56 protein-coding genes (2 of these 56 running past the window's edge) are annotated in these 55,591 nt (G+C 70.3%); 45 read left to right on the top strand and 11 right to left on the bottom strand.

Annotated elements, in window-relative coordinates:
* A protein-coding gene (gene ppa / locus N1028_RS15370) for an inorganic diphosphatase (RefSeq protein WP_259530256.1) crosses the window boundary here: on the bottom strand, positions 1-251 show its 5' portion. It extends 241 nt beyond the left edge of the window; only the first 251 of its 492 coding nucleotides appear in the window; it begins with the start codon at positions 249-251; the stop codon falls past the left edge of the window.
* Between the two features lie 105 nt (positions 252-356).
* Here ppa and tilS point away from each other — a divergent pair, with 105 nt between their 5' ends.
* The 12 genes from tilS to panC all read left to right on the top strand — a co-directional run bounded on the left by tilS (position 357) and on the right by panC (position 10,980).
* Positions 357-1,490: a tRNA lysidine(34) synthetase TilS gene (gene tilS, locus N1028_RS15365; RefSeq protein WP_259530308.1), complete on the top strand. Its 1,134-nt coding sequence runs from the start codon at positions 357-359 to the stop codon at positions 1,488-1,490.
* A 6-nt stretch (positions 1,491-1,496) separates the two neighbouring features.
* On the top strand, positions 1,497-2,051 hold the full coding sequence (gene hpt / locus N1028_RS15360; protein ID WP_259530255.1) for a hypoxanthine phosphoribosyltransferase: 555 nt from the start codon (positions 1,497-1,499) through the stop codon (positions 2,049-2,051).
* Positions 2,052-2,189: 138 nt separating this feature from the next.
* On the top strand, positions 2,190-4,208 hold the full coding sequence (ftsH, locus tag N1028_RS15355) for an ATP-dependent zinc metalloprotease FtsH (protein WP_259530254.1): 2,019 nt from the start codon (positions 2,190-2,192) through the stop codon (positions 4,206-4,208).
* A 6-nt stretch (positions 4,209-4,214) separates the two neighbouring features.
* Complete coding sequence (folE, locus tag N1028_RS15350; protein ID WP_259530253.1) at positions 4,215-4,838, top strand: GTP cyclohydrolase I; 624 nt, start codon at positions 4,215-4,217, stop codon at positions 4,836-4,838.
* The gene (gene folP / locus N1028_RS15345; protein ID WP_310795605.1) at positions 4,835-5,656 is read left to right on the top strand and encodes a dihydropteroate synthase; all 822 of its coding nucleotides are present in this window, start codon (positions 4,835-4,837) and stop codon (positions 5,654-5,656) included. The genes folE and folP overlap by 4 nt, the downstream gene beginning before the upstream one ends.
* Complete coding sequence (gene folB / locus N1028_RS15340; protein ID WP_259530252.1) at positions 5,653-6,078, top strand: dihydroneopterin aldolase; 426 nt, start codon at positions 5,653-5,655, stop codon at positions 6,076-6,078. The genes folP and folB overlap by 4 nt, the downstream gene beginning before the upstream one ends.
* Positions 6,075-6,635 carry a 2-amino-4-hydroxy-6-hydroxymethyldihydropteridine diphosphokinase gene (folK, locus tag N1028_RS15335; RefSeq protein ID WP_259530251.1) on the top strand — a complete coding sequence of 187 codons (561 nt, stop codon included), beginning with the start codon at positions 6,075-6,077 and terminating at the stop codon, positions 6,633-6,635. The genes folB and folK overlap by 4 nt, the downstream gene beginning before the upstream one ends.
* Positions 6,632-7,087 carry a DUF3180 domain-containing protein gene (locus tag N1028_RS15330; protein WP_259530250.1) on the top strand — a complete coding sequence of 152 codons (456 nt, stop codon included), beginning with the start codon at positions 6,632-6,634 and terminating at the stop codon, positions 7,085-7,087. The genes folK and N1028_RS15330 overlap by 4 nt, the downstream gene beginning before the upstream one ends.
* A 4-nt stretch (positions 7,088-7,091) precedes the next feature.
* Complete coding sequence (locus N1028_RS15325) at positions 7,092-7,628, top strand: PH domain-containing protein (RefSeq protein ID WP_375163428.1); 537 nt, start codon at positions 7,092-7,094, stop codon at positions 7,626-7,628.
* Positions 7,625-9,307 (top strand): PH domain-containing protein, encoded by a 1,683-nt coding sequence (locus N1028_RS15320; protein WP_259530248.1) that lies wholly within the window; start codon positions 7,625-7,627, stop codon positions 9,305-9,307. The genes N1028_RS15325 and N1028_RS15320 overlap by 4 nt, the downstream gene beginning before the upstream one ends.
* Entirely contained in the window at positions 9,304-10,008 is a 705-nt protein-coding gene (locus N1028_RS15315; RefSeq protein WP_259530247.1) for a Rossmann-like and DUF2520 domain-containing protein, read from the top strand. The genes N1028_RS15320 and N1028_RS15315 overlap by 4 nt, the downstream gene beginning before the upstream one ends.
* 75 nt (positions 10,009-10,083) lie before the next feature.
* A complete protein-coding gene (panC, locus tag N1028_RS15310; RefSeq protein WP_259530246.1) occupies positions 10,084-10,980 on the top strand; it encodes a pantoate--beta-alanine ligase in 897 nt (298 codons plus the stop codon).
* Positions 10,981-10,989: 9 nt separating this feature from the next.
* Here panC and N1028_RS15305 read toward each other — a convergent pair whose 3' ends face one another.
* A complete protein-coding gene (locus N1028_RS15305) occupies positions 10,990-11,901 on the bottom strand; it encodes a LysM peptidoglycan-binding domain-containing protein (protein ID WP_259530245.1) in 912 nt (303 codons plus the stop codon).
* 78 nt (positions 11,902-11,979) lie between these two features.
* On the opposite strand from N1028_RS15305, the gene lysS reads away from it, so the two are divergent.
* From lysS to N1028_RS15265, 8 genes are all read left to right on the top strand, one after another.
* Positions 11,980-13,497, top strand: a complete 1,518-nt coding sequence (gene lysS, locus N1028_RS15300) for a lysine--tRNA ligase (protein WP_259530244.1) — start codon at positions 11,980-11,982, stop codon at positions 13,495-13,497.
* A gap of 25 nt (positions 13,498-13,522) precedes the next feature.
* Complete coding sequence (locus N1028_RS15295) at positions 13,523-13,750, top strand: hypothetical protein (protein ID WP_259530243.1); 228 nt, start codon at positions 13,523-13,525, stop codon at positions 13,748-13,750.
* Between the two features lie 15 nt (positions 13,751-13,765).
* Complete coding sequence (locus N1028_RS15290; protein WP_259530242.1) at positions 13,766-13,948, top strand: hypothetical protein; 183 nt, start codon at positions 13,766-13,768, stop codon at positions 13,946-13,948.
* A gap of 96 nt (positions 13,949-14,044) precedes the next feature.
* Positions 14,045-15,493 (top strand): cardiolipin synthase, encoded by a 1,449-nt coding sequence (gene cls, locus N1028_RS15285; protein ID WP_259530305.1) that lies wholly within the window; start codon positions 14,045-14,047, stop codon positions 15,491-15,493.
* Between the two features lie 30 nt (positions 15,494-15,523).
* Positions 15,524-15,964 carry a DUF5684 domain-containing protein gene (locus N1028_RS15280; RefSeq protein WP_259530241.1) on the top strand — a complete coding sequence of 147 codons (441 nt, stop codon included), beginning with the start codon at positions 15,524-15,526 and terminating at the stop codon, positions 15,962-15,964.
* Between the two features lie 104 nt (positions 15,965-16,068).
* On the top strand, positions 16,069-18,591 hold the full coding sequence (locus N1028_RS15275; protein ID WP_259530240.1) for an ATP-dependent Clp protease ATP-binding subunit: 2,523 nt from the start codon (positions 16,069-16,071) through the stop codon (positions 18,589-18,591).
* Between the two features lie 100 nt (positions 18,592-18,691).
* Positions 18,692-19,210 (top strand): amino-acid N-acetyltransferase, encoded by a 519-nt coding sequence (locus tag N1028_RS15270; protein WP_259530239.1) that lies wholly within the window; start codon positions 18,692-18,694, stop codon positions 19,208-19,210.
* A complete protein-coding gene (locus N1028_RS15265) occupies positions 19,207-19,509 on the top strand; it encodes a hypothetical protein (RefSeq protein WP_259530238.1) in 303 nt (100 codons plus the stop codon). Before N1028_RS15270 ends, N1028_RS15265 begins: the two co-directional genes overlap by 4 nt.
* Here N1028_RS15265 and N1028_RS15260 read toward each other — a convergent pair.
* The 3 genes from N1028_RS15260 to N1028_RS15250 all read right to left on the bottom strand — a co-directional run bounded on the left by N1028_RS15260 (position 19,491) and on the right by N1028_RS15250 (position 21,606).
* Positions 19,491-20,978 (bottom strand): AAA family ATPase, encoded by a 1,488-nt coding sequence (locus tag N1028_RS15260; RefSeq protein ID WP_259530237.1) that lies wholly within the window; start codon positions 20,976-20,978, stop codon positions 19,491-19,493. The genes N1028_RS15265 and N1028_RS15260 overlap by 19 nt on opposite strands.
* A gap of 92 nt (positions 20,979-21,070) precedes the next feature.
* Positions 21,071-21,409 (bottom strand): TraR/DksA family transcriptional regulator, encoded by a 339-nt coding sequence (locus N1028_RS15255; RefSeq protein WP_259530236.1) that lies wholly within the window; start codon positions 21,407-21,409, stop codon positions 21,071-21,073.
* A gap of 23 nt (positions 21,410-21,432) precedes the next feature.
* On the bottom strand, positions 21,433-21,606 hold the full coding sequence (locus tag N1028_RS15250) for a hypothetical protein (protein WP_259530235.1): 174 nt from the start codon (positions 21,604-21,606) through the stop codon (positions 21,433-21,435).
* Between the two features lie 80 nt (positions 21,607-21,686).
* On the opposite strand from N1028_RS15250, the gene N1028_RS15245 reads away from it, so the two are divergent.
* The 12 genes from N1028_RS15245 (at position 21,687) to N1028_RS15185 (ending at position 34,271) form a co-directional block, all read left to right on the top strand.
* A complete protein-coding gene (locus tag N1028_RS15245) occupies positions 21,687-22,184 on the top strand; it encodes an 8-oxo-dGTP diphosphatase (protein ID WP_259530234.1) in 498 nt (165 codons plus the stop codon).
* A 92-nt stretch (positions 22,185-22,276) separates the two neighbouring features.
* On the top strand, positions 22,277-23,626 hold the full coding sequence (locus N1028_RS15240) for an NtaA/DmoA family FMN-dependent monooxygenase (RefSeq protein ID WP_259530233.1): 1,350 nt from the start codon (positions 22,277-22,279) through the stop codon (positions 23,624-23,626).
* Positions 23,623-24,339: a thiaminase II gene (tenA, locus tag N1028_RS15235; protein WP_259530232.1), complete on the top strand. Its 717-nt coding sequence runs from the start codon at positions 23,623-23,625 to the stop codon at positions 24,337-24,339. Before N1028_RS15240 ends, tenA begins: the two co-directional genes overlap by 4 nt.
* Before the next feature lie 8 nt (positions 24,340-24,347).
* Positions 24,348-25,385 carry an amidohydrolase family protein gene (locus N1028_RS15230; RefSeq protein ID WP_259530231.1) on the top strand — a complete coding sequence of 346 codons (1,038 nt, stop codon included), beginning with the start codon at positions 24,348-24,350 and terminating at the stop codon, positions 25,383-25,385.
* Positions 25,382-26,758 (top strand): GMC family oxidoreductase, encoded by a 1,377-nt coding sequence (locus N1028_RS15225; RefSeq protein WP_259530230.1) that lies wholly within the window; start codon positions 25,382-25,384, stop codon positions 26,756-26,758. Before N1028_RS15230 ends, N1028_RS15225 begins: the two co-directional genes overlap by 4 nt.
* Before the next feature lie 132 nt (positions 26,759-26,890).
* Positions 26,891-28,216: an amidohydrolase family protein gene (locus N1028_RS15220; protein ID WP_259530228.1), complete on the top strand. Its 1,326-nt coding sequence runs from the start codon at positions 26,891-26,893 to the stop codon at positions 28,214-28,216.
* Between the two features lie 72 nt (positions 28,217-28,288).
* Positions 28,289-29,338, top strand: coding sequence for an ABC transporter substrate-binding protein (locus N1028_RS15210; RefSeq protein ID WP_310795603.1), 1,050 nt, complete (start codon positions 28,289-28,291; stop codon positions 29,336-29,338).
* A gap of 19 nt (positions 29,339-29,357) precedes the next feature.
* Positions 29,358-29,996 (top strand): TenA family protein, encoded by a 639-nt coding sequence (locus tag N1028_RS15205; protein ID WP_259530227.1) that lies wholly within the window; start codon positions 29,358-29,360, stop codon positions 29,994-29,996.
* A 1-nt stretch (position 29,997) separates the two neighbouring features.
* Positions 29,998-30,891, top strand: a complete 894-nt coding sequence (locus tag N1028_RS15200; RefSeq protein ID WP_259530226.1) for an ABC transporter permease — start codon at positions 29,998-30,000, stop codon at positions 30,889-30,891.
* Position 30,892: 1 nt separating this feature from the next.
* Complete coding sequence (locus tag N1028_RS15195) at positions 30,893-31,705, top strand: ABC transporter ATP-binding protein (protein WP_259530225.1); 813 nt, start codon at positions 30,893-30,895, stop codon at positions 31,703-31,705.
* Complete coding sequence (locus N1028_RS15190; RefSeq protein ID WP_259530224.1) at positions 31,702-32,781, top strand: LLM class flavin-dependent oxidoreductase; 1,080 nt, start codon at positions 31,702-31,704, stop codon at positions 32,779-32,781. Before N1028_RS15195 ends, N1028_RS15190 begins: the two co-directional genes overlap by 4 nt.
* An 8-nt stretch (positions 32,782-32,789) precedes the next feature.
* Positions 32,790-34,271 carry an SDR family NAD(P)-dependent oxidoreductase gene (locus tag N1028_RS15185; protein ID WP_259530223.1) on the top strand — a complete coding sequence of 494 codons (1,482 nt, stop codon included), beginning with the start codon at positions 32,790-32,792 and terminating at the stop codon, positions 34,269-34,271.
* Positions 34,272-34,288: 17 nt separating this feature from the next.
* Here N1028_RS15185 and N1028_RS15180 read toward each other — a convergent pair whose 3' ends face one another.
* Both N1028_RS15180 and N1028_RS15175 read right to left on the bottom strand, forming a co-directional pair.
* Positions 34,289-35,602: a hypothetical protein gene (locus tag N1028_RS15180; protein WP_259530221.1), complete on the bottom strand. Its 1,314-nt coding sequence runs from the start codon at positions 35,600-35,602 to the stop codon at positions 34,289-34,291.
* A 41-nt stretch (positions 35,603-35,643) separates the two neighbouring features.
* Positions 35,644-36,954, bottom strand: coding sequence for an NtaA/DmoA family FMN-dependent monooxygenase (locus N1028_RS15175; protein ID WP_259530220.1), 1,311 nt, complete (start codon positions 36,952-36,954; stop codon positions 35,644-35,646).
* Between the two features lie 185 nt (positions 36,955-37,139).
* Between N1028_RS15175 and N1028_RS15170 the strand changes: the two genes are divergently transcribed.
* The 4 genes from N1028_RS15170 to N1028_RS15155 are packed head-to-tail and all read left to right on the top strand — an operon-like array spanning position 37,140 to position 41,827.
* Entirely contained in the window at positions 37,140-38,144 is a 1,005-nt protein-coding gene (locus tag N1028_RS15170) for a BMP family protein (RefSeq protein WP_259530218.1), read from the top strand.
* 14 nt (positions 38,145-38,158) lie between these two features.
* The gene (locus tag N1028_RS15165) at positions 38,159-39,772 is read left to right on the top strand and encodes an ABC transporter ATP-binding protein (RefSeq protein ID WP_259530216.1); all 1,614 of its coding nucleotides are present in this window, start codon (positions 38,159-38,161) and stop codon (positions 39,770-39,772) included.
* On the top strand, positions 39,769-40,899 hold the full coding sequence (locus tag N1028_RS15160) for an ABC transporter permease (RefSeq protein ID WP_259530214.1): 1,131 nt from the start codon (positions 39,769-39,771) through the stop codon (positions 40,897-40,899). The genes N1028_RS15165 and N1028_RS15160 overlap by 4 nt, the downstream gene beginning before the upstream one ends.
* 1 nt (position 40,900) lies before the next feature.
* On the top strand, positions 40,901-41,827 hold the full coding sequence (locus N1028_RS15155) for an ABC transporter permease (protein WP_259530213.1): 927 nt from the start codon (positions 40,901-40,903) through the stop codon (positions 41,825-41,827).
* 20 nt (positions 41,828-41,847) lie between these two features.
* Here the strand turns inward: N1028_RS15155 and N1028_RS15150 are convergent, their stop codons facing one another.
* Both N1028_RS15150 and N1028_RS15145 read right to left on the bottom strand, forming a co-directional pair.
* Positions 41,848-42,510, bottom strand: a complete 663-nt coding sequence (locus N1028_RS15150; protein ID WP_259530212.1) for a GntR family transcriptional regulator — start codon at positions 42,508-42,510, stop codon at positions 41,848-41,850.
* Between the two features lie 70 nt (positions 42,511-42,580).
* Positions 42,581-44,089, bottom strand: coding sequence for an aldehyde dehydrogenase family protein (locus N1028_RS15145; protein ID WP_259530210.1), 1,509 nt, complete (start codon positions 44,087-44,089; stop codon positions 42,581-42,583).
* A gap of 143 nt (positions 44,090-44,232) precedes the next feature.
* Here N1028_RS15145 and N1028_RS15140 point away from each other — a divergent pair, with 143 nt between their 5' ends.
* From N1028_RS15140 to N1028_RS15115, 6 genes are all read left to right on the top strand, one after another.
* On the top strand, positions 44,233-44,886 hold the full coding sequence (locus tag N1028_RS15140) for a GntR family transcriptional regulator (RefSeq protein ID WP_259530209.1): 654 nt from the start codon (positions 44,233-44,235) through the stop codon (positions 44,884-44,886).
* A 96-nt stretch (positions 44,887-44,982) separates the two neighbouring features.
* A complete protein-coding gene (locus N1028_RS15135) occupies positions 44,983-46,221 on the top strand; it encodes a M20 family metallopeptidase (RefSeq protein WP_259530208.1) in 1,239 nt (412 codons plus the stop codon).
* A gap of 5 nt (positions 46,222-46,226) precedes the next feature.
* Positions 46,227-47,222, top strand: a complete 996-nt coding sequence (locus N1028_RS15130) for an LLM class flavin-dependent oxidoreductase (RefSeq protein WP_259530207.1) — start codon at positions 46,227-46,229, stop codon at positions 47,220-47,222.
* Positions 47,219-48,211, top strand: a complete 993-nt coding sequence (locus tag N1028_RS15125; protein ID WP_259530206.1) for a 2,5-dihydroxypyridine 5,6-dioxygenase NicX family protein — start codon at positions 47,219-47,221, stop codon at positions 48,209-48,211. The genes N1028_RS15130 and N1028_RS15125 overlap by 4 nt, the downstream gene beginning before the upstream one ends.
* 15 nt (positions 48,212-48,226) lie before the next feature.
* Positions 48,227-49,405, top strand: a complete 1,179-nt coding sequence (locus N1028_RS15120; RefSeq protein WP_259530205.1) for a pyridoxal phosphate-dependent aminotransferase — start codon at positions 48,227-48,229, stop codon at positions 49,403-49,405.
* Positions 49,402-50,838 (top strand): amidase, encoded by a 1,437-nt coding sequence (locus N1028_RS15115; RefSeq protein WP_259530203.1) that lies wholly within the window; start codon positions 49,402-49,404, stop codon positions 50,836-50,838. Before N1028_RS15120 ends, N1028_RS15115 begins: the two co-directional genes overlap by 4 nt.
* A gap of 7 nt (positions 50,839-50,845) precedes the next feature.
* On the opposite strand, the gene N1028_RS15110 is transcribed toward N1028_RS15115, so the two are convergent.
* Positions 50,846-53,194, bottom strand: coding sequence for an FdhF/YdeP family oxidoreductase (locus N1028_RS15110; RefSeq protein ID WP_259530202.1), 2,349 nt, complete (start codon positions 53,192-53,194; stop codon positions 50,846-50,848).
* Positions 53,191-54,063: a formate dehydrogenase accessory sulfurtransferase FdhD gene (fdhD, locus tag N1028_RS15105; protein ID WP_259530201.1), complete on the bottom strand. Its 873-nt coding sequence runs from the start codon at positions 54,061-54,063 to the stop codon at positions 53,191-53,193. Before fdhD ends, N1028_RS15110 begins: the two co-directional genes overlap by 4 nt.
* A gap of 80 nt (positions 54,064-54,143) precedes the next feature.
* Here fdhD and mobA point away from each other — a divergent pair, with 80 nt between their 5' ends.
* The 3 genes in view from mobA to N1028_RS15090 are tightly spaced (each overlapping or abutting the next) and all read left to right on the top strand, a layout consistent with a single transcriptional unit that may run on beyond the window.
* Positions 54,144-54,812 (top strand): molybdenum cofactor guanylyltransferase, encoded by a 669-nt coding sequence (gene mobA / locus N1028_RS15100; protein ID WP_259530200.1) that lies wholly within the window; start codon positions 54,144-54,146, stop codon positions 54,810-54,812.
* Complete coding sequence (locus N1028_RS19770; RefSeq protein WP_310795602.1) at positions 54,809-55,369, top strand: DUF6457 domain-containing protein; 561 nt, start codon at positions 54,809-54,811, stop codon at positions 55,367-55,369. The genes mobA and N1028_RS19770 overlap by 4 nt, the downstream gene beginning before the upstream one ends.
* Positions 55,366-55,591, top strand: the beginning of a protein-coding gene (locus N1028_RS15090) for a molybdopterin molybdotransferase MoeA (RefSeq protein ID WP_259530199.1). It continues 998 nt past the right edge of the window; the window shows 226 of its 1,224 coding nt (coding positions 1-226); it begins with the start codon at positions 55,366-55,368; its stop codon lies off the right edge, out of view. The genes N1028_RS19770 and N1028_RS15090 overlap by 4 nt, the downstream gene beginning before the upstream one ends.

The following is a 55,591-nucleotide window of genomic DNA, read 5'->3' as shown; positions in this document are numbered from 1 at the left end:
CTCATGTTGAGCACGCCGACGGGGCGCACCTTGACGCCGACACCGGGGAAGACGGGGTACTCGAGCAGCACGAGCGCGTCGACGGGGTCGCCGTCGAGGCCGAGCGTGTTCTCGAAGAAGCCGTAGTCGGTGGGGTACACGAAGCTCGTGAAGAGCACGCGGTCGAGGTAGACGCGACCGGTCTCGTGGTCGACTTCGTACTTGTTGCGGCTTCCCTTGGGGATTTCGACGACGACGTCGTACTCGGCCATGTGGTGCTCCCTCGTGTTGGCGTGTGGCGTGTGGCGTGTGGCGTGCGTGGTGGCGTGACGGCCCGGATGCGCCGCCGGAAACTGCAATAACGTTACTGGATGCAGATGGACGGCCGCCGCCCCCGGCTCACCCCCGCGATCGCCGACGTGCGCCGCGCCGTGCGGGAGAGCCTCGAGCAGGCGGAACCGGCATTCGTGCTCGTGGCCCTGAGCGGCGGCGCCGACTCGCTCGCGCTCGCGGCGGCGACGGCATTCGAGGCGCCACGCCGTGGCATCCGCGCCGGGGCCGTCGTGGTCGACCACGGGCTGCAGGAGGGCTCCGCCGAGGTCGCGGCGCGCGCTGCAGCCCAGGCCAGGGAACTCGGCCTGGATCCTGTGCTCATCGAGCGCGTGGAGGTCGACGATGGCCCCTCTTCCCGCACCGGAGGCACGGAAGCCGCCGCCCGCACGGCTCGTCATGCCGCCCTCGATCGCTCCGTCACGGCTGCTCTCGCCGACGCCGGCAGCACGCGCGACGAGGCGGGGAACGGCGCGATCCTCCTCGGCCACACCCTCGACGACCAGGCCGAGACCGTGCTGCTCGGCCTCGCCCGCGGGGCCGGCGCCACGAGCCTCTCTGGCATGGCGGCCATCACCCCCGCCGAACCCGAGGCCGGCCGCGCCGCCCGCCTGCGCCCGCTGCTCGCCCTCCGCCGCAGCACCACCGAGGCCTTCTGCGCCGACTCCGGCCTCGACTTCTGGAACGACCCGCACAACGAGGCCGAGCGCTTCACCCGCGTGCGCGTGCGCCGCACCGTGCTGCCCGTGCTCGAGGCCGAGCTCGGCCCCGGCATCGCGGAGGCTCTCGCCCGCACGGCCGACCAGCTGCGCGAAGACGACGAGACGTTGCACGACATCGCGACCGAGACGATCGAGGATCTCGTGGAGCACGCCGAGGCCGGCATCGCCGTGTCGGCGCGCGCACTCGAGGCGAACCCGCCCGCACTCCGGAACCGGATCATCCGCTACGTCGTCGAGAGCGAGTTCGGGGTCTCGCCGAGTCGCGCGCAGACCCACGCCGTCGCGGCTCTCGCGACGGACTGGCACGGCCAGAAGGGCGTGGATCTGCCAGGGATTAGAGTGGTGCGGCAGGCGGCGCTGCTCGTCTTCTCGCGCACGGACCAGAGGGGCGCGGACCAGACGCGCACAGACCACCAGACGCGCACAGACCACGAGACGCGCACAGACCACGAGGGGTAGAGACACATGGACATCACCGACATCGAAGCCGACATCACCGAGGTGCTCTTCACCGAGGAGCAGATCGCGGAGACCATCGCGGGTCTCGCCCGCCAGATCGAGGCCGATTACTCGGATGACGACGACGTGCTCCTGGTCGGCGTGCTCCGCGGCGCGGTCATGGTGATGGCCGACCTCGCCCGCGAGCTCCGGCTCCAGCTCAACATGGACTGGATGGCCGTCTCCTCCTACGGCTCCGGCACGCAGTCGAGCGGCGTCGTGCGCATCCTGAAGGACCTCGACACCGACATCACCGGCCGGAAGGTCCTCATCGTCGAGGACATCATCGACTCGGGCCTCACCCTCTCGTGGCTCCTCTCGAACCTCCGCAGCCGCGGGGCCGCCTCGGTGGAGATCTGCGCCCTGCTCCGCAAGCCCCTCGCGGTCAAGGTCGAGATCGACGTGAAGTACGTGGGCGCCGACATCCCGAACGCCTTCGTGGTGGGCTACGGCCTCGACTACGCCGAGCGCTACCGCAACCTCAAGTCGATCGGCGTGCTCGCGCCCCACGTCTACGCCTGAGTCACCGGCCCGAACGGGCCACCCGCGCCCTTTACGCCCACGGGGAACATGGAGCGCGCGCCCAGTCGCCGACGGGTACCCTGAGGCAACGACATAAGCACCGTGCCGACCTGCCTGGCACCAAAGCGATGAAGAGACATGAACGCGAAACGCATCCTTCGATCTCCCATTCCCTACATCCTGCTGGGTGCGATCGCGCTCTGGATCGGCTTCAGCCTGATCACCAGCGCCGGATACCAGCAGGTCACCACGCAGGAGGGGCTCTCGTACCTCTCGAGCGACAAGGTCGCCGAGGCCACCATCATCGACGGCGAGCAGCGGGTCGACATGACCCTCACGACCGCGGATGACGAGCACGGCGACAAGGTGCAGTTCTACTACGTCGCCCCGCGTGGCCCCGAGGTCGTGGCCGCGGTCACGGATGCGAACCCCAGCGACGGCTTCGACGACCAGGTCCCGCAGCCCAACTGGTTCCTCTCGGCCCTCGGCCTCCTGCTGCCCATCATCCTGATCGGTGCCTTCTTCTGGTTCATGCTCTCGGGCATGCAGGGTGGCGGCAACCGCGTGATGCAGTTCGGCAAGTCGAAGGCGAAGCTCGTCACGAAGGAGAGCCCGAAGGTCACCTTCGACGACGTCGCGGGTGCCGAGGAGGCGCTCGAGGAGCTCGAGGAGATCAAGGACTTCCTGAAGGAGCCGGCCAAGTTCCTCGCCGTCGGAGCCCGCATCCCCAAGGGCGTGCTGCTCTACGGCCCTCCCGGCACCGGCAAGACCCTGCTGGCCCGCGCTGTCGCGGGTGAGGCAGGCGTGCCGTTCTACTCCATCTCGGGCTCCGACTTCGTGGAGATGTTCGTGGGTGTCGGCGCGAGCCGCGTGCGCGACCTCTTCAAGGAGGCGAAGGAGAACTCGCCCGCCATCATCTTCATCGACGAGATCGACGCCGTCGGCCGCCACCGCGGCGCCGGCATGGGCGGCGGTCACGACGAGCGCGAGCAGACCCTCAACCAGCTGCTGGTGGAGATGGATGGCTTCGACGTCAAGACGAACGTCATCCTCATCGCCGCCACCAACCGCCCCGACATCCTCGACCCGGCGCTGCTGCGCCCGGGCCGCTTCGACCGCCAGATCGGTGTCGACGCGCCCGACCTCAACGGCCGCAAGAAGATCCTCGAGGTGCACGGCAAGGGCAAGCCGCTCGCGGCCGGCGTCGACCTCGAGGTCGTGGCGCGCAAGACGCCCGGCTTCACCGGTGCCGATCTCGCGAACGTGCTCAACGAGGCCGCGCTGCTGACCGCTCGGAGCAACGCGCAGCTCATCGACATGCGCGCTCTCGACGAGGCGATCGACCGCGTGATCGCCGGTCCCCAGCGCCGCACCCGCATCATGCGCGACCAGGAGAAGCTCGTCACCGCCTACCACGAGGGCGGCCACGCCCTGGTGGCGGCGGCGATGAACAACACCGACCCCGTCACGAAGGTCACGATCCTCCCGCGCGGCCGTGCGCTCGGCTACACGATGGTGCTGCCGCTCGAGGACCGCTACTCGGTGAGCCGCAACGAGCTGCTCGACCAGCTCGCCTACGCCATGGGCGGCCGCGTGGCCGAGGAGGTCGTGTTCCACGACCCGACGACGGGTGCCTCGAACGACATCGAGAAGGCGACCGGCACCGCCAAGAAGATGGTGACCGAGTACGGCATGACCGCCTCGCTCGGCGCCGTGAAGCTCGGCGCCGCCTCGGGTGAGATGTTCCTCGGTCGCAACATGGGCCACGAGCGCGACTACTCCGAGAGTCTCGCCCAGCAGGTCGACGCCGAGGTGCGCAACCTCATCGAGGCGGCGCACGACGAGGCGTGGCACGTGCTCAACGAGAACCGCGACATCCTCGACAAGCTGGCCGCTGAACTGCTCGAGAAGGAGACCCTCGACCACGACGAGCTGGCCGAGCTCTTCAAGGACATCAAGCGTCTGCCCCCGCGCCCGCAGTGGCTCTCGAGCGAGCGTCGTCCGGTGTCGGCGCTGCCGCCCGTGCCGTTCCCGTCGAAGGCCCCGATCGACGGCGGAGCGGTCGACGGCGGCGTCGACTCCGAGCCGGAGCCCGACGCCGCACCCGCCAAGCCGAAGCGCGCGCCGCGCACCAACCCGCGCCCCGCCACCGCCTAGGCGCCCGTGTCGAGCGTCGACCGAGCGAGGATCGAGGCCGCGGTCGGGGAGATCCTCGCGGCGATCGGCGAGGACCCCGAACGCGAGGGCCTCGCCGAGACCCCGCGGCGGGTGGCCGAGGCCTACGCCGAGCTCTTCGGGAGCGTCGGGACCGACCCCGCCGAAGCCCTCGGCGCGACCTTCGCCCCGCCGGCCGGCGCCACGACGGACGACACGCAGGATGAGCCCGCCCAGCCCGTGCTGCTCCGCGACATCACGTTCCGCTCCATCTGCGAGCACCACCTGCTGCCCTTCGAGGGCGTCGTGCACGCGGCCTACCTCCCGGGCGCAGCGCTCGCGGGCCTCGGCGGCGTCGTCGCCGTGATCGAGTCGGCCTCCTCGCGCCCGCAGCTGCAGGAGCGGCTCACCGATGACATCGCAGAGGCCCTCGAACGGGGTCTCGACGCACGGGGAGTGCTCGTGGTGGTCGAGGCCAAGCACGGCTGCGTCTCGGCGCGAGGCCGCCGCCAGGCGCTCAGCACGACCGTCACGCTCTCCGCCCGCGGGGCGTTGGCCGAGCCCGCCGCCCGGGCCGAGCTGATGACGCTCATCGGCGATCGCGCTCCGGATGCCGGGGGAAGCGCCCGGTGAGAAGCAGCGGCACGTCCATCATGGGCATCCTCAACGTCACCCCCGACTCGTTCAGCGACGGCGGCCTGTGGCTCGACCGCGACGCCGCCGTGCGGCACGCCGTGGGCATGATCGACCGCGGCGCCGACATCATCGACGTGGGCGGCGAGTCCACCCGTCCAGGGTCCCGCAGGGTCGCGGTCTCGGAGGAGCAGCGCCGTGTGCTGCCCGTGGTGCGCGACCTCGTGGAGCGCGGCATCACGGTGAGCGTCGACACCATGAACGCCTCCACGGCCGAAGCCGCGATCGCGGCAGGGGCGGCCATCGTGAACGACGTCTCCGGCGGGCTCGCCGATCCGGAGATGGACGACGTGATCGCGAGTTCGGACGTGCGCTTCGTGGTGATGCACTGGCGCGGCCACGCCGACTCCATGAACGACCTCGCGCACTACGACGACGTCGTGGCCGAGGTGCTCCGGGCCGTCGAGCTCCGCGCCGCCCAGCTCATCGTCAAGGGGGTCGCCCCCGAGCGGCTGATCCTCGACCCCGGTCTCGGCTTCGCCAAGAAGTCGCAGCACAACTGGACCCTGCTGGGCCACCTCGACCGGCTCGTGGCCCTCGGGCTCCCCGTGCTCATCGGCGCCTCGCGCAAGCGCTTCGTGGGCGAACTCGTGCCAGGGGGTGCCCAGACCTCGGAGCGCGACTTCGCGTCGGCGGTGCTCGCCGCTCTTGCCGCAGACGAAGGCGTCTGGGGCGTGCGCGTGCACGACGTGTCGAGCACCGCCGCCGCTCTCGACGTGGCCGCAGCCGTGCGCCGTGGCCGGACGGGGGCACCGTGACCCCGGATCTCCTCACCCTCACCGGACTCGAGGTGTTCGCCCACCACGGGGTCTTCGACTTCGAGCGGGAGAACGGCCAGCGCTTCGTGATCGACGTCGAGCTCGCGCTCGACACGGCGCCCGCGGCGGGAGCCGACGACCTCGCGCAGACCGTGCACTACGGCGAGCTCGCGGTCGAGATCTCCGATGCCGTCGCGGCCGATCCCGTCGATCTGATCGAGACGCTCGCCGAGCGGGTGGCCGGAGTCGTGCTCGCGCATCCGCCGGTGCAGCGGGTGCGGGTGGTCGTGCACAAGCCCGACGCGCCCATCCCGGTGCCGTTCTCGGACGTGTCGATCACGATCGTGCGGCATCGTGCGAGCGCCCCGGCCACCCTCACTTCCATCCCCACCGCCCCCGTCACGGGAGACGCCGCACCATGACCGCACCCGGCCCGAGCCCCCACGCCGCTGCCGGCCTCGACCGGCGCTCCATCGCGCTGCCCGCCGTGCTCGCGTTCGGCAGCAACCTCGGCGACCGCGAGGCCACCATCCGCACCGCCGTCGACGAGCTGCGCGCCGAGCCCGGCATCGAGGTGCTCGCCCTCTCCCGGCTCTACCAGACCGCTGCCGTGAAGCCCGCGGGCATCGACCTCGACGCCCCCGCCTACCTCAACGCCGTGGCGACGATCCGCACCACCCTGCACCCCGAGGCGCTCCTCGGCGTGGTCAACCGGATCGAGCACGAGCACGGTCGTGTGCGCGAGGAGCGCTGGGGCGACCGCACGCTCGACGTCGACATCGTGACCTTCGCCTCGATCGTGCGGCAGACCGAGCGGCTCACCCTCCCGCACCCGCGGGCCGCCGACCGCGACTTCGTGCTCGTGCCGTGGCTCGAGATCGCTCCGGACGCCGTGCTCCCGGGGGCCGGCCGGGTCGATCGGCTGCTCCGCGGCATCCCCGACTCGACGCTCAGTCCGTACGCGGGGGAGGCCAGGTGAGGCACACCAGGGCCGTCACGATCGTGGTCTGCGCCGTCGTGGGCCTCGCCGTGGGCTTCGTGCTCGAGGTGGCGCTGGCCGCTGCCGGCCAGCCCGTCCTGATCCCGCCGTTCACACTTCCGATCACGCTCGTGGCCGCGGCGGCCATCGTCGTCGCGCTCGCCCTGCCCATCCGCCGGGCCATCCGCGGAACCGCGACGACACGGATCGACCCGTTCCGGGCCATGCGCGTCGTCGTGCTCGCGAAGGCGTCCGGCCTCGTGGGCAGTCTCATCGCGGGCTTCGGCGCGGGAGTCGTGGCGTTCCTCCTCACCCGCCCGGTGGTGGCGGATGTAGGCTCGCTCTGGCCGGGCATCGCCGCCGCGCTCTCGGGCCTCGTGCTCGCCGCGGCGGGTCTCGTGGCCGAGCGGCTGTGCACCCTGCCCCCCGACGAACCCGACCCGGAAGCCTGAGACCGTGAGCGATCCCGAGGTTCCTCCGCACACCGATGACGGGCAGCGCGTGAGCCCCGAGCGCCCCGGGGTTCCTCCGCAGGCCGACGACTGGCAGCGCGTGAGCCCCAAGTACGTGGGGGTCGAGATCGTCTCCGCCGCGATCGGCGCACTCGTGCTCTGCGGCATCACGGTGCCGTTCATCGTGCTCGGCACCTGGTTCGGCTGGCCGGCCCTCGGCCTCGCCGTCGTGATCGGCGTGCTCAACCTCGCCTTCGCGCCGCGCCGGGTGCGCTCGATCGGCTACCGGCTGCGCGCAGACGACCTCGTCTTCCGCCGCGGCATCATGTTCCACCGCCGGGTCTCGGTGCCCTACGGCCGCATGCAGCTCATCGACATCAACCGCGGGCCGGTGGCGCGCGCCCTCGGCCTCGCCGAACTCAAGTTCGTCACGGCGGCCGCAGCGACCGGCGTCTCCATCCCGGGTCTCGTCGAGAGCGATGCGGATGCGCTCCGCGACCGCCTCGTGAGCCTCGCCGAGTCGCGCCGCATCGGGCTGTGAGCGGCGCACCCGAGGTCGCGGGCGCCGGGAAGGCGGGGCGTCCGGACCTCGCCGACGGCGAGTGGCACCGGCTGCACCCCGCGACACCGCTTCTCCGGGGCGGGATCGCACTCATCGCTGTGCTCGGCTTCGCGCTCGCGAACTTCCGCGAGCGGGCCGTCGAGCTCCTGTTCGGCGGGCCCGTTCCCGATGATCCCTTCCAGACCGCCTACGAGCGAGGACACCTCGGCTGGGTCGGGCTCGCGCTCGTGGTGGGGCTCCTCGTCGGCATCGCAGGCTTCTATGCCTCGTGGCGCATGCACACGTTCCGAGTGGGCGACGACGTCGTCGAGGTGCGCAGCGGCATCCTGTTCCGCACCCATCGCCGGGCGCGACTCGACCGCATCCAGGGCGTGTCGATCGCGCGGCCGCTCTTCGCGCGCATCTTCGGCGCCGCGAAGCTCGACATCAGCGTGGCCGGGCAGGACGCCAAGGTGCAGCTGTCGTACCTCGGTTCGACCGACGCGGATCGGCTGCGTCGTGAGGTGCTGCTGCTGGCCTCGGGGGTGCAGCAGAGCGAGGCCGATCGCACGACTGTCGCCGCCGCGGCGGATCTGTCGGCGACGGCCCCCGGATCTGCGGCGGCGGTTGCCGCGACCGGCCAGGCGGACGGCATCGTGCACCAGCGGGTGCGGGAGCTGCTCGCGCCCGAGCTCGACCCCTCGGCCGCACCGCCGGAGTCGGTCGTGCGCATCCCACCCGGCCGGCTGATCGGCTCGCTCGTGCTGAGCGGCTTCACCGTGGCGCTCCTCGTCGTGGGTGCGATCGTGGTGGTGGCATCCGTGACCGGCCGCCAGGAGCTGCTGGTCATCATCCTGGTGCCCGGCGTGCTCGCCGCGGGCGGCTACTACTTCAACCGGTTCACGAAGTCGTTGCGCTACAGCATCGCGGGCACCTCCGACGGCGTGCGGATCGGCTACGGCCTGCTCTCGACGAGCAACGACACGCTGCCGCCCGGTCGCATCCACGCCGTCGAGGTCAGCCAGCCGCTGCTCTGGCGGCCGGCCGGGTGGTGGATGATCCGGATCAACCGCGCCGGCGCCGCGGGGGAGGCGAGCAGCCAGACGAGCACGACCATGCTGCCCGTGGGCACCGTCGACGACGTGCGCCGGGTGCTCGGCCTGCTCCTCCCCGGCCTCGCCGGTGAGCAGACGCGCGAGCTCGTGCTCGCCGGCCTCGTGGCGCGGAAGGGCGGCGGATTCTCCGCAGCCCCCCGACGGTCGTGGCCCTACCAGCCTCTGTCCTGGCGCCGCACCGGTTCGGCGATCACCGCCGATGCGGTGCTGCTGCGCTCGGGCTTCGTCTGGCGGCACCTCTCGATCGTGCCGTTCGCCCGCGTGCAGAGCCTCCGCCTCACGCGCGGCCCGTTGCACCGTGCCCTCCGGCTCTCGGAGCTGACCGTGCACACCGTGGCCGGTCCGGTGCGCTCCAACCTCCCCGCTCTCGACGCGGAGGCCGCCGACGAGTCGTTCGAGGCCTGGGCCCGCGCTGCCGTGCGGGCTGCCGCGGCCGACACCGCCCACCGCTGGGCGGCGCACCCGCAGGCCACCGCGCCGGATGTGCAGCTCGCGCAGACCGTCGCGCCGGAGGCGCCGCACGCCGACCCCATCCCGCCCCGACCCGGAGGAGACCCGGCATGAGAGCCTCTGAACGCACGGGCCGGCTCGGCATCGGCATCATCGGAGCGGGCCGCGTGGGCCCCGTGCTCGGCGCGGCGCTCGCCGGAGCCGGCCACGCGATCGTGGGCATCTCCGCCATCTCGGCCGAGAGCCGCGACCGGGCGGAGGCGATGCTCCCGGACGTGCCCGTGCTCACGATCCCCGAGATCGTCGAGCGCAGCGAGCTCGTGCTGCTCGCGGTGCCCACGGCCGAGCTGCCCGCACTCATCGCGGGTCTCGCCGAGACCTCCACCTGGCAGATGGGCCAGCTCGTGCTGCACACCGCGGCCGAGTACGGCGTCGACGTGTTCGCGCCCGCGCGTGCCGCCGGCGTCATCCCGCTCGCGGTGCACCCCGCCCTGTCGTTCTCGGGCACGAGCATCGACATCGCCCGCCTGGCCGGAACCCATTTCGCGGTGACCGCGCCCACCCCCGTGCTCCCCATCGCCCAGGCCCTCGTCGTGGAGATGGGTGGGGAGCCCGTCGTGGTGGCGGAGGCCGATCGCGCCGCCTACGCGGAGGCGATCGAGACCGCCAGCACGTTCTCCACCGCCATCGTCGACCAGGCCACGGGCATCCTCGCCGGCATCGGCATCGAGGCTCCCGGCCGCCTGCTCGCCCCCCTCGTGCGCACCTCCGTCGACAACGCCCTCACCCGGGCCGGCGGCATCGCTCCCGACTGAGCGGGTAGCATCGTCGTGGCGCCCGGCACCTCGTGGTCGCCCGCACCAGCACCACTGCACAGCCAAGGAGTCCCGGTGACCGAAGTCGTCACGGATGACCGCGCGTCGGCAGCCCCGGTCGTCATCACGACGATCGCCGGCATTCGCGCCGCCCTCGCCGAGAGGCACTCCAGCGCATCCGCCCCCGTGCGGGTCGCGCTCGTGCCCACCATGGGAGCCCTGCACACAGGCCACGTCGCCCTCGTCGAGCGCGCGGCCGAGATCGCCGACGTCGTCGTGGTCTCGATCTTCGTGAACCCCCTCCAGTTCACCGACCCGTCCGATCTCGCGCGCTACCCACGTGACCTCGAGGGTGATCTCGCGAAGCTCGCAGGGCACGGCGCCGACGTCGTCTTCGCCCCCGAGGTCGCAGAGCTCTACCCGGGCGGACTCACCGCCACGCGGGTCACCGCTGGCCGCGTCGGCGGACTGTTCGAGGGCCGCAGCCGCCCCGGCCACTTCGACGGCGTGCTCACGGTCGTGGCCAAGCTGCTGGGCAGCGTGGGCCCGGATGTCGTGCTGTTCGGCCAGAAAGACGCCCAGCAGGTGTTCCTCGTGCAGCAGATGGTCACCGATCTCGACATGCCCGTGCAGGTCGAGGTCGTCGAGACCGTGCGCGACCACGACGAGCTCGCCCTCTCGAGCCGCAACCGCTTCCTCGACGAGCGCGAGCGCCGCGCCGCGATCACCCTGCCGCACGTGCTCGAGGCCGCCGAGTCGGCCTCCGACCGCGGCATCGACGCCGTGCTCGCCGCCGCGCAGTCCGCGGCGATGGGGGAGCAGCTCGTCGAACTCGACTACCTCGCCATCGTGCACCCCGACACCTTCCTGCCGGTCGACGACGGCTACACCGGCAAGGCGCGCGTGATCATCGCGGCGAAGGTGGGCGACACGCGCCTCATCGACAACGCCGCGATCTACCTCGGCACCTGAGCGGCGGGGTCAGCGCGCGGAAGGCGACAGGTTCAGAGCCTCGCCCGCGTAGACCGTTCCGTCTTCGAGCAGCCCGTCCTGTCCGATCCGGCCGGCGTTGAGGTAGAGCACGGCCTCCGTCGACACCCCGAATCGCGAGGCGATCCGGCCGAGCGAGTCGCCCTCGGCGACCACGTAGACCGAGAGCGCGTCGTCGGCATCCGTGCCCACCTCGCCCGTCGCACCCGAGCGGATGCCGGAGTCGGCGAGCTCGGGCAGATCCTGCGGCGTCAGCCACTCGAGGTCGGCGATCGCGACGGTGTCGCCGTAGCAGCCGTCCGACGGCGGCGACTCCGCCTCGACGGGCAGGTAGATCACGGCCTGGTCGAGAAAGCTCGGGTCGCCCGTGGGCACGTCGTCGACCGGCCCCATCGTCATACGCTGCTCGACGTCGCCCGTCAGGGGAGAGGGCTGGAAGGAGTAGCCGTCGGTGTCGTAGCAGCCGAACTCGCCGATGGGCTCGGAGAGCAGCGTCATCTGCGGTGCCGCGCCGGCGGCCACCTCGGGATCGAGCGCGAAGTCGGTGAGCACGATCTCCACCACGCGCACGGCATCCGTGACGATCGCGATGTTGCCGGTGACGGCGGCATCGGGCGACTCGAACGTGCCGGTCGCGAGCACGGCGTTGCCGGGGAGTGGTTCGGGCACCCAGGAGGCCGCGGCGACCGCGGCGTCGCCCGCTGCGTCGGGTGCATCGGCGTCGGTGCCGGCAGCCGGATCGACGGGCTCAGATGCCGACGCGCTCGGCGAAGTCGGCGCTGCGCCTGGGTCGTCGGCCGGTGCGGAACCGCTCGTGCAGGCCCCCAGGAGCACAAGGGCCGAGGCCGTGACGAGCCCACCCAGCGCTGCCGCGCGGAGCCGTCCGAGCCTCGCTGCCACCATCCCCCGACGATATCCCATGCCGCCCGGGCCCGCCCGTGCCCGGTAAACTGGGGCCGACTTCAAGGAGACCCTTCTTCCATGACCGACGCACCCGCCGAGAACACCCCATCCCCCGAGCAGCTCGACGACGAGGCGGAGGTCTTCGAGCAGAAGGCCGTGCGCCTCGCCAAGCGCTACAAGCTGATCGAATCGGGCGCCGAGGCGTACCCGGTGTCGGTGCCCGTCACCACCACGATCCCCGCCGTGCGCGAGACGTGGGGGCACCTCGCGGCCGACGAGACCTCGGGTGAGACGGTCGGCGTGGCCGGCCGGGTCGTCTTCCTCCGCAACACCGGCAAGCTCTGCTTCGTGTCGCTGCAGTCGGGCGACGGCAGCCGCATCCAGGCCATGCTCTCGCTCGCGAACGTGGGCGAGGAGTCGCTCGCCGAGTTCAAGGAGCTCGTCGATCTCGGCGACCACCTCTTCGTCACCGGCGAGGTCATCTCGAGCCGCCGCGGTGAACTGAGCGTCATGGCCACGGCCTGGAAGATCGCCTCCAAGGCCATCCTCCCGCTCCCCAACCTGCACACCGAGCTCAGCGAGGAGACGCGGATGCGCAACCGCTACCTCGACCTCATCGTGCGCGACCAGGCGCGCCAGGTGGTGCGCACGCGAGCCGAGGCCATGGCCTCGCTCCGCCGCACCTTCGCCGACCGGCACTACCTCGAGGTCGAGACGCCGATGCTGCAGACCATGCACGGCGGGGCCGCGGCACGCCCGTTCGTGACGCACTCGAACGCCTTCGACACCGAGCTGTTCCTCCGCATCGCGCCCGAGCTGTTCCTCAAGCGCGCGGTCGTGGGCGGCATCGACCGCGTGTTCGAGATCAACCGCAACTTCCGGAACGAGGGCGCCGACTCCACGCACAGCCCCGAGTTCGCGATGCTCGAGGCGTACGAGGCCTACGGCGACTACACCACGATCGCCGAGCTCACCCAGTCGCTCATCCAGAACGCCGCCCTCGCCGTGGCGGGCTCGCACGTCGTGACCTGGGCCGATGGCACGGAGTACGACCTCGGGGGCGAGTGGGACCGCATCAGCATGTACGAGTCGCTGAGCGACGCATCCGGTGTCGAGATCACGCCCGCCACCGGCGTCGCAGAGCTGCAGGCGCTCGCCGACCGCGAGGGCGTCGAGGTGCACCTGCCCAACCACGGCAAGCTCGTGGAGGAGCTGTGGGAGCACTTCGTGAAGGGCGGGCTCACCCGACCCACCTTCGTGCTCGACTTCCCGGTGGAGACGAGCCCGCTCACCCGCGCGCACCGCAGCATCCCGGGCGTCGTGGAGAAGTGGGACCTCTACATCCGCGGCTTCGAGCTCGCCACGGGCTACTCCGAGCTCGTCGACCCCGTCATCCAGCGCGAGCGCTTCGTGGAGCAGGCCGAACAGGCCGCCGCGGGAGACGACGAGGCGATGCGGCTCGACGAGGAGTTCCTGCGCGCGCTCGAGTTCGGCATGCCGCCCTCGGGGGGCATGGGCATGGGCATCGACCGTCTGCTGATGGCGCTCACGGGCCTCGGCATCCGCGAGACCATCCTGTTCCCGTTGGTCAAGTGACGCGGCTTTCGGAGAGGATGAGCGCATGAGCTTTCTCGGTGGCGGCAAGCCCGATCCGTTCGAACCAGGCAAGACCGAGCGCGAGAACAAGCAGCGCGCCGCGGAGAAGGCCGGAGCGGACAAGCCGCCGGCCGACGAGAACGATCCCCGCCGCCCCACGATCACCCGCATCGCCATCTGGCTGGTCGCGGGTGGCATCGGCCTCTACTTCATCGGATCGGGGATCTACGGGATCATCACCCAGGGTGGATGACGTATCGTGGACGCGATGAACGACTTCTGGCCCGCGATCTACGCTGTCACCCCCACCATCCTGCTCGGGCTGGTGTTCTGGTTCGTCATGCGCTCGCTCATCCGGGCCGACAAGTCCGAGCGCAAGGCGCTCGCGAAGGTCGAGGCCGAGGAGCGGGCACGACTCGGGCTGCCGATGGAGAAGGCCGCCGCCGAGTAGCCGCTACGGTATCTCTCAGGGGATGAATCCCGCCAGGAGAGGGATCTCCGGGGGAGAGCGAAGGGGGCTGCCGTGTCGAGTGCCGACGTCGCGGGCATGGTCGTGCTCGTCCTGCTCGCCATCGACCTCGCCATCCGCATCATCGCGGTCATCGTGGTGCCCCGCAACCGCAGGCCCTCCACCGGCATCGCCTGGCTCATGGCCATCTTCGTGCTGCCCTACATCGGCTTCCTGCTGTTCCTGCTCATCGGCTCCTACAAGCTGCCGAAGTCCCGGCGCGACAAGCAGCACGCCATCAACGAGTTCATCATCGAGACCACGGAGGGCATCGAGCGGGTCAGCGACGATCACCCGTGGCCGCCGTGGTTCAAGAACGTGGTCGAGCTGAACCGCACCCTCGGGGCCATGCCCCTGGTCGGCGGCAACGACGCGACCCTGCTGGGCGACTACGACGAGTCGATCCGGCGCATGACCGCTGACATCGACGACGCGCAGCGCTACGTGCACGCCGAGTTCTACATCCTCTCTTACGACGCCACCACGAAGCCGTTCTTCGAGGCCCTCGCGGCCGCGGTCAAGCGCGGGGTGACGGTGCGGGTGCTGCTCGACCACATCGCCTCGGTGCGGGCGCCCGGCCACCGCAAGACCGCGAAGATGCTCGACCGGGCGGGCGTCAAGTGGCACTACATGCTGCCGGTGCAACCCCTCAAGGGCAAGTGGCAGCGCCCGGATCTTCGCAACCACCGCAAGATCCTCGTGGTCGACGGCGAGGTCGCCTACATGGGATCGCAGAACGTGGTCGACCGCAGCTACAACAAGAAGTCCAACCTCAAGCGCGGGCTGAAGTGGCAGGACCTCATGACGCGCCTCGAGGGCCCCATCGTCACCGGCATCAACGCCATCTTCATCACCGACTGGTACAGCGAGTCCGCCGAGCTGCTGCTGCGCGAGACGCGCGCCATCACCGACGACGTGATCGACGAGGATCCGCGGGCCCTCGACATGCAGGTCGTGCCGTCAGGCCCGGGGTTCGACGGCGAGAACAACCTGCGCCTGTTCCTCGCGCTGCTCTACGCCGCGCAGGAGCGCATCATCATCACGAGCCCCTACTTCGTGCCGGACGACGCGATGCTCTACGCGATCACCACCGCCACCCAGCGCGGAGTCGAGGTGCAGCTGTTCGTCTCCGAGATCGGCGACCAGGCGCTCGTCTACCACGCCCAGCGCTCGTACTACGAGGTGCTGCTGAAGGCGGGCGTGCGCATCTACATGTACCAGGCGCCCTACATCCTGCACTCCAAGCACTTCACGATCGACGACGACGTCGCGGTGATCGGTTCGAGCAACATGGACATGCGCTCGTTCAGCCTCAACATGGAGGTCTCGCTCATGGTGCGCGGGGCGCCGTTCGTGACGGCGATGCGCGGAGTCGAAGACGGCTACCGGGAGGTCAGCCGCGAGCTCACCCTCGAGGAGTGGCACAAGCAGCCGCTGCGCTCCACCATCCTCGACAACCTGGCCCGCCTCACCTCCGCCATCCAGTAAGAAGACCACATCATCCTTGGGGGGATACCTATGATCACGTCCACGTTCGACGACGGGTTCAACGACTACTACTACTACAACGACCCGCTGTCGGTCATCTTCAGCCTGATCGTCTCGGTGCTCATCATCGCGGGACACTGGACGGTGTTCCGCAAGGCGGGCCTGCACGGCTGGGCCGCCATCGTGCCCTTCTACAACTGGTGGACCCTCTGCCGCACCGCAGGCAAGCCGGGCTGGTGGTTCATCTGGTTCATCATCCCGATCGTCAACATCATCGTGGGGATCATCGTGGCGATCAACGTGGCCCGCAGGTTCGGCAAGGGCGGCGCGTACGGGTTCTTCCTGCTGTTCTGGCCGCTCCCGTTCATCGGCTACCCCCTTCTCGGCTTCGGCCCGGCGGAGTACGAGGGCGTGCCCTACGGCGCCGCACCGCGGGAGCCCGTCGGGGGCCCGGCCGCCCCTCGGGTCTGATTCCGTCACGCCCACGGCGAACAGGGGCTGTCCGGCCCCTGTTCGCTGGTTAGTCTCTTCCTAACGGTCGCCATCCACCTGCCCTGGCGACCAGGGAGACTGACATGTTTGAGAGATTCACCGACCGAGCCCGTCGCGTCGTCGTCCTGGCACAAGAAGAAGCCAAGATGCTCAACCACAACTACATCGGCACCGAGCACATCCTGCTGGGGCTGATCCACGAGGGTGAAGGCGTCGCCGCCAAGGCGCTCGAGTCGCTGAACATCTCGCTGGACGCCGTGCGCGAGCAGGTTCAGGACATCATCGGCCAGGGCCAGCAGCAGCCCACGGGTCACATCCCCTTCACGCCGCGTGCCAAGAAGGTGCTTGAGCTCAGCCTCCGCGAGGCTCTCCAGCTCGGCCACAACTACATCGGCACCGAGCACATCCTGCTCGGGCTCATCCGCGAGGGCGAGGGCGTCGCCGCCCAGGTGCTCGTGAAGCTGGGCGCCGACCTCAACCGGGTGCGCCAGCAGGTCATCCAGCTGCTGTCCGGCTACCAGGGCAAGGAGCAGGTCGCGGTCGGCGGCAACGACCAGGCGCCCGACAAGGGCTCCCAGATCCTCGACCAGTTCGGCCGCAACCTCACCCAGGCCGCGCGCGACAACAAGCTCGACCCCGTGATCGGGCGCGAGAAGGAGATCGAGCGGGTCATGCAGATCCTCTCGCGTCGCTCCAAGAACAACCCCGTGCTGATCGGCGAGCCCGGCGTCGGCAAGACCGCCGTGGTCGAGGGCCTCGCCCAGGCCATCGTGCGCGGAGACGTGCCCGAGACGCTGAAGGACAAGCAGCTCTACACGCTCGACCTCGGCTCGCTCATCGCCGGATCCCGCTACCGCGGAGATTTCGAGGAGCGCCTGAAGAAGGTCACCAAGGAGATCCGCACCCGCGGCGACATCATCACCTTCATCGATGAGATCCACACCCTCGTCGGCGCCGGTGCGGCCGAGGGCGCGATCGACGCCGCGTCGATCCTCAAGCCGCTGCTCGCCCGCGGCGAGCTGCAGACCATCGGTGCCACGACGCTCGACGAGTACCGCAAGCACTTCGAGAAGGATGCCGCTCTCGAGCGCCGCTTCCAGCCCATCCAGGTCGCCGAGCCGTCGCTGCCGCACGCGATCAACATCCTGAAGGGACTGCGCGACAAGTACGAGGCGTTCCACAAGGTGTCGATCACCGACGGTGCGATCGTGGCCGCGGCGAACCTCGCCGACCGTTACGTTCAGGATCGCTTCCTGCCGGACAAGGCGATCGACCTGATCGACGAGGCCGGCGCGCGCCTGCGTCTCTCGATCCTGTCGGCCCCGCCGGAGCTGCGCGAGTTCGACGAGCGGATCGCCGCGGTGCGCGGGCAGAAGGAAGCCGCCATCGAAGACCAGGACTTCGAGAAGGCCGCCTCGCTCCGCGACGAGGAGAAGAACCTCCTCGGCGAGCGACTGCGCCTCGAGAAGCAGTGGAAGGCCGGCGACGTGCAGACCTCCGGGATCGTCGACGAGGGCCTGATCGCCGAGGTGCTGGCCCAGGCCACGGGCATCCCGGTGTTCAAGCTCACCGAGGAGGAGTCGGCGCGCCTGGTGTTCATGGAGAAGGCCCTGCACCAGCGGGTCATCGGCCAGAACGAGGCCATCGCCGCGCTCTCCCGCACGATCCGCCGCACCCGCGCCGGGCTGAAAGACCCCAAGCGCCCCTCGGGCTCGTTCATCTTCGCCGGGCCAACGGGTGTCGGTAAGACCGAGCTCGCCAAGGCGCTCGCGGAGTTCCTGTTCGACGACGAGAACGCGCTGATCTCGCTCGACATGTCGGAGTACGGCGAGAAGCACACGGTCTCGCGACTGTTCGGTGCTCCTCCCGGATTCGTCGGCTTCGAAGAGGGCGGCCAGCTCACCGAGAAGGTGCGCCGCAAGCCCTTCTCCGTGGTGCTGTTCGACGAGATCGAGAAGGCGCACCCCGACATCTTCAACTCGCTGCTCCAGGTGCTGGAGGAGGGACGTCTGACGGATGGCCAGGGTCGCGTGGTCGACTTCAAGAACACGGTCATCATCATGACGACGAACCTCGGAACGAAGGACATCACCGGCAGCCCCATCGGCTTCCAGATGTCGGGCAACGAGGCGACCTCGTACGACCGCATGAAGGCGAAGGTGTCGGAGGAGCTGAAGAAGAACTTCAAGCCGGAGTTCCTCAACCGTGTCGACGACACGATCGTCTTCCCGCAGCTGAACAAGGTCGAGCTGCTCCAGATCGTCGACCTCTTCGTCAAGCGCCTGCGCGACCGCCTGCTCGACCGCGACATGTCGATCGAGCTCACGGTGCCCGCCAAGGAGCGCCTGATCGAGGTCGGCTTCGACCCGTCGCTCGGAGCACGCCCGCTGCGCCGTGCCATCCAGCACGAGGTGGAGGACCAGCTCTCCGAGCGCATCCTGCAGGGCGAGCTCAACGCCGGCGACCACATCCACGTGGACTTCGTCGACGGCACGTTCGTCTTCACGCAGACCTCGCGCGAGCCCGTCGCCATCGGCGCCGGGGTGGGAGACCAGCAGCAGGCCTCGGCAGCCGCCGCGGCCGCAGCCCTCGGCGACCTGGACTAGCTCCACCCACCTCACCCGAAACGTCACTTTTCACGCCACCCCGCTCGGGGAAGCGAGGAAAGTGACGTTTCGGCGTTCCGGGCGGGAATAGTCTGGGGGGATGAGTTCGAGCAAGGCGCCCGTGACCGTGCGGCGGGCGCGCACCAGTGACGTCCCGTGGATCCAGACCCTCGTGGAGCCCCTGGTGCAGCGACGAATCCTGCTCGGCAAGGACGCCGTGGTGTTCTACGAGGCCGTGCAGGAGTTCCGGGTAGCGGTCGACGAGAACGGCGCCCTTGTGGGCTGCGGTGCCCTGCACGTGTTCTGGGAGGACCTCGGCGAAGTGCGCACTCTCGCCGTGCACGACGACTGGCTGGGCCGTGGCGTCGGCCGCGCTCTGCTCGAGAAGATCGAGGAGGACGCCCGGGAGCTCGGCCTCTCGCGTCTGTTCTGCCTCACCTTCGAGGTGCCGTTCTTCGAGCGCAACGGCTACACCGCCTCCCCGCTCGCCCTCGTGGAGCCCGAGGTCTACGCCGAGCTCGTGCGCTCGCCCGACGAGGGCGTCGCGGAGTTCCTCGACCTCGCCCGGGTCAAGCCCAACACGCTCGGGAACACGCGCATGCTGAAGAGGCTGGTATGAGCGGCGGGGACGACGGCGATGCGCAGGAGCGGAAGAGCTTCAACCAGCGCCTCCGCGACCGCTACTTCGGCAAGCAGCGACCGGATGCGGGATCCGGTGCCGATGCGGGCGCGCCCTCCGATCCTGCGCCCGACTCGGTGCTCACGAAGTCCAATCAGATGGGCTTCTTCGGCCGGGTGCAGCGCCCGGGTGGTTTCGACACCCCACCGGACGAGCCGATCGAGTTCGAGGGGCCATTGCCGTGGGAGCTAGGCGGCGACCAGGATCCGGATTCCGACGATCAGGGTTCGAAGGTCTGACCGGAACGGGGTGAGTACGCCGTCCAGCCGGCGGTGAGTCGCACCTCCGGCTGTTCCGCAGCCGCACCGTCCCCCTGTCGGTGTCCGCTTCCGCTTCCACTTCCGCCTCCGCCCAGCAGGCTCCTCGTGAGCCGAGCGCCCGCCGAGAGCAGGGAGTCGAGCGCCTCCGCGAGGTCGGCATCCGTCACGGCCCGGTCGGCCTCGGCCGCGGCGAGCACTGCGCGTCGCATGAGCTCCTTCGCGAACGAGCCGGTGGTGCCGGCGGCACGGTCGGCCGCGGCGTCGATGGCGTCGGCTCCGAGCGGCAGGCCCTGGGCGTAGCGGTGGAACAGCCGACGCCGCGCCTCGTCGTCCGGCAGCGCCACCTCCACGGCGAGGTCGACGCGCCCCGGCCGCTCGGCGAGCGCGCGCTCGAGCATCTCGACCCGGTTCGTGGTGAGCACGAAGGCCACGTCGGCGTCTCCGTCGAGCCCGTCGAGGGCGTCGAGCACCGCGAACAGCAGAGGCTGCGGCCCGTGCAGACCGCGCTCCTGCGCCACGAGGTCGACGTCCTCGAGCACCACGACGGCGGGCTGCATCGCGCGCGCGAGCTCGGCCGCCTCGGTGATGAAGCGGATGCTCGGTCCGGTCAGCAGCACCGCGGTGGTGTCGGGGGTGCGGCTCAGCAGGTGTCGCACCGTGAGGGTCTTGCCCGTGCCGGGCGGGCCGTAGAGCAGCACTCCGCGCTTGAGGTGCTGGCCGGCCTCCCGCAGTCGTTCGCGCTGCTCACCGACGCCGACCACGTGGCGGGTGACCGACTCGAGCACGCCGGGGGCCAGGATGACGTCGTCGGCCGCCACCTGCGGGCGGGGGAGGAACGTGGCCCCTGCGGCCCCGTTGCCGTATTCGCTGGCGGTGAACGAGAGCACCTGGCCGCGCAGCACCGACAGCGAGAGCATGAGCCGCGAGAACTCGGCGAGGAAGGCGCCCGCCACATCCGGATCGGCCGCGAGCACCTCGAGTGCGGCGGCCGCGCGACCGCGCTCGGGCTTGGCGGCACGTTGCAGGGCCACCACCGGGGCACCCTCGAAGTGGAGCAGCACGAGGCCGAACGACATCACCCGGCGCACCGAGTCGGGGCCGTCGGCCACAGACACGTAGTCGATGGGCCCCGGAGCGAAGCGCGCGAAGCGGGACCCGGCGAGAAGTTCGGGGAGGGCGCACTGGTCGCGCATCTGACCACCCGAGACTCCGAGGGGTGCGGCACCGGATGCGTCGGCGAGCGACGAGAGGGCGAGGTCGGCGTCGACCAGACGGTGCGCCGCGATCGTGTGCGTGATGACCGGGAGCTCACGCACGGGCGACCCGAGGTGCGCCTCGACGAGCTCCCCGAGGGGCGACAGCCCGTCGTCGCCGCCGCGCTCGGTCTGCACCACCTCCTCGAGGAAGACCCGGAAGGTCTCGACGAATTCCTGCGTGCGTTCGTCCATGACGGCCTCCTGGCGGTCGGATGATGCGTCGGGCGGGGATGCTGGGCTCAGGGGTGCTGGGCTCAGGGGTGCTGGGCTCAGGGCTGTTGTGCTCAGCGCAACGAGGCACACGCCACGCAGTACGCGGCGGTGGGCCGCACCTCCAGGCGCCCGGGCGGAATGGCCGAGCCGCAGCGCAGGCACGTGCCGTACGTGCCGTCCGCCACCCTCGCCCACGCGGCCTCCGCGTCGGCGAGGCGGTTCTCGGCCGCCGTCAGCAGCCCGCGGATGCGCGACCACTCGCTCGAGAGCGTCGGGCCCTCGGGGTCGTGCTCGTCGTCGTCCGACGACGACTCGCGCGTCGTGCGGAGCGACTCCATGGCGGCCGTGAGCTCCCGGATGTCGGCCTCGGCCTCGGCTCGAGCACGATGGAGCGGCGCGCTGTCGATCACGCCGCCACCGCCCGCCTCGGCCCTCAACCCGCGGGCGCGGGCCCCTCGGTGGGGGTGGCGTCGCCGATGAACGTCTTGAACTCGTCCTGCACGCGCTCGTCGAAGCTGTCGGGCTCGACGTCTTCGTCGTCGACCTCGGGGTGCTGACCGTTGTGCTCGAACGACTCGGGAGTGGGGGGATCAACGAAAGTGCTCATGCCTCCACGCTACGCCGCACCCCCGACGCCGGCCAAGGACTCGAAACATGCCGAACACATCGCGGGGATATCATCCTCAGATGTCCCCCGTCTCTCCCTACCAGGTGTGCGTCGCCTTCCTCCTGCGTGACCGTGCCGACGGCCGCACCGAGGTGCTGCTCGGCCGCAAGAAGACCGGGCTCGGGTCAGGGAACATCGTGGGCCTCGGCGGCAAGATCGAGCCGGGGGAGTCGGCGCTCGAGGCCATCGTGCGTGAGATCGAGGAGGAGTCGAGCCTCGTCGTCGCCCCCGGCGACCTCACCGAGATGGGCCTCGTGAAGTTCGCGTTCCCGTTCCGGGAGAACTGGAGCCAGGACTCGACCGTGTTCGTCGCGCGCGAGTGGCGGGGCGAGCCGCAGGAGTCCGACGAGGTGTCGCCGGCCTGGTACCCGCTCGACGAGCTGCCGCTCGAGGCCATGTGGGACGACGCGAAGCACTGGCTGCCCGCGGTGCTCGCCGGGGAGCGGGTGCTCGGCGACTTCGTCTTCGGTGAGGACTGCGCGACGGTCAGCCACCACGAGCTCCACGATCCGCAGTAAGTACACACACCCGAAACATCGGCGTGACGTCCTCGTAATCGAGATATTAGATCCTAGATCTTAAGAGGATCGATCTTTCGGACGGTGGCCTGATGGCGAGCGAACACGACGGGCCCGGTGACGGGCGCCTGCTGCACCTGAACCTGTTCATGCGGCTGTACGGGCACCACCCAGCGGCCTGGCAGCGCGAGGGCACGAGCGTCGAGAGCGCCTTCGATCCGGACACCTTCGCCGACCTCGCGGTGACCTGCGAGCGGGGGCTGTTCGACGCCGTCTTCCTCGCCGATTCGCACCTGTCGTACTTCGGCGGTCTGCACAACAGCGCCGCTGCGATGTTCGAGCCCCTCACCCTGCTCTCCTACATCGCGGCCAAGACCTCGAGGATCGGTCTCATCGGCACGGTCAGCGCCTCGTTCCACGACCCCTTCAACGCCGCCAGGTCCCTCGCCTCGCTCGACCTGCTGAGCGGTGGCCGGGCCGGCGTGAACCTCGTGACCTCGCAGAGCGACGCCGAGGCTCCGCTGCACGGCCTGCCGTCGCTCCTGCCGCCGGCCGAGCGCTACGCCCGGGCGAAGGAGTTCGCCGAGGTGATGCTCGGGCTCTGGGGGAGCTATCCCCGCGAGGCGGTGCTGATGGACAAGGAGGGAGGCGACTTCCTCGATCCCACCCGCCTGCGCCCGATCGAGCACCACGGTGCGGCCTTCGACGTGCGCGGCCCCCTCAACATCCCGGCGAGCGCCCAGGGCCGTCCGGTGATGGTGCAGGCCGGGGCGTCGCCCGAGGGCCGCGATCTCGCGGCGCGCTACGCCGAGGCCATCTACGGGATCGGCTCCACGATCGAGGACGCCCACGACTACTACGACGACATCAAGCGCCGCACCCGCGACCACGGCCGGGCCGAGCACGAGATCGTGGTGCTCCCCGGTGTCGTCACGGTGATCGGCGAGACCATGGCGGAGGCCCGCGACAAGAAGCGCCACCTCGACTCGCTCAAGTCGCTCGACCGCCAGCTCGCCGTGCTCGGCGGCTACATCGGCATGGACTGCTCACGCCTCGAACGGAACGACACCATGCCCGACCTGCCCGCGCTCGAGGAGTTCCCTGGCCCCAAGGGCCGCTACGTCATGATGCAGACGCTCTCGGTCGACGACGACGGCCGGAAGGTCGACGTGGGCACGATGCTCGAGCGCATCTCGGCCGGCGGAGGGCACTTCACCACCGTGGGCACGCCCTCCTCGATCGCCGACGAGCTCGTGCGCTGGTTCGAGGGCCGCGCGGCCGACGGCTTCAACGTCAACGCCTCCACGCTGCCGGAGGGCATCGAGGAGTTCGTCGACCTCGTGGTTCCCGAACTGCAGGAACGGGGTGTCTACCGCGCGGCCTACGAGGGAGCGACACTGCGCGGCCACTTCGGCCAGACGCGCGAGGCGGTGACCGCATGAGCGCGACACCCGCACCGGCGCACACATCGGCACCGGCGCCCGCCACCACGGCCGAGCTCCGGGACTCCGTCGGCCCGCTCTGGAACGCGCTCATCGAGCATCCGTTTCCCCGTGGGCTCGCCGACGGCACGCTGCCGCCCGAGCGCTTCCGCTTCTACCTCGCGCAGAACCTCCTCTACCTCCCCGACTACGCGCGCATGCTCGCCATGGGCGCCACCCGTTCACCGGACCTGCGGGGTCTCGGTGAGTACACCGACGCGCTCGTCAACATCGTCGCCGTCGAGCTCCCGCAGAACGAGCGGATGCACGCCGACGCGGTCGCGCTCGCGGGGGAGGGTCCGGTGAGCGAAGGAGTGAGGGCCCCCGCCACCGTGGCCTACACCTCGTGGCTGCTCTCGATCGCCGCCACGGGCGACGCGAACGACATCGCCGCCGCCCTGCTGCCGTGCGCCTGGAGCTACGGCGAGATCGCGACGGGCCTCATCGACGGCGCCGTGGAGCATCCGGCCTATCGCGGCTGGATCGAGTTCTTCGCGAGCGACGCCTACGCCGTCGTCGTCGCGACGCTGCGCGACTCGTTCGACCGGGAACTCGCCGCCATGCCGGAGGCCGCGCGAGTCCGCGCCGCCGACATCTTCATCACCGGCTGCCGCCTCGAGCGGCAGTTCTGGGACCAGGGGTTCACCGGGACCACCTGGCAGGACCTGAGCTAGGAACCGCCATGACACTCCAGATCGACGCCCACACCCACATCCTCTCGATGGGCACGGATGCGGCCTTCACCAAGCGCTACGGCCGCGAGGGCTCGCTCACCATCTACCGTGCCGAGGGCAAGCTGCCGAGCCACCGCTGCCCGGTCGACCATGAGTGGGAGGAGATCGAGGCGGCAGAGGGCAAGGACGGCTTCGGGGTCGTCGGTCCGCACGAGACCGTCGCCGCGCATCCGGGCTTCGACAAGATCGTGGCGCTCGCCGTGAGCCCGCAGTACCTCGAGGGCCGGCTGATGGGCACGGTCGACGTGCTCGGCCAGACCGACGTCACGGGCGAGCAGCATCCCGAGCGCTGCAACGAGTACATCGCCGGATGCGTACGCGCCGAACCCGAGAGGATCATCGGCTTCGCGTCGGTGAACCCGGCCTACCGGGGCGTGAAGGCAGCCGTCGACGAGCTCGCCCGCGCCGTGCAGGAGGACGGCCTGAAGGGTGTGAAGCTCTATCCGATGTACCAGCACTGGTCGCCGGTCGACCGCGACCTGGCCTTCCCGGTGCTCGCCGCGGCGCGCGACCTCGGCATCCCCGTGATGATCCACCAGGCCGGCTCCACCCGGATCGACGCGAAGATGGAGCTCGGCCGCCCGGCACTCCTGGACGACATCGGCCGCAACTTCCGCGACCTGAAGGTGATCATCGCGCATTGCGGCATCCCCTGGATCGAGGAGGCGATGTTCATGCTCACGAAGCATCCGAATTTCTACACCGAGATCAGCTACCACATCGCCACCGTCACCCGGCGAGACCTCTTCCTCTTCCTGCACCGGGCAGAGCCCTTCTTCGTGCCCCTCGAGAAGATCATGTTCGGGACCGACTTCCCGGGCTTCCTCTACGACCCGGTCGGCCTCCGCGAGAAGCTCCTCACGGTCAACGAGGAGGCGGCGGTGCTCGGCCTCCCGCCCATCCCGCAGTCCAAGCTCGACGGGGTGATGGGCGGCAACTTCGCGGCCCTCCTCGGCCTCTCCGACGAGACGGCGGGAGCGGCATGAGGATCGTCATCGCCGGAGGCGGCAACGGAGGACTCCTCGCCGCCCATCGCCTCGCCGACCTGGCCGACGTCACGCTGATCGAGGCGGGGGCAGACCCCGGCGATCCGGTGCCCCACAACTACCTGCACGACCACGCCTTCCCCGACGCCGACTGGGACTACACCGATCTCGACTCGGGCCGTCACCTCGTGCGCGGCAGGGTGCTCGGCGGGGGCTCGAGCGTCAATGCCGCCGCCGGGTCGCGCGGACAGCCGAGCGGCTTCGAGTCGTGGGGCGAGGGCTGGCAGTGGGACGACCTGCTGCCGGGCCTCAACGCCATCGAGACCGACGAGCAGTTCGGCGACCGGCCGTACCACGGCGACAGCGGCCCTGTGCGGGTGACCCGGCTGAGCCAGAGCCCGCTCGACGAGGCGTTCGCCGCGGCCTCCCGGGCCGCCGGGCACCCGGACTGCGCCGACCACAACGCCCCGGGAACCCAGGGCGTGGGGCCCTGGCCCACCAACCGGGTCGACGAGGGGCGCTGGGGAGCGCTCGCCGCCGTGGCGCCGCTCGTGCGCGGGCGGGTGACGCTCCGCGACCGCTCGTTCGTGCGCCGCGTGCTGATGGAGGGGGCGCGTGCCGTCGGCGTGGAGATCGAGGGCCCCGGCGGGGTCGAGACCATCGCCGCGGATCTCGTCATCGTCGCCGGCGGCGCCTACGGCACCCCGGAAATGCTCTGGCGATCCGGCGTCGATCTGCCGGGCATCGGCCAGGGCCTTCAGGACCACCCCTGGCTCATGATGAACGTGCTCGCCCGCGACGAGGCCGACGTCTTCGCCCGCCCGGTCAGCGGATCGCTCCTCCGCGCCGGAGTGGCCGACGACCCCGCCGACGAGTTCCAGGTCTTCCCCTTCTCCACCTGGCTCTACGACCGCACGGCGCCCCGCGCCGGCTACAGCGTCTCGGTGGCGCTCATGCAGCCCGAGTCCCGAGGGAGCATCACCCGCGGCGACGACGACCGGGGTCTTATCCGCCTCGGCCACCTCGCCACCGACTCGGATGCGGAGCGGATGGCGATCGCCGTGCGGAAGACGGCCGACCTGATCGACGCGATGGCCGACGAGGGCATCGTCACCGTGCCGGACGACGCGTGGTGGAAGACGACCGACCTCGTGCCGGAACTCCGGCGACGGGTCGAGACCTACAACCACCCCGTGGGCACCTGCGGCATCGACCGGGTGGTCGATCGACGCCTGAACGTGCTCGGCACCGAGGGGCTCAAGATCATCGACGCGTCGGTGTTCCCGCGCATCCACGATGCCGGCCCGAACCTCGTCACGATGGCCCTCGGCTGGTTGGGCGGCGGCATCGTCGCGGCCGACGAAGGGCTCTGACGGCGCGTGTTTCGGGCGTGTTACCGCGTGTGAACACTGATCGAATCCGCTTGTGACGGCCACTCGGCACCCTTAGCCTCCTAAATAAGATCTTAGATCTGAAGCACTCGAACCCCCACTCGGAGACCCGCAATGACCCGCATCCTGATCACCCACGGCATGGTCCTGACTCTCGACGACGAGGGCACCTACCTCGAAGACGGCACCGTCGTGATCGACGGCGACCGCATCGTCTGGATCGGGCCGGCGGCCGAGGCGCCCTCCGCCGCCGAGGGCGACGACGTCATCGATGCGACCGACAAGATCGTGATGCCCGGCCTCATCGACCTGCACTTCCACACCGCGCTCGGCAAGGGCTACAACGATCACCTGCCGCTCTGGGAGTACCTCGACGAGTGCTGGTACCCGCTCATCCGGGCCCTCGACTTCGACTCCGCCTACTGGGCCGCGATGGCGAGTTACACGGAGTCCATCAAGGCCGGCGTCACGACCGTCAACGACATGTACCGCAAGCTCGACGCGCTCGCCGTGGCGGCCGAGCAGATCGGCATCCGCGTGGTGCTCTCGAACGACATCGCGCTCGACGAGTACCGGCTCGACACCCTGCAGGACAACGTCGAGGCGTTCCACCGCAGCCACGGATCCGCGAACGGCCTGATCGAGGTGCGCTTCGGCATCGAGTGGCTGCCGCTGGCCTCGCCCGAGCTGCTCCGGGAGACCCGCGGACTCGCCGACGAGCTCGGCATCGGCATCCACATCCACCTCAACGAGTCGATGTCGGAGGTCGAGAACAGCCTCGAGCGCTTCGGCAAGCGGCCGACCGAGCTCGCCTACGAGGTGGGACTGCTCGGGCCCGACGTCGTGGCCGCGCACTGCGTGCACCTGAACGACGACGAGATCCGGATGATGGCCGAGACCGGGACCCACATCTCGCACAACCCCTCCTCGAACGCCAAGCTCGGCAACGGCATCGCCCGGGTGCCCGAGATGCTCGCGGCCGGGATCAACGTGGGGCTCGGCCACGACGCGGTCGAGTGCAACAACTCCGCCGACATGTTCGAGGTCATGAAGTACTCCTCGCTCATGCATCGTGCCCAGCGGCAGGACTCCTCGCTCATGCCCGCCGCCGACGTGCTGCGGATGGCGACCCGGAACGGAGCGAAGGCGCTCGGCCACGAGACGGGGCAGCTGGCCGTCGGCGCGAAGGCCGACGTGATCCTCGTCGAGACGAACTCGGTGGAGTTCACCCCGATGCTCCGCGACACCCCCGTGCACATGACGAGCCACCTCGTGTTCGCCGCGAACGGCGGCATGGTCGACACCACGATCGTGAACGGCCGCGTGCTCATGCGCGGCCGCGAGCTCACGACCGTCGACGAGTCCGAGGTCGTGCGGAAGACCAACGAGGCCTTCCGTCGCACGGTCGAGCGCATGGAAGTCGTGCACCGGCCCGCCTGATCCCCATCCCCTCCCGATCCCACCCACCGCAAGGCCCCCTGCACCGCCCGACAACGAAAGAGGACCACGCACATGATGAAGAAGCGGAACTTCGCCACCGGAGCGGCCGTCCTGGCCACCGCCGGCCTCCTCGCCGCCTGCTCGAGCGGCGGCTCGGCAGCCGAGTCCACCGGCTCCGCCGGTGCCTCTGGCGACCTCACCCCGGTGACGTTCGCCCTGGACTGGACCCCCAACACCAACCACACCGGCCTCTACGTGGCGATCGAGAAGGGCTACTTCGAAGAAGCGGGCCTCGATGTCGAGATCCTGCCCTACAACGGCTCCTACCCCGAGACCCTGATCGACGCGGGGGCCGCCGACTTCGGCATCGGCTTCCAGGACGTCTCGACCTTCTCGATGGCCGCCGGTGCCGACGTGCAGGCGATCATGGCCCCCATCCAGACCTGGGTCACGGCCATCGGCGTGCGGGCCGACGATGACACCATCCAGAGCCCCGCCGACCTCGACGGCCTCACCTACGCAGGTTTCGGCAGCCCCTCCGAGGTGCCCACCCTGCAGGCCGTCATCAAGGATGACGGCGGAAAGGGCGACTTCGAGAACGTCACCCTCGGCACGAGCGCCTACGAGGCGCTCTACTCCGGCGATGTCGACTTCACCATCCCGTTCGAGACCTGGGAGGGCATCGAGGCCGAGCTCAACGGCACGCCCATGAAGTACTTCCACTTCACCGACTACGGCTTCCCGGACAACTACGGCCTCCTCGTGCTCGGCAACAAGACCTGGATGGGCGAGAACGCCGAGACCACGAAGGCCTTCACCCAGGCGCTCGCGAAGGGCTACGAGGACGCCATCGCCGACCCCGAGGGCAGCGCCGAGATCCTGATGGCCGCGAACCCCGACGTGCTCACCGAGGCCGAGCTCGTGACCGAGAGCCAGACCCTGCTCTCGAGCGACTTCATGCTCGACGAGAACGGCGAGTTCGGCCTCATGACCGACGAGCAGTGGGCAGGGCTCGGCGAGTTCTACCTCGAGGCGGGACTCCTGGCCGATGTCGACGGCAACACCCTCACCGAGGCGCCGGACTGGTCGAGCTTCTACACCAACGAGTACCTGACCGACTGATCGCCGAGCAGACGAGACCATGACAGACAGCCCAGCCCGCACGCTCTCCGCGCGCCTCACCGCGATCATCGCGGAGAGCGTCGCGGGCTGGGCCGATCTGCCCATCCTCGCCGGCATCCGTGCCGGGACCCTCGACCCGGCGGTGTTCCGCCACTACCTCGAGCAGGACTTCCTCTACCTCCGCGCCTACGCCCGGCACTACAGCCGGCTCGCCGCCACGTCGACCGACGACGAGACGCTGGAGTACTTCGTGGCCCTCGCCCATGGAGTGGTGGCAGTCGAGCTCGAGCACCACAAGCAGGCCGCGGTGCCCTTCGGCTGCGACTTCACCGACGTGCGGCCCTCGGCCACGACCGCCGAGTACCTCGCCTTCTACGACGGCTTCGCCGACGACTTCGACGGGATGCTCGTGGCGATGCTGCCCTGCATCTACGGCTACGGGGTGGCCCTCGAGGCGCTCAGGGGCTCGGTCGACGGCGTCTACCGCGACTGGGTCGACATCTACACCGGTGGTGACTACGCCGTGCTCGTCGATCGGCACCTCCGGCTCGTCGACGCCGCCGACCTGCCCGTCGAACGGGCCCTCGAGATCACCGACCGTGCACTCGGGCACGAGCGCCGGTTCTGGAACCAACTACCCGAGACCGTGGAGGCTTGAGATGACCAGCGCACTGAACAGCAAGAGAGCGCCGCTCGCAGCGGGAGCGGCACCGGCCGATCCGCCGCCCGCCTCACCGTCGGCTCCCCGCCCCGCCCGCCCGAAGCGCCGGCCCCGCCGCGACTCGTTCTGGGGCAGCGTCGTGCCGCCCGTCGTGATCGTCGTGCTGCTGCTCGTGGGCTGGGAGCTCGCCGTCACCCTCACGGGCATGCGGCCGCAGGTGCTGCCCGCGCCCTCCCGGGTGGTGGTCGAGGGCTTCGAACGCGCCGACATCATCTGGGGCCACACCCTCTCGACCCTGCAGGTGACGGTCATCGGGTTCGCCTTCTCGCTCATCGTGGCCTGGATCATCGCCGTGGCGATCGACTTCTCCGGCGTGCTGCGGCGCGGCCTGATGCCGCTGCTCGTGGCCTCGCAGACCATCCCGATCATCGCCATCGCGCCGCTCATGATCATCTGGTTCGGCTTCGGGCTGCTGCCGAAGATCCTCGTCGTGGCGCTCGTGACCTTCTTCCCGATCGTCGTGGGGCTCATCGAGGGCTTCAACAAGGCGGATCGGGAGACCAGCAACCTCCTGAGGAGCATGGGCGCCGGCAGATGGAAGGAGTTCACCTTCGTACGGCTCCCCTCGGCGCTGCCCTCCTTCTTCACCGCTCTCCGCATCTCCATCACCTACGCCGTGGTGGGCGCGATCTTCGCGGAGTACGTGGGCGCGCAGTCCGGCCTGGGCATCTTCATGTCGACCCAGAAGAACGCGTTCCGCACCGACCTGGTGCTCGCCGCGGTGGCCGTGACCGCCGTGCTGAGCATCTCGCTGTACCTGCTGACCTTCGTGATCGAACGACTGGTCATCCCCTGGAGCTTCAAAGAGAGGAAGGCGCGAGGTGACCGCTGAGATGAGCGCATCCGTTCCCAAGATCGAGATCGTCGGTCTCGACAAGGAGTTCGACCTGGGCGGCGGCGAGACCCGCCGGGTGGTCGACGACATCTCGTTCACGGTGGAGCCGGGCGAGTTCGTCTCCGTCATCGGCCCCTCGGGCTGCGGCAAGAGCACGATGTTCAACATCATCGCCGGCCTCGAGGAGCCCGACCTCGGCGAGGTGCGGGTCGACGGGCAGAACGTCGTCGGCCAGCGCGAGCACTTCGCCTACATGCCGCAGAAGGACCTGCTGTTCCCGTGGCGCACGATCGTGGAGAACGGTGCGCTCGGCCTCGAGGTGCAGGGCATGCCCAAGAAGAAGGCACTCGAGCGCTCCAAGTCGTTCTTCCGCACGTTCGGCCTCGCCGGGTACGAGGACTCGCACCCCTACGAGCTCTCGGGCGGCATGCGGCAGCGCGCGGCGCTCCTGCGCACAGTCGTGCAGGGCCGGGAGATCCTGCTGCTCGACGAGCCGTTCGGGGCCCTCGACTCCCTCACCCGGATCGAGATGCAGAACTGGCTGCAGGGAGTGTGGTCGGAGTACTCCTGGACGGCCGTGCTCATCACCCACGACATCCGCGAGGCCGTCTACCTCTCCGACCGCGTGATCGTGCTCACGGCCCGCCCCGCCTCGGTGCGGCTTGAGCTCGAGATCGACCTTCCCCGCCCCCGCGACCTCTCCGTGACCACCTCGCACGAGTTCATCGCCTATGAGGAGCAGCTGATCGAGGTCCTGCACGAGGAGTCCCGCAAGGCGTTCGCCCAGCAGAATGGAGCACCCCGCTCATGAAGGACATCGAGTACGGCATCTTCATGCCCGTCGGCTCGGGCGGCTGGATCCCGTCGGGGAACATCCCCGAGCTCGACGCCAGCTACCGGTACAACCTCGAGGTGGCTCGCGACTCCGAGCGCTTCGGCTTCGACTTCACTCTGTCGCAGGCCGTGTGGCGCGGCTACGGCGGAGTCTCCAAGCACTTCGACGTGAACCTCGAGTCGCTCATCACGAGCGCAGGCCTCGCCCAGGCCACCACCGAGATCGGCGTGTGGTCGACCGTGAACACCGCCCTCCTGCATCCGGCCGTCGCGGCCAAGATGGTGGCCACGCAGTCCGAGATCTCGAACGGGCGCACCGGCCTCAACATCGTGGCCGGCGGCAATCGGATGTCGGAGAAGCAGATGGGCCTCGGCCTCGACCTCGACAACGCGGCCAAGTACCGCCGCGCGGGGGAGTGGGTCGAGATCGTGAAGGCGCTCTGGACCTCCTCGTCGGTGGACTACGAGGGCGAGTTCTTCACCCTCGAGGACTGCCAGAGCGACCCGAAGCCCGTGGGCGGCGTCCCGCAGATGATCTGCGCGGCGACCTCCGACACCGGGCTCGCCTTCGTGGCGAAGAACCTCGACGGCGTGCTCTTCGAGGGCACCTCGCGCGACTCGGTGATCTCGATCGGGCAGCGCGCGCGATCCATCTCGCAGGCCAACGGCGACGCCCTGAAGACCTACTGCGTGTTCATGATCATCCCCGGCGACACGGATGCCGACGCCCAGCGCCGGATCGACCACTACAACGAGGGTCGTGACCTGGTGGCCATCACGAACATGGCTCGGGAGTGGGGAGCGGTGTCGCACGACCCCACGGCCTACAACCCCGACAACGAGAGCTGGGCCGACTCCACCGCGATCTCCACGGGCACGGTCGCGGGCTCCACCGAGTCGATCGCCGAGCAGCTGGCCGACATGATCGAGCACGCGGATGTCGATGGCGCGGTGTTCATCATGCCCGACTTCAAGGACGACCTGGCGGCGCTCGGCGAGGAGATCATGCCGATGCTCGTGAAGGGTGGGTTCGGGCGAATCGCGGCGGCGTAGGATCATGTGTGCCTTTCGATGATCTTCAGCCCGGTGAGCCCCGGATCGATGCGGGGGAGCTGGCGGTGACGCTGCGGGTGCTGCGGCAGATGGTGGAGCTGGATGAGGAGCATCCGGACTTCGTGACGGTGCGGCATGCGACGGCACACATGTTCAAGGCCGTGAAGGTCAAGCGCCGTCGGGAGATCCGGCAGGCGATCGCCGAGGCCGATCGGGGTGTCGTGGCGGCGACGGCCACGGGGGCCCCGGATCGCATCGACGACGAGACCCGCGGCATCGCGATCAGCGGCACGGCCACCGAGACCGCGGCGCCCACGGCCGGCACGCTCCTCAAGGCGCGCAAGTGCTACATCTGCAAGCAGCCGTACACGCTCGTCGACGCCTTCTACCACCAGCTCTGCCCGTCGTGCGCCGCGCTCAGCCACGCCAAGCGGGAGGCGCGCACCGATCTCACCGGCCGGCGAGCGCTCCTCACGGGCGGTCGCGCGAAGATCGGCATGCACATCGCGCTCCGTCTCCTCCGTGACGGCGCGCACACGACCATCACCACGCGCTTCCCGCGCGACGCCGTGCGCCGGTTCAGCAGCCTGCCCGACTCGGCCGAGTGGATCCACCGCCTCAAGGTCGTGGGAATCGACCTGCGCGACCCCGCGCAGGTGATCGGCCTCACCGACGAGGTGGCGGCCGCGGGCCCCCTCGACATCCTCATCAACAATGCCACCCAGACCGTGCGGCGCTCCACCGGCGCCTACCAGCCGCTCGTCGACGCCGAGCTCGCCCCGCTGCCGGACGGGCCCCTGCCGGAGCTCGTGACCTTCGGCCACACCAACGACCAGCATCCGCAGGCGCTCGCGCAGTCGGTGAGCGCGCATCCGATTCTGGCGGCAGCCGCATCGAAGGCCGACGAGCTCACGGCGCAGGCGATGGCTCCGGGCTCCAGTTCGCTCGAGCGGCTCGCGGCCGGCACGGCGATCGACGCCGGCGGCCTGCTGCCGGATCTCCACGACAGCAACTCGTGGACCCAGCGGGTGGAGGAGGTCGATCCGCTCGAGATGCTCGAGGTGCAGCTGGCGAACACGACGGCGCCGTTCCTGCTGATCTCGCGCCTTCGCCCGGCGCTCGCCGCGAGCGAGGCGCGCCGCCGCTACATCGTGAACGTGAGCGCCATGGAGGGCGTCTTCGGCCGCGGCTACAAGGGCCCGGGGCATCCGCACACCAACATGGCGAAGGCGGCGGTGAACATGCTCACCCGCACGAGCTCGCGCGAGATGTTCGAGACCGATCGCATCCTGATGACGAGCGTCGACACCGGTTGGATCACCGATGAGCGCCCGCACCCCACGAAGATCCGCCTCGCCGAAGAGGGCTTCCACGCCCCGCTCGACCTCGTCGACGGCGCCGCGCGCGTCTACGACCCCATCGTGCGCGGTGAGTCCGGCGAAGACCTCTTCGGCATCTTCCTCAAGGACTACGCCCCCGGCAACTGGTGACCGGCGGGCAGTCTGTCTCAGATGACCAGCACCAGGCCCTCGGTCAGGCGCGAGACTGCGGCTCGGCAGTCGTAGTCGGGGTCGGGCTCGAGCAGTGCCGCCACCAGTGCATCGACCGCCAAGGACGCGATCGGGGCCGGGTCCGACTGCTCACCGTACGAGGCTCCCACGATGGTCGCGAGGCTGTGCCGGACCACGCCGAGCCCCTCCATCGCCGCCAGGAGCAGCACACCGAAGGCGCGGTGGTCGTCTCGGAGCGCCGGGCAGAGCCGAAAGCCGATCAGCGGCAGCATGTTGCGGTAGAACTCACCCATGCGGGTGGCGAACGCTTCCTCTGCCTCGGCCATCTCTGCGCGGAGCGTCTCGGCCAGCGCCTCGGATGAGCTCGCCGCCGTGGTGCAGGCCACGTAGTTCCGCCAGGGGGTCGAGCCCGTCCACGCGGTGAACGCCTCCACGGTGAGGAGCGCGATGAGCTCGTCGAGCACGATCCACCGCTCCTCTGGATCAGCGAGCCGGGAGGTCTGGCGACCCACGTGATTCCAGGCGGAGATGAGGACGTCGTCGTCGGCCTTCGCCGCGAGTCCCTGTTTGGCGAGGGCGATCAGCACATCGGCTTCGAGGCGCTCGGCGCTCGGCCAGAGCGGCCGCAGCATCGCGGGAGGCACCCCGAGCTTCGATGCGACTCTCGCGAGCAGACCCTGTGGGAGGCCGACGACGACTCCGCAGAGGGTCAGCTCGTCGACGGCCGCTTGGACCACCGAGGCGCGGCAGATGTGCTGCTCGGCCTCATCCGCCACTCGCATGAACGTGCTCGGACCGCTCGCGGGGCGGGAGTTCTGCAATCCACGGGCGACACTGAACGCTTCGAGGGCCGAGCGAAGCTCTCCCTCCAGGCCCGCGAGCTCCCGAAACGCATCGTGCGCTCGTCGATCGGCCGACTCCTGCAGCGGAACTCGGGTGGATCGGGAGAGCTCCCCCGCGGCCAGCCCCGCGCGCTCGCGAGCGGTCCGGTGGTCGTCCACCAGTGCGGCCACGGGCGAGTCCGCCGACGATGCCGCCTGCTCCCAGGCCGCGACGGCGGCGATCGTCGCCTCCAGATCGCAGGAGCGGAGGCCTCCCGGTGCCACCGTTCCCGAGCGCGACCAGCGGATGCTGAACGAGAACCAACCATCGTCGTGCGCCTCCGGATCGTCGAAGTAGTCGCCGGCGAACTGCGCTTCGGCATCGACGATGGCGCACGGCCTGCCTCGTGCGTCACGCACCAGGTAGGTGCTCTCGAGGCATTCGTCGTCGCGGTACAGCACCTCGAACGTGTGAGCAGAACAGTCCACTTCGACCTCCGGAGCAGTGATGAGGAAACATCACTATAACCCTAGAAGGCGAGGAGGTTGTCGCGGAGGGTGGGGCCAGAGTAGGCGGTGCGGACGCGGGCGCGGCGCTGGAGGGCCGGGACGAGGGCGTCGGTGATGGAGAGCACGAAGGCGCGGCTGGGCTGGAAGCCGGGGGCCTCGATGAGGTAGCCGTCGCCGCCGACCTCGTCCATGACCGCGCACATCTCGTCGGCGACGGTCTCGGCCGAACCGATCAGGTCGACGCTGTCGGAGGAGAAGCCCATCTCCACGACGCACTGCCGCAGCGTCTTGCCGCTTCCCCACTGGGCGAGCCGCTCGAGGATGCCCTGGCTGCCCTCCGTGTGGATGCGGGGGAGGGGCTCGTCGAGGTCGTAGACCGAGAGGTCGTGGCCGGTCCAGCCCGACATGCGGGCGAGGATGTCGAGCTGGGAGCGCTCGGTGGCGAGGATCGAGTCGTAGAGCGCACGCGCCTCGGCATCGGTGCGTGCGACGATCGGGGTGACCAGGTACAGCACCTTGCAGCTGTCGGGCTCCCGGCCGGCCAGCTCGAGCCGGCGCCGGATGTCGTCCCGGAACGCCTTCATCGCCTCGGGCCCCCGCTCGGTGGCCACGATGCATTCCGCGTGCTTCGCGGCGAAGTCCCGGCCCGCGGGCGAGGATCCGGCCTGGATGAGCACGGGCTGGCCCTGCGGGGAGCGCACGGTGTTGAGCGGGCCCCGCGAGGAGAAGTGCTTCCCCGTGTGGTTGATCTCGTGCACCTTGGCCGGGTCGGCGTAGACGCCGGTGTCGTGATCGCGCACCACGGCATCCGGGGCCCAGGAGTTCCAGAGCTGCTTCGCGATCGTCACGGCCTCGTCGGCGATCTCGTAGCGCTCGTCGTGGCCGGGGTACGAGTCGAGGCCGAAGTTCTCGGCGATGCCGGCCCCCGCGGTCGTGACGAGGTTCCAGCCGAAGCGGCCTCGGGTGAGCGAGTCGATCGTGGAGGCCAGACGCGCGACCGAGTAGGGGCGGTTCCAGGTCGTCGACATCGTGGCGGCCACGCCGAGGTGGCGCGTGTGCGACCCGATCACCGCGGTCAGCGGCACGGGATCGTGCTTGGGTGCCACGAAGGCGTGCTCGAGATAGACGTCGCGGGATCCGCCGTAGGAGTCGGGCACGGCGATCGCATCCTCGAAGAGCAGGAAGTCGAAGCACGCCCGTTCGAGGTCGCGCGCGATGTCGACGTAGAAGTCGCCGTTCCAGAAGTCGCCGCCTCCCGAGGCCATCGGGCCGTTCCACTCGTCGGGCGCGAACGCGGTGAAGAAGCCGAGGTGGAAGGGGCTGCCTGACATGATCTCTCCTGGTGTCGCAGATCCGATCTGATATCTCAAACGCTAGGGCTGCATTGTTTCCCCCGCGTTACGGCCCGTGAACATCACGATTCATCCCTTGTCGCCGGTACAGGACGGCATTATCGTCTCGGTTATATCTCAGATCTAATATCTGAACCATGTGCCACCGACGAAGGAGCTCCTCCATGTCACGAAAGGTCTTCACCGCGGCCGTGCTCGGCTTCGCGGCTCTCGCCCTCACCGCTTGCGGGACGGGCGCCACCGGTGCCGGGTCGGGTTCGTCGACGTCGGGCGCCGGAGGCGACGGCGCCGCGCCCAGGGTCGCCGCGCTGTTCACCCAGTCGATCGACCAGGGCAACTGGGATCCGGCGGGCTACGAGGCCTACCAGGACATGTGCGACGCCAACGGCTTCGACTGCACCTACGTGGAGCAGGCCACCTACGAGCAGGCCCCCTCCCTGCTGCGCGACTACGCCCAGCAGGGCTACGACCTCGTGATCGCGCACTCCAGCGGGTACGCGGCCGCGATGAAGGAGACGGCGGCCGAGTTCCCCGACACCGAGTTCTCGCTGTTCTCCTACGAGAGCGACCTGGAGGACCTCCCCAACTACAGCGCCTGGTCGGTCGACTGGACCCAGGCGGGCTTCCTGCAGGGGGTCGTGGCCGGCCTCGTCTCACCCACCGGCGCCATCGCAGCCGTCGGCGGCGAGCAGCTGCCGTCGTCCGAGGACACCATGAAGCTGCTGGAGTCCTCCGCCCTCACGGTCAACCCGGCCGCCTCCGTCAGCCAGGTCTGGATCGGCAGCTTCACCGACGTGGCCAAGGGCAAGCAGCTGGCACTGCAGGCTGTCTCCTCCGGAGCCGACTTCCTCGTGCCCATGGCCGACTCGGCGGGTCAGGGCGTGCAGCAGGCCGCCGAGGAGTCGGGCACCCTGTCGCTCGGCGAGTACGTCGACGAGAGCGACACGTACCCGAGCGTCGTGACGAGCGTGATGGTCGACTTCGCCGCGGCCTACGACGAGATCGGAGCCAAGTTCGCCGACGGCACGCTCGGCGGCACCCTCGTGACCATGGACGCCTCCACAGGGGCGTTCTCGTTCGCCCCGTTCCACCACGTCGACGCGTCGGTGGAGGAGAAGGCGCAGGCTGCCCTCGACGGCCTCGCCGACGGCAGCATCACGGCCGGCTGAGCGGGGATCGCGAGATGACCGGCCCGACCGATCCGACGGACACGCCTCCGCGGTTGAGGCTCCGCGGGATGCGGCGGAGCTTCGGGCCGGTCGTCGCCGTGCGCGACGTCGACCTCGACGTGGCTCCCGGAAGCGTGCACGCGCTGCTCGGCGAGAACGGCGCGGGCAAGAGCACCCTCATGAACGTGGTCTACGGACTGCACCGTCGCGACGAGGGGAGCATCGAGGTCGACGGGACGCCCGTCGACGTCGTGCGGCCGGCAGACGCCATCGCCGCAGGACTCGCGATGGTGCACCAGCACCACATGCTCGTCCCCTCCCTCACCGTGGCCGAGACCGTCTCGCTCGCGACCCCCGGCCGCCGGGTGCGCTGGGATCGGGGCGCCGCCGCCGGCCGCGTGGCCGAGCTCGCCGGCTCGCTCGGTCTCGACATCGACCCCGACGACCGGATCGAGGAGCTCACCCTCGCGGGTCGCCAGCGCGTCGAGATCCTCACGGCCGTGCACCGCGACGCGAAGCTCCTCATCCTCGACGAGCCGACCGCCGTGCTCGCGCCGAGCGAGGTCGAGCCGTTCTTCGAGCTCCTGCGCCGGATGGCGGCTGCCGGCCGCTCGATCGTGCTGATCACCCACCGCCTCCGGGAGGTCTTCGCGGTCTGCGACGCGATCTCGGTGATGCGCCGCGGCGCGCTCGTGTTCTCGGCGCCGACGGCGCGCACCACGACCGCGGAGGTGCTCGGGCACCTGGTGCCCGCCGCTGCTCCCGATGGTGTGACGGATGCCGCGACGGGTGCGGTGAAGCCTCACCCCGATGCGGCCGCACGCAGGCCGGGCGCCGCAGGCGGGCCGGGTTCCGCCGGAGGCATCGTGCTCGAGGTGCAGGGCCTCCGCGCCCCGAGTGCCCCCGGCTCCACCGGCCTCGACGACTGCTCCTTCTCGGTGGGCGGGGGTGAGATCCTCGGCATCGCCGGGGTGGAGGGGAACGGCCAGGGCGAGCTCGTGCGGGTGCTGGCCGGCATGGCGGCCTCACCGGGCGGGCGCATCACCGTCGATGGCGAGCAGCTGACCGGCCGCCCGCCCCGTGACCGTATCGCCGTCGTGCCCGAGGACCGCCATCATGACGGCCTCGTGCTCGATCTCACCGTGGAGGAGAACCTCGTGCTCGATCACCTGGGCGACTACACCCGGCTCGGCCTCCTGCAGGCCGGGGCGATGAAGAAGGATGCCACGGCTGCCGTCGACGAGTACGGCATCGTGACCGCGTCGACCTCCTCGCCCGTGCGCAGCATGTCGGGAGGCAACCAGCAGAAGATCGTGCTCGCCCGAGCGCTGAGCGGCCGGCCGCGGGTGCTCGTGGTGGCGCAGGCCACGCGGGGGCTCGACCCGGGAGCGGCCGGCGCCGTGCTCGACCGCATCCGCGCCGCCCGCGACCGCGGCACCGCCGTGGTCTTCATCGGCTCGGACCTCGATGAGGTGCTCTCGGTCTCGGACCGCGTGGCCGTGCTCTTCGGCGGCCGGATCGTGGGCGAGGCGCCCGCGAGCACGGGCCGGGCCGCGGTGACGGCCTGGATGGTCGGTTCGGAGCCCGAGCAGAGCCCTGAGAAGCGTCCCGAGGAGGATCCGGCGTGAGCGGGTTGAAGCACCGCCCGCCCGCCGATGCCGCCTCGGCGACGCCGGCCGAGGGGCTCCAGCTGCCTCGAGGCTCGAAGGTCGCCGCCGTGCTGCTGCGGCTGCTCGACCACTCGTGGGTGAGCCTCGTGGCGGCGTTCGCGATCAGCGCTCCGATCGGTCTCGTCCTGATCGCGTCGACCGGAGCCGATCCCTGGTTCGCCACCCTGGTGACGATCGACGCGACCGTGGGCACCGTCAACGGCATCGTGAACACCCTCGTCTACGCCGCTCCGCGCCTGTTCGTGGCCCTCGGCGCGATCGTCGCGCTCCGCACGGGACTGTTCAACCTCGGCGGCGAGGGCCAGCTGCAGATGGGGGCACTCGGCGCGATCATCGGCGGCTACTACGCCGCCTCGATCCTCCCGGGCTGGCTCGGCATCCCGGCCGCCCTCGTGGGCGCCGTGCTCTTCGGCGGTCTCTGGGCGGGCATCGCGGCGCTCTTCAAGCTCTGGCGGGGCGCCGACGAGATGATCGTCACCCTGCTGCTGAACTTCATCGCGACCTACTTCGTGCTCTTCCTCATCCAGGGGCCGCTGCGCGCCGTCAACAGCTCGTTCAACCAGTCCGAGCGGGTTCCGCAGACCTCGGAGCTGCCGGCCCTCTTCGGCACGCGCCTGCATGCGGGAGTGATCCTCGCGATCATCGTCACGGTGCTCGTGGCCGTGTTCCTCTCCCGCACGCGACTCGGTCTCGAGCTCCGGAGCGTGGGGCTGAACGCGGCAGCGAGCCGCTTCCAGGGACTGCCGATCGCGGCTCTCACGGTGGGCGCCCTCGTGGTGTCCGGAGGCATCGCCGGACTCGCCGGCGCCAATGAGGTGCTCGGCACCCAGTTCAGGCTCATCCAGGGCTTCTCGCCGGGCTACGGCTTCGAGGGCCTCGCCATCGCCTTCCTCGCCGGCCTCCGCCCCTTCCGGGCTGCCGTGCTGGCGCTCGTCTTCGGCGGCATCTATTCGGCGGCGACGCTGCTGCAGCAGTACGCGGGGGTGCCGGTGTCGATCGCCTACGTGGTGGAGGGCATCCCGATCGTGCTGCTCGCGACCTTCTCGGGTCTGCAGCTGCTCAGGGCGAAGCGGAGGAAGGGCTGACATGGACGCGATTCTCGGAGTGTTCTTCTGGTCGAGCGTGATCGGCCTGGCGGCTCCGCTGCTTCTCGCGAGCCTCGGCGAGACCCTCGCCCAGCGCGCGGGCCTGTTCACGATCGGCATCGAGGGCCTGATGCTCGGCGGGGCCTTCGCCGCGGTCGCCGGTGCGATCGTGAGCGGGAACGCCCTGGTGGGGCTCGCCGCCGGAGCGTTCGTGGGTCTCGGGCTCGGCGCCGTCTACGCGGCCATGGTCGTCCTGGCGAGGGCAGATCAGGTCGTGGTCGGCATCGGTTTCAACCTCATCGTGCTCGGTCTCACGAGCCTGTTCCGCCGCACGCTGTTCCCCGGCGGAATGACTGCGCCCGACACCTCGCTGCTCGCGCCGGTGCCCATCCCTGGTCTGTCGGCCGTCCCCTGGCTCGGCGAGGTGCTCTTCGACCAGAGCCCCGTCGTCTACCTCGTCTACCTCCTCGTCCCGGTGACGGCCTGGGTGCTCTGGCGCAGCCGGTGGGGCCTCGCGGTGCGCGCCTCCGGAGACGGCGCGGTGGCGGCTTCAGCCCAGGGCGTGCCGGTGCTGCGGGTGCGGATGCAGGCGATGCTCGTGAACGGCGCTCTCGCGGGGGCCGCCGGCGGCATCCTCGTGCTCGTGCAGTCCGGCGGCGTGTTCGTCGACGACATCACGAACGGCCGCGGCTACCTCGTGCTCGCCCTCGTGATGTTCGCGCGCTGGCTTCCGGTTCGGGTCATGATCGGTGCGGTCGTGTTCGGGGCGGCGGATGCGCTGCAGTACGTGGGTCAGACGATCGTGGGCGACGGATTCCCGCCCGCCCTGTTCCTGATGGCGCCGTTCGTGCTCGCTCTCGTGGTCTGGCTCGCCGTCAGCACGAAGTCGAAGGGGCCGCGGGACCTGGGGCTGCCGCTGCTGGGGTGACCCCGGTCGGTACGCCGCGCTCAGACCCCGAGGGCCTCGACCTGCTGGCGCTGCACCGACTGGAGGTGCGCGCGGAGGGCCGCGTCGGCGGCATCCGCGTCGTGGGCGGCGACCGCGTCGATGATGGCGCGGTGCTCCTGGAGGGATCGGGTGATCGAATCGGCCGACAGGTTGACGCGGCCGACCCGGCGCAGATGCATGCTGAGGCGCTGACGGATCTCGTCGAGCAGGGTGTTCTGCAAGTGCTCGAAGAGCACCTCGTCGAAGTCGTCGAGGCTCGCGGCGGCCTCGGCGAGCTCGCCACGGGCGACGGCGCTCTCGGCGGATGACACGGTGCCGGCGAGCCGCTCGGCGGCCTCGGGGCCGGGGGCCTGGGCCGCCCGCCGCACGCACTCCACCTCGAGGATCTCGCGCGCCTCGAAGATCTCCGCCAGGTCGGCCGAGCTGTAGGAGCTCGCGCGAGCGCCGCGGTAGGCGGCGATCTCCACGAGGCCGTCCTGCTGCAGGCGCACGAGCGCCTCCCGGATGGGCGTCTTGCTCACGCCGTACATCTCGGTGAGCGTCGCCTCGCGAAGCGGCTCGCCTGGCGCGAACACCTGGTCGATCAGGGCCTCGCGGAGTCGTTCGTAGACGCGGTCCTTCACCTGCAGGGGCGAGACGCGCTCGTCGCCGGACTCCGACATTCTGCTCCCGTCGGCTCGAAGGACTGGTGGCATCATCCTGACACAGCCACCGCCCGCCGCGGGCGCTCCGTCAGGCGAGGTCGATCCACACCGTCTTCGTCTGCAGGTAGGGCTCGAGCGCCTCCGCGCCGAGCTCCTTGCCGTAACCCGAGGCCTTGAAGCCGCCGTAGGGTATGGCGACGTCGAACATGCCGTAGGTGTTGACCCAGACGACTCCGGCCTGAAGGCCCGCAGCCACCCGGTGGGCGCGCGCCACGTCCCTCGTCCACACGCCGGAGGCGAGCCCGAAGGCCGTGTCGTTGCCGAGCGCGAGGGCCTCCTCCTCGGTCGAGAAGCGGCCGACCATGCCGACGGGCCCGAAGATCTCCTTGCGCATGATGTCCATCTCGGCCTTCACGTCGGTGAAGAGGGTGGGCTGCACGAAGTAGCCGCCCGAGAGCGCCTCGGCCTGCGCCGACGACGAGACGGGCGATCCGCCCACCACGGCGGTCGCGCCCTGGGCCACACCTGAGGCGATGAGCGAGTCGACGCGCTGCTGCTGCTCCTCGCTCACGAGCGGCCCCATCGTGGTGGCGGGATCGAGGCCGTTTCCGAGCTGCACGCCGGCGACCCGCGCGGCGAGGCCCTCCACGAAGCGGTCGTAGATCGAGTCGTGCACGAACACCCGGGCGCCGGCGATGCAGCACTGGCCCTGGTTGAAGTACACAGCGCCGAATGTGCCCTCGATGGCCTTCTCGAGGTCGGCGTCGCCGAACACGAGCGAGGGCGACTTGCCGCCGAGCTCGAGCGACAGGCGCTTCATGTTGCCGCCCGAGGCCTCGAGGATCTTGCGCCCGGTCGCGTTCTCGCCGGTGAAGGTGATCTTGTCGACGTCGAGGTGGCGGGAGAGGGGCGCCCCGGCGCCCGGCCCGTCGCCCGTCACGACGTTGACGACGCCGGGCGGGAAGCCGATCTCGAGCATGAGCTCCACGAGCCTGAGGGCCGAGAGGGGGGTCTGCTCGGCGGGCTTCAGCACGAGGGTGTTGCCGGCGGCGAGGGCGGGGCCGAGCTTGTAGCCGCACATGAGCAGCGGGAAGTTCCAGGGGATGATCGCGCCCACGACCCCCACGGGCTCGCGGCGCGTGTAGACGTGGAAGTACATGCCCGAGGAGGTCGGCATCGTCGCGCCCTCGATCTTGGTGGCCCAGCCGGCGTAGTACTTGAAGAGCGATCCGGCCAGCGGCACGTCGAGCACGGACGACTCGCCCGTGGGCTTGCCGTTGTCGAGGGTCTCGAGCTGGCCGAACTCGTCGGCCCGGCGCTCGATCTCCTCACCGAGCTTCCAGAGCAGGTTGGCGCGCTCGGCCGGGGCCAGGCCGTTCCAGACCGGCAGCGCCGCGCGGGCCGCGGCCACCGCGGCGTCGACGTCGGAGGCGGTGCCGGAGGCGACCTCGGTGAGGACCGATCCGGTGGCGGGGTCGAGCACGGTGATGCGGCCGGCGTCGCTCGCAGGGCGCTGCTCGGAGCCGATGATGAGGCCGTGCTCGCGATCGAGGAAACTGCGGACCTCGGGAAGGATGACGTCGCTCGGTGCCGACATGGAGAACTCCTGCTCAATAAAAGATCTGATATCTCATGTGACCCTATGATCTTCACCGGGCCCACGGCAACGCGAGAGCCGAGCCGTTACACGGAATTTACGCAGGGCCGGGAACGGGAAAAGATCTGAGATACGATGTGCGCGTGACCACCGTGATGTCGAAGGACTCCCTCGAGCCCGTGCAGGTGAAGGACATCGTCTACCTGCGCATCCGCGACCGCATCGTCGACCTCGTGTTCGCGCCGGGGGAGTCGCTTCGAGAGGTCGCCCTGTCGGCGATGTTCGGCGTGAGCAAGACCCCGATCCGCGAGGCGCTCGTGCGCCTGGAGCGGGAGGGCCTCGTCGAGATCGCGCCGTATCGAGGTGCCCGGGTGCGTCGCTACACCCCCGACGACGTGCGGGAGCTCTTCGACGCCCGCGGAATCCTCGAGACCGAGTGCGTGCGCCGCGCCGCGGCTCAGCGCGACCCCGGCGTGCTCGGGGCCCTCGAGGCCAATCTCGCCGAGACCGAGGCCGCACTGCGGGCGGGGGACGAGCAGCGCGCCGCCGCCGGACTCGACGCCTTCGATGACATCCTCTTCGGGATCCTCGACAACAAACTGCTGAAGGATGTCTTCGAGCGCCTGAGCGTGCACCTCAAGCGGATCGGCAAGATGGGTGCGAGCGTCGAGCGCTTCCGCGACTCGCTCGAGTTCCACCGCGAGATCGTGGCCTCGATCGGATCGGGTGACGCGGACGAGGCGGTGCGCGTCATGCGTGCCCACATCGGATCGGTGCGCGAGCTCGCAGCCCCGTAACAAGCTGTTTACGTGATCGACTCGCGAACGGCTTGATCGACTCGTTCCCCCAGATAAGATCTAATACATCAGATCTAATTAGAGAGGGGGCGACGGATGACCGACCTCGCCAAGAGCGACCTGGACGTCGCGCAGATCGTCGCGGGCCACATCGACACCGAGCGCGTCGTGCAGCTGGTGCAGGACGTGTGCCGCATCCCGAGCATCCTGGGTGAGGAGGGCCCGCTCGCCGACTTCCTGGTCGAGGTGATGGCCGGCTCGGGATTCGACGACGCGAGGGCCCAGCCCGTGCTGCCGGAGCGACCCAACGCCATCGGCAAGCTCGACTTCGGCCCCGGCAAGACGGTCGTGATGACCGGGCACATGGACACCAAGCCGGTCTCGCACGGCTGGAAGCTCACCGAGCCCTTCTCGGGCGACATCATCGACGGCGCCGTCTACGGCCACGGCATCATGGACATGAAGGCGGCACTCGTGTGCCAGATCGTCGCCATGGAGGCGGTGCGCGCTGCGGCCGCCGCAGGTGACATCGCGGTCTCGGGCACCCTCGCCATGGCGGCGGTCTCGGACCACATGGGCGACCAGCTCGGCTCCATCAAGTACTTCGAGGAGTACGGCGCCGACTACTGCGTGCTCGGCGAGCTGAGCGACAACGAGATCTTCCTCGGCCACCGCGGCCGCTACTACTACGACATCATCGTGCGGGGCATCTCGGCCCACACCTGTCACAAGCCGCTCGCCGTCAACGCGAACATGCTCGCCGCGCACGCCATCATCGAGCTCGACGCCTCCAAGCTCGAGCCGCAGCTGGAGGAGTGGGTGACGAGCCTGTTCGGCCCTGAGACCTACATGGCGCCCGGCCGGGTCTACGGCGGGCTCCCGCCGGGAGGGCCGTCCATGATCCCCGACGAGTGCGTCATCCGCGTCGACTGCCGACCGCAGCCGGGCGTGACGCTCGAGGAGGTGCGCGACGAGATCGAGCGCTGCCTCGCCCTCGCCAAGCAGCGCGAGCCCCGCTTCGAGGCCGAGGTCGTGCTGGCCGACGTGAAGTCGGGCTACCTCGCCCGGCCCGAGGCCGAGGTGACCGAGCTCATGATCCGTGCCGTGCGCGCGGCCCGCGCCGACGGCTCGAGCACGCGCAGCCCGGAGCCCGAGCTGCAGGTGGCCGGCTGGCTCGGCGACACCGCGAGCTTCGGCGACCGCATCCCCACGATCATCTTCGGCCCCGGTGGCGAGCCGGTGTACTGCCCGGACGAGCACCTCTCGATCGAGGACATCGTGGAGGCCACGAAGGTCTATGCCGCCTTCGCCGCGTACGCCCTGCTGGGAGACTGACCCGCATGAGATCAGGCGTCGCCCTCCAGCCGGCCTACGACCCCGAGACCTTCGGAGACATCGTGCAGAAGAGCGAGGAATGGGGGCTCGACGAGCTCTGGCTCACCGATTCCTCGCTGCACTCGCGCTACTCGTACTCGTACCTCACGATCGCTGCGCTCCGCACGACGCGGATGACGCTCGGCACCGCCGTGACCAACCCGGTCACGCGGCATCCGGCCCTCGGTGCGGTCGCGATGTCGACGATCGACGAGATCTCGAAGGGCCGCGCCATCTACGGCATCGGCGCGGGCGACCGGCCGCTCGAGGCGCTCGGCTACAAGCCCGCGCGTCTCGCCCTGCTCGAGGACTCGATCGAGGCGGCCCGCCGGCTCTGGACGGGGGAGAGCGTCACCTGGAAGGCGCGCGGCTTCGAGCTCGACGACGCCCACATGCGCTTCCCGCCGGAGCGGCCCGACATCCCGGTCTACATCTCGGCCTCGGGGCCGAAGACGCTCGAGCTCGCGGGACGCGTGGCCGACGGGGTCATCCTGCTCGCGGGCCTCCACCCCGACGGCCTGAAGTACGCACTCGAGCACATCGACCGCGGCGTCGACATGGCGGGGCGGAGCGCCAGGCCGCAGATCTCGGTGTTCGCCTACGGTCAGATCTCGGATGACGAGGAGGCCGCGCTCGCCTCGGCCCGCACCATCGCCGCGTGGTTCCCGCAGACGGCTCCGATGTACTGCGAGCTGGCCGGGCTCTCGCCCGAGCTCATCGAGAAGGTGCGGGCGCTCTACGCCGGCGGCGAGTTCCAGGAGGCCGAGGAGGCCGCCAAGCTCCTGCCGGACGAGTTCGTCTACCGCATGGCGCTCGCCGGCGGCGAGAAGGCCGTGCGCGAGCACATCGACACCCTCGAGGGTCTCGGCATCGACTCGATGACGGTGTTCCCCATCGGTGGCACGGTCGAGAGCCGCTTCGCGACCATCGAGGCCTACGCCGACATCGTGAGCCGGCCGTGACCGCCGCGCTCCTTCCCGAGGCGACCGTGTCGCGGGTGCTCGACACCTGCCTCGGCGTGGCCGCGGGAGAGCGCGTGGTGCTGCTGCGGGATGCGGGCACGGATGCCGTGGTGATCGCCGCGCTCGCCGCCGGTCTCACGGAGCGGCGCGCGATCCCGGTGATCGTGGAGGTGCCCACCTTCGTCGTGCCCGGCACCGAGCCGCCGGCCGCCGTGGCCGAGGCCCTTCTGGCCGCCGACGCGGGGATCGAGCTCACGAGCGCCTTCATCGGCTCGAGCCGGGCACGGCAGGAGGCCACGGCCGCGGGCCGGCGCTATCTCGCGATGCCCGCGGTCGAGGCCGGCACCTTCCGCCTCGGCGGGCCCCTCGACGTCGACTTCGACGCCCTCGTCGGCACCACCGTGGCCCTCGCCCGGGCCTGGGAGGCGGCCTCCGAGTACCGCATCACGACGCCGGGTGGCACGGATCTGCGCGGCTCCGTGCACGGCCGGAAGGGCCGCGCGCTCACCGGCGTGGCACGGAACCCCGGCGACTACATGGCACCGCCGGACATCGAGTCGGGCACCGCTCCCGTGGAGGGATCCTCGAACGGCGTCGTCGTGATCGACGGCGACTTCCTCTTCATGGGCAAGGGGCCGGTCGTGGCCCCGGTCGCCCTCGAGATCCGCGACGGCCTCCTGATCGGCCTCGACAGCACCGCGCTCTCCGGCACCGACGCCGATCGCCTGACGGAGATGCTGGGCCGGGTCCGCGATCCGCGGATGACCAATCTCGCCGAGGTGGCCGTGGGCCTGAACCCCAACGGCTCGGTCTGCGGTGTGCCGATGGAGACCGAGTCCACCAAGGGCAGCGCCCACATCGCGTTCGGCAACTCCATCGCCTACGGCGGCACCGTCGCCGCCCCCGCCCATCTCGACTGCGTCATGCGCGACGCCACCGTCTTCCTCGACGGCGTGCCCCGCATCGTGGCCGGCGAACTCGTGAACTGACAGACAGGAAGCACCATGACCGTTCCCTCCAAGAGCTCCGGCGCGCCCTCGTTCGAGGCGCTGCTCGACCGCGACGACATCGTCTGGATGGGCCAGAACACCACGCACCTGGCCCCGGCCCCCGAGGTGGTCGAGGCCCTCGAGCAGAGCACCGCGAAGCACGAGTTCAACGTCTACGCCCCCGCCGGCGGGTTCCAGGAGCTGCGTGAGCGGATCGTCGACGACCTGCGCGGCCCCGAGTCGGACCTCCCTCTCGACGCCTGGATCACCGACGGCGCCGTCGGCGGGCTGCACCACATCTGCACGACCCTCGCCCCGTCGCTCTCGCAGATTATCGTGAGCGATCCGGGCTGGCCGTGGCCCGCGCGGTTCGTGTCGCTCTCAGGCGTGCCCATCCGGGTGCTGCCGGTCTACGACGAGCCCACGCGCCTCATGCAGGCCGCGCAGATCGCCGAGGTCATCCGCCCGCAGTCGCTGATCTACCTGATCGACCCGCTCAATCCGCTCGGCGCGAGCTACACCAGGGACGAACTGCAGGCCATCGTCGACCTCGCCCGCAAGACCGGCTCGACCATCATCCACGACTGCACCTATCGGCACTTCGCCGACCAGCACACACTGGCGGCCGAGCTCTACCCCGAGGGCACCTTCAGCACCTACAGCTTCTCGAAGTGGTTGGGGCTCGCGGGTCTCCGGGTCGGCGCGATCGTGGCGGAGCCGTCGCTGCTCGCCTCGATCACCGCGATCCCGGCGAATCCGCTCGGCGCGAGCATCCAGGGGCAGCGGGCGGCTCTCGCCGGGCTCCGAGTGAAGGGGCCGTGGCTCGAGAACCTCCGCGCCGTCAACCGGGCGAACCTCGAGCGGGTCGAGCAGATCGTCGAGCAGAGCGGGCTCGGCACCGTGGTGGTCTCGCCCTCGCAGGGCAACTTCCTGGCCGTCGACCTCGGCGATTCCGGCTGGACCGCGGATGCGCTCTGCGACTCGCTGCTGGAGGAGGGCGTCTTCATCCGGCCGGGCACCTACCAGTCGCCGCTCTACGGTGAGCGGTTCGTGAAGATCTCGACCTCGGTGCCGCCGGAGTGGATCGAGAGGTTCGGGGCGGTGTGGGCGGATCGGGCCGCGCGCGGACCCGGGGCCTTCGCCGTCGAGGCGATCGGGACGGTCGGGGCTCCCGCCGAGGCGGTCGAGGCGTGACCGGCACCTACACCGCGCTCGGCGTGGAGGAGTACCAGGCCTCGAGCGCCCTCGGCCTCGGCGAGCGCGTGGCCCGAGGCGAGCTCTCGCCCGTGCAGCTCGCCGAGTGCGCTCTGGAACTCGCAGGCCGGCACGAGCCGCGCATCAACGCCTACGCCGCGCTCATGCCCGAGCGCGCGCTCGCCGATGCGGCGGCCCGCGAGGCGGAGGTGCGCGAGGGGCGGGTGCGGAGCCGCCTGCACGGAGTGCCGATCGCCTCGAAGGACAACATCTACATCGAGGGCGAGCCGCTCGGCAAGGGCTCGCTCACGAGTCCCGACACCCTCGCCACGACCTCCTCGCCGTTCGCGGGCCGTCTGCTCGAGGCCGGTGCCGTGATCGTCGGCCGCACCACCACGCCGGAGTTCGGCTGGAAGGGCACCGGCATCTCGCCGCGCACCGGCGTGAGCCGCAACCCCTGGGACCCGTCGAAGAACACGGGCGGCTCGAGCGCCGGTTCCGGGGCCACCGTGGCCTCGGGTGCCGTGCCGCTGGCCACGGGCACGGATGCCGGGGGCTCGGTGCGCATTCCGGCCGCGTTCTGCGGCGTGGTCGGCTTCAAGCCCACCCTCGGCGCCATCCCGGTCTGGCCGGGCACCGTCAACGAGAACCTCTCCCATGCCGGACCGCTCGCACGCACGGTGGCCGATGCGCGTGCGATGTTCGAGCTCAGCCGTGGTCCCGATGCGCGCGATCCGCAGTCGTCCTTCTCCACACCCGTGCCGGCCGAGCCCGGCCGGCGCCTGCGCGTCGCGGTGGTGCGGGAGCCCTTCGGCATCGCACCCTCCGCCGAGGTGGGCGAGGTCTTCGACGCCTCGCTCGCTCTGCTCGAGGCCGCCGGCCTCGCCGACTTCGTGCCCTTCGCGCTGCCGGCCGAGCTGCCCCGGCGCATCTTCGAGGCGCTCTGGGTGACGGGGCGCGGCATCGGCTTCGATGCCCTCATCCGGGAGCACGGCGACGTGATGGATCCGGGACTGGCGCGACTCGGCGGGCCGGACGGTCTCGCCTCGGGCTACTCGCTGCCCGACTTCCTCGGCGCCCTGCAGGAGCGCCGGGGGTTCAACGCCGCGTTCTTCGGCCTGTTCGACGAGGTCGACCTCGTGCTCACGCCCACGATGCCGATCACGGCGTTCGCGGCCGAGAGCGAGGTGCCGGAGGGGGGCGAGGCCGACGCTCAGCTGCCGTGGATCACCTGGACGCCGTACACCTACCCCTTCAACATCACGGGTCAGCCGGCGGTCACGATCCCGAGCCACCTGGCGGCGGGCCGGCTCCCGGTGGGGCTGCAGCTCGTGGGGCCGTGGGCGCACGACCTCCGGGTGCTCGGGTTCGCTGAGCTCTGCGAAGAGGCGCTCGCACCCACGAACGAGCTGCGGGTGGCGCCGGCGGCGTGACGCGCCTTCAGTCGGCTGCGGCCCGGGGTGCCGCCGTGGTCTCCGCGATCGGCTCCTGCACCGACTCCGCGGCGGGCTCGAGGCGCACCACGATCGCCTTCGACACCGGGGTGTTGCTCCGCTCGGCCGTCGCATCCAGCGGCACGAGCACGTTGGCCTCGGGGAAGTAGGCGGCCGCGCAGCCTCTCGCCGTGGGGTACGCGACGATCCGCAGGGCCCGCATCACCCGATCCGGCTGCCCCGGCCACTCGCTGAACACATCGACCGCCTGCGCGTCGTCGAGACCGAGTTCGGCGAGGTCGTCGGGGTTTACGAAGATCACCCGCCGGCCCTTCTTGATGCCCCGGTAGCGGTCGTTGAGGCTGTAGATCGTGGTGTTGAACTGGTCGTGCGAGCGCAGCGTCTGCAGCAGCAGGCGCCCGGGAGGGCGCACGACGGGCTCGAGCTCGTTCACCGTGAGCATCGCCTTGCCCGTGGCGGTGTCGAAGCGGCGCTCGTCGCGCGGGCCGTTGGGCAGCACGAAGCCGTCGCGGCGTCGCACCTTCTCGGCGTACCCCTCGCAGCCCGGCACGACGTTCGCGATGTGCGCGCGGATGAGGTCGTAGTCGTCCTCGAAGGAGAGCCAGTCGATGCCGTGGTCGTCGCCGAGCGTCGCATCGGCCAGGCGCGCGATGATCGCGACCTCGGAGAGCAGCCCGGGGGCCACAGGGGGGATGCGGCCGTGCGAGGCGTGCACGGCGCAGACCGAGTCCTCCACGGTCACGAACTGGGATCCGGTGCGCTGCAGGTCGATCTCGGTGCGGCCGAGCGTGGGCAGGATGAGGGCGGCGTCGCCCGTCACGGCGTGCGAGCGGTTGAGCTTGGTCGAGATCTGCACGGTGAGCTCGGTGCCGCGCATCGCGGCCTCGGCCGCGGCCGTGTCGGAGATGGCACCCACGAAGTTGCCGCCGAGCGAGAACCAGGCCTTGATCTCGCCGCGCTGAAGCGCCCGGATGCCGTCGACCGAGTCGACGCCGACCTTCCGCGGCACGGGGAACCCGAACTCGCGCTCGAGGGCGGCGAGGAACGACTCGGGCATCTTCTCCCAGATGCCCATCGTGCGGTCGCCCTGCACATTGCTGTGGCCGCGGATGGGGGAGGCCCCGGCGCCCGGCTTGCCGATGTTGCCGCGCAGAAGGAGGAGGTTCACGATCTCCTTGATCGCATCCACCGCCTTCTTGTGCTGCGTCACGCCCATGGCCCAGGTGATGATCACGCGGTCGGCGGCGAGGTAGCGCTCAGCGAGCTCGTCGATGGCGGTGCTCGTGAGGCCCGTGGCCTCGAGCACCTCGGCCTCGTCGAGGTCGGCGAGGTGCGTGGTGAGCTCCTCCAGCCCGAGGCAGTGCTCGGCGAGGAAGGCGTGGTCGAGCACGGTGCCCGGCGCAGCGGCCTCGGCCGCGAGCACGCGCTTCGAGAGGGCCTGCAGCAGCGCCATGTCACCGCCCAGCCGGATCTGCAGGAACTGGTCGGCGAGCGTCGTGCCCTTGCCGATCGTGCCGCGCACGGTCTGCGGGTTCTTGTAGCGCTGCAGTCCCGCCTCGGGCAGCGGGTTGACGGTCACGATGTCGGCGCCCGCCCGCTTGGCGTCCTCGAGGGCGGTGAGCATGCGGGGGTGGTTCGTGCCGGGGTTCTGGCCCATCACGATGATGAGCTCGGCCTTCTCGAAGTCGTCGTAGGCGACGGTCGACTTGCCGATGCCGAGGGTCTCGACCATCGCCGATCCGGTCGACTCGTGGCACATGTTCGAGCAGTCGGGCAGGTTGTTGGTGCCGAAGGCGCGCACGAAGAGCTGGTAGAGGAACGCGGCCTCGTTCGAGGCGCGACCGCTCGTGTAGAACGCCGCCTCGTCGGGCGAGTCGAGGCCGCGGAGGGTCTCGGCGGCCACGGCGAAGGCCTCGTCCCAGGTCACCGGCCGGTAGTGGTCCTCGCCGGCCGGTTTGTAGACGGGCTCGACGAGCCTGCCCTGCAGGCCGAGCCAGTACTCCGACTTCTCCGCGAGCTCCCGCACGGAGTGCTTCGCCCAGAAGGTGCTCGGGATCGTCACCGGGGTCGCCTCCCAGATCACCGCCTTCGCGCCGTTCTCGCAGAACTCGAGCTTCTTGCGGTGGTCCGGATCCGGCCACGCGCAGCTCATGCAGTCGAAGCCGTCCTTCTGGTTCATCGCCGTGAGGAGCTTGAGGGTGCGCATCGGCCCGAGGTCGGCGATCGCGGGGGCCATCGAGTGCAGCACACCCGGGATGCCCGCGGCGGCCTCGCCGGGGGAGGCGACGTGCAGCAGGGCGTCGGTGAAGTCGTCGACCGGGGGCTTCGGGGTCATGCGGATGCTCCTTGCGGGATCTCGGCGGCGTGCGGTTCGAGGCGCTCGGCGCCCGCGTAGGCGACCATCGAGTCGCCGCGGAGGAAACCCACGAGGGTCATCCCGAGCTCGGTGGCGAGCTCGGCGGCGAGCGAGGAGGGCGCCGAGACGGCCGCGAGCATCGGGATGCCGGCCATCGACGCCTTCTGCGTGAGCTCGAAGCTCGCGCGGCCCGAGACCATGAGCACGGTGCCGCGAAGGGGCAACCGCCCCTCCTTCACCGCCCAGCCCACGACCTTGTCGACGGCGTTGTGCCGCCCCACGTCCTCGCGCAGCACGAGCAGCTCGCCGGTGCGGCCGTCGAAGAGGGCGGCGGCGTGCAGACCGCCCGTCTTCTCGAAGACCGCCTGCTGCTCCCGGAGCCGCTCGGGGAACCTCACGAGCAGGGCGGGGTCGAGCCGCAGGTCATCGGTGCCCACGTCGAAGTGCGAGAGGGTGCGCACGGCGTCGATGCTGGCCTTGCCGCAGAGCCCGCACGAGCTCGTGGTGTAGAAGCTGCGCTCGAGCGACGGATCGGGGGCGGGCACGCCGGGCGCGAGCGTCACGTCGAGCACGTTGTAGGTGTTGAGGCCCTCTGCGGTGGCTCCGGCGCAGTAGCGGGCCGCTGCGAAGTCGTCGCCGTGGCGGATCACGCCCTCCGAGACGAGGAAGCCCGCGGCGAGGTCGAAGTCCTCCCCCGGCGCGCCGGGGGAGCGCATCGTGACGGCGAGCGACCTCCCGCCCACCCGGATCTCGAGCGGCTCCTCCACGGCGAGCACGTCCTCGCGCCGGCGAGGCTCGCTGCCGACGGTGATGCGGGTGACTCGGCGCCGAGCGATGATCCGTCCCATCCCTCAGGCATAGCATCCCCGCCTGGGCGTCACAACGTGGCCCCTCCGTCTCCCCGCCCCGGCGGTCGTAGGGTGGAGGGGTGCTCCTCGACGCGATCGTCCTCGCCGGCGGCCGGTCGTCGCGACTCGGCGGATCGCCGAAAGCCGAGCTCCTGGTGCGCGGCCGCCGCCTCGTCGACATCGCCGTCGAAGCTGTCCTCACCGCCGGCTCCCGCCACGTGGTGGTTGTCGGACCCGACGAGCTCGCCCCGCTCCCCGCCGCCGCCACGCTCACGCGAGAAGACCCGCCCTTCGGGGGCCCGGCCGCCGCCCTCGCCGCTGGTCTAGCCGGTCTCGCCGATCTCGCCGCCGATGTGTCCACTCCGCCGGACGCGCTGCTGGTCCTGGCCTGCGACATGCCCGGTGCGGAACGTGCACTGCCGGCACTGCTCGACGCCGTGCTCTCCGAATCCTCCGGCACGCCAAGGGCCGGTGGGGGATCCGGTGAGGGGTGGGCCGTGATGGCCGTCGACCACGACGGGCGCCGCCAGCCCCTTCTCGCCGTCTACGGTCTCGCCGCACTCAGCGCCCGGGTGTCTGTCCGATCCAGCGAGCCGGGCGGCCTCGACGGCGCTCCCTTCCACAGCCTCCTCGAGGGCCTCGGCATCACCGAGGTCCCGATCCCGGCCGGCTCGTCCTCCGACATCGACACCTGGTCCGATGCCGGCCGATTCCACGCTCACCCCCGATCCGCCCAGGAGCACCGATGACCACCCAAGACGACCTGAACACCGAGCTCGGCGCCTGGGCCCACCGCGTGGCCGCCGAACTCCGCCTCGAGGGGTTCGTGGTGGACGTCGAGGGTCTCCTGGCCGTCGCCGGAACCGCGGCGCATGCGATCCGCCGCCCCGCCGCGCCCCTCACCACGTATGTCGCGGGGTTCGCCGCGGGCCGTGCCGCAGCCTCGGGGGAGGACCCGGCTGCCGCGCTGGCCTCCGCGCTCGACGTCGCCACGCACCTCACCGCCGTCGCCGCCGCCGAGCGCGACCTCATCGCCGACATCCCGCCGACCGCCGAGGTCACTTCCGCCCCGGAACCGGATGGCGGCGCCCAGTCCTCCGAGCTCGCCCTCGATCCGGAGTCGACACTCCCGCTCTCACTCGACGGCACCCGGGTCACCGGCCCCGCCTCCGCCGTCGGCATCCCGGTCGACGCAGACGCCGGAAGCCACGCAGACCCCCGAACCGACGCAGACTCCCGAATCGACGCAGACTCCCGAACCGACGCAGACTCCCGAACCGACGCTCGACCCCGCACCATCGGATGACCGCACCTGCCGTGAACTCCCCACCGACCGACTGGTTCGAGGCGAGGCGGCGCGCGCACCGAGCGGGGGAGGCTGCCCGCACGCCGACGGAGCGCGTCCCGCTCGAGAGCGCGCTCGGTCGTGTGCTCGCGCAACCACTGATCGCGCTGTGCGACGTGCCCCACGCGGTCACCTCCGCCATGGACGGCTGGGCCGTCGCCGGCCGCGGTCCGTGGCGGCTTC

It is taken from the genome of Herbiconiux oxytropis (genome assembly GCF_024979315.1).
Classification (GTDB): domain Bacteria; phylum Actinomycetota; class Actinomycetes; order Actinomycetales; family Microbacteriaceae; genus Herbiconiux; species Herbiconiux oxytropis.
Note: the sequence above shows the minus strand (reverse complement) of the source record. Positions and strands in the feature narration are given on the sequence as shown.

What these genes read in the sequence shown, in the direction of transcription:
- tilS (WP_259530308.1), top strand. Translation starts at nt 357, where the DNA reads ATGGACGGCCGCCGCCCCCGGCTCACCCCCGCGATCGCCGACGTGCGC.
- hpt (WP_259530255.1), top strand. Translation starts at nt 1,497, where the DNA reads ATGGACATCACCGACATCGAAGCCGACATCACCGAGGTGCTCTTCACC.
- ftsH (WP_259530254.1), top strand. Translation starts at nt 2,190, where the DNA reads ATGAACGCGAAACGCATCCTTCGATCTCCCATTCCCTACATCCTGCTG.
- folK (WP_259530251.1), top strand. Translation starts at nt 6,075, where the DNA reads ATGACCGCACCCGGCCCGAGCCCCCACGCCGCTGCCGGCCTCGACCGG.
- N1028_RS15315 (WP_259530247.1), top strand. Translation starts at nt 9,304, where the DNA reads ATGAGAGCCTCTGAACGCACGGGCCGGCTCGGCATCGGCATCATCGGA.
- N1028_RS15305 (WP_259530245.1), bottom strand. Translation starts at nt 11,901, where the DNA reads ATGGTGGCAGCGAGGCTCGGACGGCTCCGCGCGGCAGCGCTGGGTGGG.
- lysS (WP_259530244.1), top strand. Translation starts at nt 11,980, where the DNA reads ATGACCGACGCACCCGCCGAGAACACCCCATCCCCCGAGCAGCTCGAC.
- N1028_RS15295 (WP_259530243.1), top strand. Translation starts at nt 13,523, where the DNA reads ATGAGCTTTCTCGGTGGCGGCAAGCCCGATCCGTTCGAACCAGGCAAG.
- N1028_RS15290 (WP_259530242.1), top strand. Translation starts at nt 13,766, where the DNA reads ATGAACGACTTCTGGCCCGCGATCTACGCTGTCACCCCCACCATCCTG.
- cls (WP_259530305.1), top strand. Translation starts at nt 14,045, where the DNA reads ATGGTCGTGCTCGTCCTGCTCGCCATCGACCTCGCCATCCGCATCATC.
- N1028_RS15280 (WP_259530241.1), top strand. Translation starts at nt 15,524, where the DNA reads ATGATCACGTCCACGTTCGACGACGGGTTCAACGACTACTACTACTAC.
- N1028_RS15275 (WP_259530240.1), top strand. Translation starts at nt 16,069, where the DNA reads ATGTTTGAGAGATTCACCGACCGAGCCCGTCGCGTCGTCGTCCTGGCA.
- N1028_RS15270 (WP_259530239.1), top strand. Translation starts at nt 18,692, where the DNA reads ATGAGTTCGAGCAAGGCGCCCGTGACCGTGCGGCGGGCGCGCACCAGT.
- N1028_RS15265 (WP_259530238.1), top strand. Translation starts at nt 19,207, where the DNA reads ATGAGCGGCGGGGACGACGGCGATGCGCAGGAGCGGAAGAGCTTCAAC.
- N1028_RS15260 (WP_259530237.1), bottom strand. Translation starts at nt 20,978, where the DNA reads ATGGACGAACGCACGCAGGAATTCGTCGAGACCTTCCGGGTCTTCCTC.
- N1028_RS15250 (WP_259530235.1), bottom strand. Translation starts at nt 21,606, where the DNA reads ATGAGCACTTTCGTTGATCCCCCCACTCCCGAGTCGTTCGAGCACAAC.
- N1028_RS15245 (WP_259530234.1), top strand. Translation starts at nt 21,687, where the DNA reads ATGTCCCCCGTCTCTCCCTACCAGGTGTGCGTCGCCTTCCTCCTGCGT.
- N1028_RS15240 (WP_259530233.1), top strand. Translation starts at nt 22,277, where the DNA reads ATGGCGAGCGAACACGACGGGCCCGGTGACGGGCGCCTGCTGCACCTG.
- tenA (WP_259530232.1), top strand. Translation starts at nt 23,623, where the DNA reads ATGAGCGCGACACCCGCACCGGCGCACACATCGGCACCGGCGCCCGCC.
- N1028_RS15230 (WP_259530231.1), top strand. Translation starts at nt 24,348, where the DNA reads ATGACACTCCAGATCGACGCCCACACCCACATCCTCTCGATGGGCACG.
- N1028_RS15225 (WP_259530230.1), top strand. Translation starts at nt 25,382, where the DNA reads ATGAGGATCGTCATCGCCGGAGGCGGCAACGGAGGACTCCTCGCCGCC.
- N1028_RS15220 (WP_259530228.1), top strand. Translation starts at nt 26,891, where the DNA reads ATGACCCGCATCCTGATCACCCACGGCATGGTCCTGACTCTCGACGAC.
- N1028_RS15210 (WP_310795603.1), top strand. Translation starts at nt 28,289, where the DNA reads ATGATGAAGAAGCGGAACTTCGCCACCGGAGCGGCCGTCCTGGCCACC.
- N1028_RS15205 (WP_259530227.1), top strand. Translation starts at nt 29,358, where the DNA reads ATGACAGACAGCCCAGCCCGCACGCTCTCCGCGCGCCTCACCGCGATC.
- N1028_RS15200 (WP_259530226.1), top strand. Translation starts at nt 29,998, where the DNA reads ATGACCAGCGCACTGAACAGCAAGAGAGCGCCGCTCGCAGCGGGAGCG.
- N1028_RS15195 (WP_259530225.1), top strand. Translation starts at nt 30,893, where the DNA reads ATGAGCGCATCCGTTCCCAAGATCGAGATCGTCGGTCTCGACAAGGAG.
- N1028_RS15190 (WP_259530224.1), top strand. Translation starts at nt 31,702, where the DNA reads ATGAAGGACATCGAGTACGGCATCTTCATGCCCGTCGGCTCGGGCGGC.
- N1028_RS15175 (WP_259530220.1), bottom strand. Translation starts at nt 36,954, where the DNA reads ATGTCAGGCAGCCCCTTCCACCTCGGCTTCTTCACCGCGTTCGCGCCC.
- N1028_RS15170 (WP_259530218.1), top strand. Translation starts at nt 37,140, where the DNA reads ATGTCACGAAAGGTCTTCACCGCGGCCGTGCTCGGCTTCGCGGCTCTC.
- N1028_RS15165 (WP_259530216.1), top strand. Translation starts at nt 38,159, where the DNA reads ATGACCGGCCCGACCGATCCGACGGACACGCCTCCGCGGTTGAGGCTC.
- N1028_RS15155 (WP_259530213.1), top strand. Translation starts at nt 40,901, where the DNA reads ATGGACGCGATTCTCGGAGTGTTCTTCTGGTCGAGCGTGATCGGCCTG.
- N1028_RS15150 (WP_259530212.1), bottom strand. Translation starts at nt 42,510, where the DNA reads ATGTCGGAGTCCGGCGACGAGCGCGTCTCGCCCCTGCAGGTGAAGGAC.
- N1028_RS15145 (WP_259530210.1), bottom strand. Translation starts at nt 44,089, where the DNA reads ATGTCGGCACCGAGCGACGTCATCCTTCCCGAGGTCCGCAGTTTCCTC.
- N1028_RS15135 (WP_259530208.1), top strand. Translation starts at nt 44,983, where the DNA reads ATGACCGACCTCGCCAAGAGCGACCTGGACGTCGCGCAGATCGTCGCG.
- N1028_RS15130 (WP_259530207.1), top strand. Translation starts at nt 46,227, where the DNA reads ATGAGATCAGGCGTCGCCCTCCAGCCGGCCTACGACCCCGAGACCTTC.
- N1028_RS15120 (WP_259530205.1), top strand. Translation starts at nt 48,227, where the DNA reads ATGACCGTTCCCTCCAAGAGCTCCGGCGCGCCCTCGTTCGAGGCGCTG.
- N1028_RS15110 (WP_259530202.1), bottom strand. Translation starts at nt 53,194, where the DNA reads ATGACCCCGAAGCCCCCGGTCGACGACTTCACCGACGCCCTGCTGCAC.
- fdhD (WP_259530201.1), bottom strand. Translation starts at nt 54,063, where the DNA reads ATGGGACGGATCATCGCTCGGCGCCGAGTCACCCGCATCACCGTCGGC.
- N1028_RS19770 (WP_310795602.1), top strand. Translation starts at nt 54,809, where the DNA reads ATGACCACCCAAGACGACCTGAACACCGAGCTCGGCGCCTGGGCCCAC.